Source organism: Candidatus Marithrix sp. Canyon 246 (assembly GCF_001723685.1).
Taxonomy (GTDB): Bacteria; Pseudomonadota; Gammaproteobacteria; order Beggiatoales; family Beggiatoaceae; genus Marithrix.
This window is the reverse complement of sequence record NZ_MCBX01000002.1, coordinates 115,344-173,014: the sequence shown is the minus strand read 5'-3', so window position 1 is coordinate 173,014 and position 57,671 is coordinate 115,344. Positions and strand designations below refer to the sequence as shown.

Sequence of the window (57,671 nt, the reverse complement as noted above, 5' to 3'; positions counted from 1 at the left end):
ACTGACGTTCTGAATCATCTATTAAATCAATTGCTAAACTACTTTTACCTACACCCGGATGACCTGTAATAATAAGAATATTTTTTGTAAGTGAAACCGCCATTAAAGCATATAAATTTTCTTTACTATAATTTTTTTTAATTTTTTCTTTAATACTTTCTTTTTCTATTAATGGATAAATGGTACTACCATTTTTTGTAGTTGCTTGGGTTTTAATTGGTAATGGTGGGGTTTTTTTAATATCTAAATTTTTAAGACCCTCAAAAGGACTTTTATTGATGTTAGCTGATGGAGTGCTTCTATAACTCACCGAACGCATCGTATTTTGTTTCTGTAACAATTCTGCATTATTTCGTGCAACTTCAAACCAATCATGTAAGTTTGCATGAAAATGTGCAAAACGTTCAGCATCTTCAGTATTTGTCCAATTAGGATGAGGGCTACGTGCTTGTTCAGCAGCTTTTTCAAACATATTTTCTACTGCTACACGATTGACTTCTTTCAGATAAACCCCACCTATTATACTTTTATAATATACTGTTAATGTATAAGGCTGTTGAAAACGTGTCCATCCATCAGGATAAGGTTCTATTTTCCACAATGTTTTAAATTCATTTATTTTTTGTGGGGATACACTACGGACACGATAAGCACCGAAAACATAATCTTTAGGTCTAGTATTTATATCGCTAATACCGCGTGGTTCTTGAAACCGTTTACCCCAAAACAGTAAAATTTGATTATTTAAAGCTTCTGGATATGGGTCTAAAAGCCAGCCGATGCCTAAATCATCAATTAAACAATAAGGATTTTCTTGTTCAAAAATATGAATATGGTAACAACGTGGATCACCTTGCTGACAATAATCAGTACGAAATTGTTGTTTGGCAGAACAACTCCATGTTTCAGCATTTTTACAAATGCTACCATCCCAATTACTACGATGAGAATTTATGGTACAACCTAAAGCGTTACCAATAGTGATAAAACTCATAATACTATGTTCCTAACATTTTATAAGGTAAAATAAACCAGTTTAAATAATAACAGTTTTGATAAACTATAAACTTTAAAATTTTACATTTACATAATCAGGAGTAATTTAATAATGGCTGAATTTTTTTCAGACGCTTGGATGAACAGTTTCATGGAAGAATGGAATAAAGAACCAGATTTAGCTGATGCTTTATCTAAGATCAATTTCACTTCTAATATTGGCTACGGTTTGCTTGATGAAGATCAAGCAAGAGGCTTTGTAGTAGTTGAAAATGGTAAAGTGAAATCTGCTGGCGCTTATAATGGTGAAGAATTAAATTGGGATTTACGTGCTTCTCAAGATAATTGGGATAAATGGATGACCAAGGGTCTAGGTATGGCTGGTTTAGGTATGGCTTATGTTGGCGGTAAGTTAAAATTCAAAACTGGTGACTATAAGGCAATGGTAAAAGACCCACGTATGGCAGGTCCATTTGTCAAAACCTTTACTGTTATGGGTCGTGTTAAAGCTTAATTAATAATTAATATAGGAGAATTCAAATGTTAAAACAATTCGTTAAAGTTACTGCCTTTGCAGGTTTATTATTTTCTATGAGTTTCAGCCAAGCTGCTGATCCTGATTACTTTTCACCAGAATGGATGAATGATTTTAAAGATGCTTGGAATAAAAATTCAGAAATAACTGAAACTCTTGGCAAGATTGACTTTAATTCAACCATTGCTTATGGGTTTAAAGATGATGATAAACCATTAGGTGTTATAGTGGTTAAAGATGGTATTGTAACCACTGCTGGTGCCTATAATGATGAAGAACTCAATTGGGATTTACGCGCTCCTAAAGAAACATGGAAAGAATGGTTAGAGGCTGAAAATGGACCTACTAAAACTCAGTTATTTAGACCAGCTTGGTTGGGTGGTAAGTTAAAATTTCAAAAAGGTAACTATTCTGCTATGTTAAAAAACCCAAGCATGATGGGTCCTTTTGTTAAAAGTTTTACTGTCATGGGACAAGTAAAATAAAAATCACATCATGACTATGTGATAATTTTTTAAAGGCTTGTTATATAACAAGCCTTTTTTAATAGGATAAAATAAATGTATAAAAATATTTTAATATCAGGATTAATATTTATTGGAATCAATGTTAATGTAGCAGCTGAAACTTATCAAGTACGCGCTCATAATATGACTTCCTCTGTAACTTTAAGTGGAACTGTAATAGCAAAAAAAGAAGTAACCTTTACAGCTCAATTACCCGGAAGAGTAGAAATGCTTGCTGGTAAGGAAGGTGATGAATTTGATGCTCAAACTGTTTTAGTTATTTTAGATGATAAAGAATTGTTAGCCAAACGACGTGCTGCTATTGCAGCTTGGAGAAGTGCAGACGCTACTTTACGTAATGCAGGTATGCAATATTCACGTGAATTATTGTCTCCAGATTCACCTAGCAAAGCCCCCGGCGGTATGGGTCTGCCAAATCTATTTGATCAAGTGTTTAGTAAACCACTAAGTGATTTTATGGGACAAAGTGATCAAGGAATTGATCGTCAAGCTCAACTTAATAATTATAGTGTGCAAATTGAACAAGCACGTAATGCCTTATTACAAGCTAAAGCTCAAATTGAACAAATTGATGATAAATTGCAGGATGCAAAAAGTATTAGCCCTTTTGATGGTGTTATAACCCAAAAATGGATAGAAGTTGGTGATACTGTACAACCGGGTAAGCCTTTATTAAAATTTGCTGATCTTTCTAGCTTACAAATTGAATTAAATATACCAGCTCGTTTAATTCGAGGTTTAAAAGTCGGACAACGACTTTCTGCATCATTAGATGTATTGGATAAGCGTATTGTTGCAACCGTAGCACAAATTTTTCCTACTGCTAATATAAAACGCCATACTATTAAAGTCAAGCTAGATATAGATACTGATAATCAGTATGTAGCCCCCGGTCAATATGCTAAAGTAGATATACCAGAACGAAGTTTTGGCAGACAAAAAGTATTATTAATACCTATGAAAGCAGTAAAGAAACGGGGTAGTTTGCCCGGAGTTTGTGTATTAAAAAGAAATAATAAAACCGCGAAGCGTTTAGTTAGACTTGGTCAAAAAGTAAATCCAATGATTATTAATGATCTTGATCAATCTTTGGGAGATTTTGTTACAGTCTTAAGTGGTTTAAATGCTGGTGATCAAATTATATTGAATTGTGGTAGTCGTTAATGAGTCAAGAATCACAAGATAAATCTTTAGGTTTAGCGGGTAAAACCGCTAAAGCTTTTATTCATTCACCTATTTCTCCCTTATTGTTTTTTGCAATGTTATTTATGGGAATTATGGGTTTAATTTTAACACCTCGTCAAGAAGATCCGCAAATATCTGTTCCAATGGTGGACATATTTGTTCAATATCCCGGAGCTTCTTCACAACAAGTATCAACAATGGCACTTGATCCGCTACAACGGATTATGAGTGAAATTCCCGGTGTTAAACATGTATATGCTGCTGCTGAACGAGGACAGGGCATGGTAACAGTGCAGTTTAAAGTAGGTCAACAGTTAGAAAATTCTGTGTTTAAAGTCTATGATAAATTGCAATCCAATATGGATAAAATACCCCCCGGAGTCAGACAACCATTAGTTAAACCCAAGGGTATTGATGATGTGCCAGTTGTAACATTAACTTTGTGGTCTGAAGATGTAGATGATGGTGCATTACGGACGCTAGCACTTGATGTGATGCAAAAGCTGAAAGGTATTCCTAATACAGGACAAAGTTTTGTGGTAGGTGGACGCTCAGAGCAAGTTCTAATTGAAGTTAAACCTGAACGTTTATCAGGTTACGGAATTAGCATTGGACAAGTAGCGCAAACCATACAAACAGCTAATAGTGAAAAATCTGCTGGACAAATAGAATCTAATAATCAACATTTATCTGTTTATACTGGTAAATTTTTAACTAATGCTGCGGAAGTAGCACAATTAGTGGTAGGTAGTTATCAAGGTTCTCCTATATATGTACGTGATGTTGCTGAAGTTACACAGGGTCCAGAAAAAGAAGCTAATAAAATAGTTAATTATTATTCTGGTCCAGCTTATGGTAAGGATATGGATGTCAATGCTGCTTCTGCGGTAACAATTGCTATTTCTAAAAAAGTTTTAACTAATGGAGTTGCTGTTGCTAATGCGATCTTAGATCGAGTAGAGGCACTTAAAGGTAATGTTATTTATGATAATGTTCATGTAGAGGTGACTCGTAATTATGGTGCAAGTGCTAATGAGAAGGTAAATAGTTTAATTAAAAAATTATTTATTGCTACTGGTGCTGTAACAATATTGGTCTTATTTAGCTTGGGTTGGAGACCAGCTCTAGTTGTAACTTTAGTTATCCCAGTAGTTATTTTAGTGACAGTATTTGCAGCATACCTATTAGGTATGTCAATTGATCGTGTTAGTTTATTTGCTTTAATTTTTTCTATCGGAATTTTAGTTGATGATGCTATTGTGGTGATGGAAAATATTTATCGGCGATGGCTACTTCACAGTGAAACCGATACAGCCACCGCTATAGATGCGGTGCGCGAAGTTGGTAATCCGACGATTTTAGCTACCTTTACAGTAGTTGCTGCTTTATTACCTATGGGTTTTGTATCTGGCATGATGGGACCTTATATGATGCCAATTCCAGTTTTAGGTTCAGTAGCAATGATATTTTCTTTATTTGCTGCTTTTGCTTTTACCCCTTGGTTAGCAATGCGTCTCAAGCCATCAATGGCAGTACTTCAAAAAGCTGAACATAAGGAACATAAATCTAGTGAAATGTGGGAAAAAATATTCCGTACCATTTTACCACCTTTATTTAGTAGTAAGGTTCTGGGTTTAGGGTTTTTATTTGGATTGATATTTTTATTTTTTGCTGCTTGTTCAATGTTTTATTTTAAAGCTGTTGAAGTAAAAATGTTACCATTGGATAAAAAACCGGAATTTAATGTCTTTATTGATATGCCAGAAGGTACTGCTTTACCAGTGACAGCCAATTTGACAGATCAATTAGCTCAAATATTACGTGATAAAGAAGAGTTTCCTGAAGTCATAGCTTTACAAACTTATGTTGGTACTTCACAACCCTTTGATTTCAATGGAATGGTACGTCATTATTATTTACGTAATAAACCGTGGCAAGCAGATATTCATGTACAATTAGTAAAAAATAAGAGACCAAGTCATGCAGTTGCTGTTGAAGCACGTTTAGCATTAAAAAAATTGCTTAAAGAACTTAATAGTCAAGCTCATCTAACGATTGTAGAAATGCCACCCGGACCACCGGTATTACAGCCTGTAGTAGCTGAAGTTTATGGTCCAGATGATGAAACTCGTAAAGCAGTGGCTAAACATTTAACTCAGGTTTTTGAAAAATCAGAAATTTTAGATGATGTTGATAATTTAATTGCTAAACCACATAAAGTATGGAGATTTAAGGTTGATACAGCAAAAGCTGTAGAACGCGGAATTTCTGTTGATACAATCAACAATAATTTATCTATGGCATTAGGTGGTTTTAAATTAGGTGATATTAAACAAGGTACTATGCTTGAGCCAACTTATATTGTGATTCAAGTACCTTTAGTAGATAGAGCGCAATTAAGCCGCCTATATGATTTACCTATACCTTCACAAAAAGGTAGTACTGTACCTCTAGCAGAACTTGGAAGTTTTGAACAGGAATTGCAAGATCCTATTATTTTCCAGAAAGATTTACGTCCAGTTGAATATGTGGTAGGTGAACCAGTCGGTATCTTTAACAGACAAACTCATAGTTATAGCGAAAGTTCCACTATTTATGGCATGTTTGATGTTGAGAGAATGTTAAAGGATTATAAAGCCCCTGATGGTGTCAATTTAGTAGATTCTGCAAACTGTACAGATCTTTATGTAATGTCTTTATGTGACCGCTATCTTGGACCGCCAGAAATTGGTAAATCAGGCTTTGAATGGACTGGTGAATGGACTGTTACTTATGAAACTTTCCGTGATATGGGTATTGCATTCTTGGTAGCAATGGTGTTAATTTATATATTAGTGGTTTGGTTGTTTGGTAATTTTATTGTTCCAGCTATCATTATGGCACCTATTCCTCTAACTTTATTAGGTATAATTCCCGGTCATTGGTTATTAGATGCTGAATTTACAGCTACTTCAATGATTGGCTGGATTGCTTTAGCAGGTATCATTGTACGTAACTCAATTTTATTAGTAGATTATTCTATTTCTCAAATTCACTTAGGTTCATCTATAGAAGATGCTGTTATCTTAGCTTGTAAAACACGTACTCGTCCAATTATGATTACTGCTTTTGCTTTAGTTGGAGGTTCTAGTGTTATTATTTTAGATCCGATTTTCCAAGGTATGGCTATCTCTTTATTATTTGGCGTATTAGTGTCAACCGTATTAACGTTAATAGTTATTCCTTTAGGTTGTATTAGTATTGGACCAGATAGACTAATTGGAGCCAGTTCAGGAGGCGGAGATGTACCTCCAATAGAACCAATGAATCCTAATGCCGGTTTACCACTATGGTTACGTATTTGGATGGCAATTATGTCTGTGTTTCTGTTTATTATTACAGTATTCCAAAAAATACTAGGGATATTCACGATGATTTTTTATGTGAGTCGTAAGAAAAAACCATCGCCTCCACCAACAGAGCCGTCAACTGAAACTGAAGAAGAAGATGTTGTAACAACAACTTCAAGACGTTCAAAACGAAATGCTACAGAAAGAAATAATGTAGATTTAGTTAGTCAATATCAGGATAAAAAAGATTAAATTAAGATCCCCCTTTAAGGGGGAATGAGGTTTTTTATGTATAAATATATAAATGTATTACTATTAATGTGTATAAGTAGTTATGCTTATTCACAAAATATATTAACTCAAAATATTGATGGAGCATTAAAAAATGCTTGTTTAGATCGCAACCAAACATCTGTCAGAGTGGTTGAAATGCCAAGCGGACATATAGTTTATGATTACAATAGCTTAAAACCATTATTAGCCGCTTCAGTAATGAAATTAATTACCACTGCTTCAGCTTTACATTATTTAAGCCCAGAATATCGTTTTAAAACAACTATTTTACATACTGGACAAAAACGTCAAGGCACCATAAATGGACATTTAGTCATACGTGGAGGAGGTGATCCCTTCTTATCAACTAAAGATTTATGGAAAATAGCAACACAACTGAAAGCCAGTGGTATTTATGAAGTCACAGGTGATTTACTAATTGATCTGCACTTTTTCGATAGTTATAATCGGGCACCTGCATGGGAAGTGAACCGAAGTGATTGGGCTTATGATGCAAAAATAGGTGCTTTATCCCTAAATTTTAATAGTATTGCAGTACATGTTAAACCGGGAGATTATTCAGGAGATAAAGTCAATGCTTGGATAGAACCTTCTGTTCCTTATATGTTATTATCTAATAATGCTAAAACTATAAAACGTGGGCGCAATACAGTATCCGTAAAAAGAAGCGAAAATGCTTCAGGTTATATAAAGATGCAACTTAGAGGTAAGTTACCTATTAAAAGTAGAGAAAAACTGATTCGTCTAAATGTTTTAGAACCAATGCGCTATGCAAGTGAAACATTTAATTATTTATTAAAAAAAGCTGGAATAAGAGTTAAAGGTAAAACTAAAGTAGTATATAGACCTGTTGCAGGCAAGGCAATTTATACACATTTATCACCACCCTTATCTTTGATTTTAAAAGAGTTAAATACATTTTCTAATAATTTAACCGCAGAACAAGTTCTCAAAACAATTGCCGCAGTGCGTTATGGTACACCGGGAACTCATGCAGAAGCTTTGAAATTAACTAGACAATTTTTAACTCTAAGTCGTGTAGATTTGCGAGGAGTAAGCTTAGCTGATGGTTCTGGTTTATCACGTAAAAATAGAATGACAACTCGTGCAATAACTGATTTATTAACTAGAATGTATTCTCGTTTTGATATTGGTCCAGATTTTATGTCAGTATTACGTGTAATGGGAGCTTATGGAGTATTATCCAGCCGCTTAAAGAAATCACCAGCAAAGGGAAAGATTAGAGCCAAAACTGGAACTTTAAGAGGAGTAAGCACCTTAGCAGGTTATGTAGCTACTCCAGTAGGCAAAGTATTTGGATATGCAATATTTTTAAATAACAACCGATGTGGTGGTTGGAAAGCTGATAAGATTGAAGATAAGATTGTCAATAGCATTCATCGCTATGGTCATAATTATTTAAATACTGCTCAAAGATAGATTTTTAAACAAACCTGACAGGTTTTAAAAACCTGTCAGGTTTATTTCTCATTCTTCAATCTTTGCACCTCTGTTACAGTTAAACTAGTTTTCAAAGCAATCGTTTCAACATCCAAAATATCTAATAAATTTTTTGTTCTATTCCCTTTTTTTCTGCTTCTTCTTTAGCATAATCAAGTACATTTTTATAATCCAACTTGGCTTTTAAGTCTAATTGATAAGCAAATTGTTCATCTTTATTCAAAGCCTCTTTTATTAACTGATCTTTTTCTAATATCTTAGGTATAGACTGGCATTTGGCTAAATTACTTAAATAATATAACCAATATTCAATCAAAAAGCGTTTATTTTCTTCAGTTCCAAATATTCGTTTAAATCCAAAATCTGTAAATGGATCTATATATTTATCTTTTATCATAATCTGGAGATTTTCCTAAAACTGCTAATGCTAATTCGCCACTTATATATATACCATCAGAAGTCAGAAAACTTAATGCTATATTACCCGCTTCGGCACCAAAAATTGAGGCAAATAATTTGAGTGTTTGTTGACATAAAGCATTTTTATTATTCAATGTCATGTCAATAACAACTTTTGCATCTTATTTATTCTAGTTGACTATTTGTCGCGCCAATTTCGCCTATTAAAATCATACGTACACTCCACTTTTTGCTGCGTATCCTGCGGCTCCCAATAATCCTACTTTATCATTCATAATTACTTTAACTGGTATATCGGCATTGAGTTGAGCAAATTTAGGATTTTGAGTGTCTTTGGCTGTAAAAAAACGCATAAAGTTAGCATCACGCATTTTTTCTAATATTTTCGGAGCAATACCACCTCCAATATAGATACCACCTACCGTCTTATCATGCAATGCTAAATCACCGGCAACTGATCCATAAATTGATACAAATAGGTCTAATGCTTTTTCACACAAAGCATCTTCTTTAGCTAATGCTGATTCACTAATAACTTGAGCTACATCATCAGCTTGCTTCATACGTTCTATCAAAACTTCAGATTCTTGAGCGTCTTTTTCATTTGTCAGGAATTGATAAATATTTATCAGTCCATTTCCTGACAAAATTTGTTCAATACTAACATTGCCTTGATTTCTATCTTGTAAATAACTTAATAATTTTAATTGTAAATTATCTTTGTCATAGCTAGGTGCAAAGTTGACATGTCCACCTTCAGAAGCCGAAGGATAATGTTCATTTTCTTTCCAAGGCAATTTTACTTTTCCTAGTCCAGTACCAGCGGCAATAATAGCGCGATTACCTTCTAAATATTTACCCTGATTAATAATTTCTAAATCTTGTTCACCAAGTTGAGAAATACCATAAGCTATAGCTTCCATATCATTAAGAAAAAATACAGGTTTTTCCTTAATTAGCTTGCTTAAGTTAGTTTCTGTCATCAGTGGCCATTGCTTAATATTAGTCATTTGACAAGAGCATTTTCCTTCTTGATCTTTTTCTATAGGTCCAGCTATGCCAAAACAAGCAGTGTCAATTATTTTGTTGTCTTCGCTGACATGAGCTAAAAAGTCATTTATCAAACTTTCAAAACTATCATACTGTTGGCTTTCATATTTATTTTCTATAAGAGATATTATTCTATCATTTTCTTGTTTGAAAATTCCTAAATGAGTTTTAGTACCACCAACATCACCAGCTAAAATCATTTGTTTATCCTTTTGTAAGTTATTTTTCGTATATATCTCCTGCATCAAGGAGACATTCAGTAATTTTAGGAAGCAATAAACGTGTTTGGTTTTTGCCAACAAGCACAATACTAACTGTTACTGGTGTAAATTCAAATACAGCATCTATGTTGGTATCTTCCGAGGTTATTTTATCAAATAAATCTTGTATATCGCTCATATCATTAATCTTGTCATGCTATCATAAAAAGAAGAGCGAACATCCCGCTTTACCAACCCAAGTTCTTTACTAGTAGGTACAGTGGCAACAACATCATTCGCTTCCCTTATGGAATTTAGAATTTTAACGTTACTTCGTTTAAAGGATGAAAGGATTACCATGATTTTAATTCTCTCAAGCCTGACAAGTTTATTTAATTACCGCTTCTTAGGAAAATATTCCAGCCAATAACTAGCTAAATGATAATTTAGCCGCTTAAAGAAATCACCAGCAAAGGGAAAGATTAGAGCCAAAACTGGAACTTGTTTAAAAACTAAATTGGATAAAATCCTTACTTTCATCTTTCAATTGAATTTCTATTTCAGCAAAACCTGTTTAACTGACCCAACATGACTAGGAATTTTATTCTGCCAAGAATGTTCTGATTCTAGTTGTTTTGCTAACATAAATAATACCTTATCATTTCCAACTGCCGCCATAAAATGTGCCCCATGAGGCAAACCATTTTGATCCCAGTATAGTGGAACTGACATGGCTGGTTGCCCTGTAATATTCGCTATTGGTGTGAAAGGCATGTGATACAATAATTTATCAATAAGAATCTCTAAAGTATTTTTATAAATAGCATTTTTACCTAATCCTGTAACAATCAGAAATTTAAGTAACAATTTTTCAAAAACATTAAACTCAAGAGCATTGCTTGTTAGGGGTAAAGTTGCAACCGTAGGGGTTAAGATAACATCATATTTTTGATGTAGTATTGACATTTTTTGAGATGTAGTTTTCCATATTTTCAATGCTTGATTCACTTTATCCTGACTAATTCCACTTCCTGCAATGGACATAAATTTTGTATTTAATTCAATATCCAATTCATTTTCTTTAACTCCGAATAAAGTTGCCATATCAATTATATTACCATGTGTATAATGAATAACTATTATTATAAATGCACGCATTAATTCTCTTCCATCAAAGTTCCATTGCGTTGCTTCTACATCATGACCTAAATCTTCACAATATTTTGCTGCTAATTCGGCACCTTTAATACATTCAGCATGAACTTTAGTTTTTATTGGTGATTCTGTAATCAATCCAATTTTTAATTTCTTTTCCTCACATGTAGCTGAAAATAGATAACTATTTTCTTTGGGATTTAATATTGAATAATCATTTCCTAGGTTTCCTGCAACCATATCAAGATAAGCGGCACTATCTCGAACTGAAATTGTAGAAACATGACTAACTACAGCACCAGCCCAAGCCTTAGTCATATCTTCATATTTATTTAGCCCTTGTGAAGGTTTGAATCCAAAGATTCCACAATATGATGCAGGAAGCCTGATAGAACCGCCACCATCACTAGAATAAGCCATTGGAACAACTCTTGAAGCTACAACTACTGAGCTACCACCACTTGATCCACCTGAATTTTTTGATATATCCCAAGGATTTAGGGTCGCACCAAAAGCCGTGGTTTTTGTTATAGGTGAATTACCTATTTCTGATGTTGTTGTTTTTCCGAATGTAATTAATCCAGCAGAATTAAGCTGATCTGCCATTCTGTTATTTTCATTTGGAACATATGACTTCATTGCATTGCTGCCATTTGACATTGGCATACCTTTAAATGCAAGCATTAAATCTTTTACTAAAAATGGAACACCGCAAAAAAGACTATTTTTATCTAAATTATTGATAAGTGTTTCTGCGAAAGAATTATCCTGATAGATAACGGCATTATACTTGTGATTAATTTTTGATAAGCGTTCATTTGCCTCAGCTAATAGTTCTTTAGGAGATACTTCTCCCTTTTTTACCAACTCTGCTAAGGCTAAAGCATCATATTGTTCATATTCTGGGAATGTTTTCATATATCTAAACATAGTCAACGCCTACAGATACTTATACAAAGATTGATACGGATGCTGTTCAACAACCAAACAATCACCTTTTGTGGTATTAGGGGATTGGGTAAATTCAGGCAACGTTGAACCTGTGGATCAATGACCCTCATCGCTATAGCCCATATGTTCGACTTCATAATCTCGCTGGAATGTCGTGAAGAGATCGTAAATTGACATCTGTTGATCTTCTGAGCTAATATCTGGTTTTTAAAAGTGGCTATTCCAACGAAATGGTTCTAAAAAAAAAGTGGACAGCACATAGCGATAATCATCATTATTCGCTTTAACTGAGCGATGCGCATGATTTATGGTTGCAATGGCTTGTTGCCCCTTTTCGCTGTCCAAACCAAAATAAATCAGTGTACGAATCAATTGACGGGTACGCATCAGAAGATAGTAGATAGTGTAAATTGTTTGATTCATCAATATTTCTGCTGGGTTTTTGACTTATACTGTTTGGTACGCATTAATTTACGTTGTTTAACCCACTTCTTACCTTCTAAATTTTTAGCATCATCCAAATTCATCTGTTGCTGCTTTTTCAATGACTTGGAATTATATTTAGCCGCTTCTTCGCCTAACTTATTAGCATTTTCTATTAAAACGCGCTGTGCTTCTTTTATTTTACCTTCATCGCGTAATTTTACTGCTAACTCATTTTTTTCTACCGCTAATTGTTCTGCCACCGCTGTCATTACACTAACATCTGTATTTTTTGCCACTAGCTCTAGTGAATCAGTAAAACTGGCTGTTGCCATACTACTCATACGTTCCATTTTATCATTATCCATACGGCGATAAACCACTGCTATTCCAGCAATCATACGCTCTTCAGCAACTTTATTGGCAGCCACTTCCAATTCTAATAGAATATATTTTTCTTGTTCACTATACAATTGGTTTAATTTTATTAACACTTGTTGGGCTACAATTTGAGCATCTCTGCCTAGCACCCGAAGAGGGCGTACACCTTCAGCACAAATAATAGTAACATTAACCTCTTGAGATACTACCGATAATATATCACTAAACTCATGTTCAAAAAAAGCTAACAAATCATTAGCATGTTCGACAAAAGCATGATTACCATCACTTTTTTTAGCTAATTGAGTCATTAAATCCTCATTATAGCCTAAACCCAAACCAATGGTAGTAACAGAAATATTTTCTTCACCTAATGCAGCACCTAATTTTCCTAACTCTTCAGGGGTACTTGGTCCAACATTTGCTAGCCCATCCGATACTAAAACAATACGATTAACTCGTTTCCTATCTAAAAACTTGCGAATTTCTCTTGCACCTTTTTCCATTCCATCATAAAGCGCAGTTGAACCACCAGCTTTTAAATTATTAATCTCTTGAATTATCATCTGCTTATCAGTCGCCTTAGTCGCTGGCAACAAAATTTCAGCCTGATGATCATAAGTGATTACTGAAATAATATCATATGGGCGCAAATGCTCAACAGCCATAATAGCGGCTTTTTTGGCATTAACAATTTTTTCACCCTGCATTGAACCTGATTTATCAATTACTAAAGCCACATTAATTGGCACACGCTTTTGTTTTTCTTTAAAAGGCAAACCAGTTAATGAGACTCGTAAATATACATTTTGTTTTTGCTCAGCTAACAATACCGGTGTAGCTAAAGCAGTATCTAATTTTATTTGGTAAGCTAAAACAGTGTTTGACATTTTAATTACAACAAAGATTATTAAAACAATGAAGAAAACAGTTATATATCGCATAATGATTTATTATGACATATATTTTTAATATATCAACCACCAATTCCAGTTGTCTGATCTTCTTCAACTTTTCGATGAACATTTTCTGGAGGGATAATTGTCGCATCTCGCCCTTGTTTAAAACTTTGTTCTTGGACAATTACTCGATAGGCTTTATTTAGTTGTAATGCACGCGCTGGCGATGGCCATAATAATAATGATATATCATTATGTAATTTATTCAGCATGTCTTGCTTTAGTGATCCGTCTTGATTAAAGAAAGCTTCAATGATCTCATTGTTAGCTCGAAATTCGTCACCTGCACCATTTTTTTCTAAATATAAGCTATATTCATTATTAACTGGTTCGGGTAAATTTTTAAGCCCCTTTTGATTCCAATGATACCAAGCTGTTTCGCCGGGCAGTTTACGGGCATAGGCGAACATACCATCAGTGGTTGCGCCAATAGTTGAATGACAGCCTACGCAAAATACATGTTCTTCGTAAGTTTGAGGGCGTAAATCGCCTTCAGCATTTTCGATAAATCCTTGCAAAATCCAACCATGTTTATTGCTTACGCCATGTTCCATGTCTCCAATAACTTGATCTAAGCGATCTGGAAAGTCATCTGCTTCTTTGATTTCATCAAGAGCAAAGTCTTCAAGTTGACCATAGTTACGCCATGATGCTTTACGCGCATAACGTAATTCTTTCATACGAGCAGCCATTTTTATATTGTTTTGTTTATCAATATCAATATAGCGAACGCTATGAAGAAATTCTGTTGCTAACGGAAATAATCCTGCCGCTAGTTTTTTTTGCTTAGCTTTGCCGACATAGCTCATATAGCGTTTTTGCAAAGGTGCCCAATCATAGACTATTTTATTAGCAGTTGCCACAAGTCCATTTTTATCTAAATCGACTCCATATTGCCGTTCATCTACCGGAAAAATAGCAACATCTTGTCGTTTGATTAGAGCTTCAACTATAGCTAAATTGAGTTTATAAATTTGTAGATTAAATTCGCCGCTGTCATTTTGCTGAAACTCTGGCGATAAACGAATTAATACATCATCAGTAGAACCATTGGCGGGCCAAAATGTACCCGGAAAAGGATAATAAGCAAAAACTCGCCAACCAGTATAATTACCAACAGTATCGCGATCAAAACCTTCAGCATCAAAATTAAAATAACAATCGGGAACAAAGCCATCCCATTGAGCATTATTACTTAATTTATCAATTAGAAGTTTATAATTATCAGTCCGAATATAAGCTAAAATATCAGCGTCACTAATAGCTGCAACTTCCTGTGAACGATCCTTAAATAAATTCGTCCAATGGTTAGTTAAGGCATATTCTGGAAAGGCATAAGATTGTTGCAAGTCTGCATCATTATTATAATTGGGAGCAATACTGTCTTGATGACAAGTAAAGCAGGGATTATAAACCCTGCTTTGAGAATCTATTGTTTTGGTATAACATTGTGGCGGAATATAAGCCGCTTCATTGCTTAATGCTTTGCTTTGCAAAGTCATTATAACTAGTAAATTTAATAGGTTCAATTTTATTTTAAAGCGGAAAAAGGTCCAATGTAGCCAGTGTAAGTTAAGGCTTGTCTGGCATTATTTAATTTATCCTGATCACTTTCAGCATAAGGATGTTGTATCACTGTCATTAAGTAGCCAAAACCATTGATGTCTTTATAGAAATATGGGGAGGTGGTTTCGCTACCATAAGGTGTGGTTTGAATCCGTGTGAGTTTTTTGGTTTTGAGATTATAAGACCACATCATGTCATTTTGGTGACCAGAACCGGTATCTTCAGCAATAAGGAGTGTATGATAGTCAGGAATAAAAGCAAGGTTATCAGGATTAGCTATTCCATCAATATCACATTTATTTTTAGTAAATGGTTGTTGGTACACAGGAATATGACTTTTTTTATCATAGGCTTGTGTCATGTTGCCCATTATTAATCCATACATATTTTTAGCCACAAAATTACTACCAATAGCTGCATCTGTTCCTAAATCTAGCGCATAAACACCACCACAACGATTATAAGGTAGTTTGATTTTATTAGGTCCACCAATATCATACTTGGTATTAGCTTTACCATTTTTCTGATTATCTTCCATACCACGCACAATTCCACTGATAGCTACATAAAGTGTATTTGTTACTTGGTTAAAAGTGATACCTTCTTCTTTTCCCAATTCTGTAGTGGCACCTTTCATGGCTGCATAACGGCGCGTTTCTAGGCGAGATGCGGCTTTTTCCATACCCGGTTTAACTTTTAAACATTGATGAAAACGACCATATTTATCTGCTTTGTATCCAGCATTAATTGAGGTATAAGTATCGGGACATACACCTGCTTCTACAGGTGCTACCTTATCAAAAATCTCAGCAAAAGTAATGCCTTGATCAAGATATTGCTTTATTTCACTATGAGTAGCATGTCCTAGATTAACCCATTCTAATTTAGCATTACCACCATTTTCAGCACTTATTTGATTCCAAACAGCAGCATAGAGTGTTCCACTGCTCAAGTCCATCTTACGATCAGCAACAAACATATAAAGACCTACATTAATTCCGTCATCTGAAAGATAAACAGTTTTTTGGTCTGGCAATACATAAGAAAGTTCAAACGCCAAACGTCCCATAGCATAATGCTTGATGACATCATAATCGCCTGCTTGGTTTAGTATTTTTATTTCAATAGTATAGCCATAATAATAAGGATTAAGTTTCAACAAATTGCCACCATAATAAGCAGCCATTGCCTCATAATGACGGTCAAGACTACCAGTTTTTGCATCATGTAATTCAGCATTTGGTTCATACTCTTCACTACCTAGATGAGTATTCCAAGGAGTCACGCTGCCAGCACAATGTAGCCAGCCACCCTTAACTTTTGATAAATCAGCAGGTTTAGTATTAACAGCGGTCAATAAACCGGTTTTCAAATTTTGATTGAGTTCAGTTATATATATTGCCCCGGGGCGGCTTTCAAAATGAGAAACCATAAACAATTTATTGCCAATTGGCAACAAAGAAGCAAAGTCATTATTGTTGCTGATTTTAACACTTCCGTCTTCAGCTAAAAGTGGATTGCCATTACTATCAATTAATTGACCAAAGATTCGATCGCCAACTTTATCACCACTACGTAAAATAGTATGAAATCCAATCTGATGAGCCTCATCACGACCATTGATTTTAACTGACTGAGAAACTAAAATAGAACTTTTTTCAGCATCAGTTTCAGGTACTTTAACTGGACTGAATTCAATGCTATTCGCTTGTACGACTCCTGATAATGAGATTATCAGGGTTGGAACAATAATTTTTTTTAATTTCATAAATTTACTACCTTCTAATAAAGCTGTTAATCGGATATGCCTATAGACCTTCAGAAAAATAAAAGCTCTCAGACCTGACAGGTTTTTAAAACCTGTCAGGTCTTTATTAGTTTGGTGTCAAAATAGTATTTTCTGCAACTTCATTAATATTAGGATAATCAAGTATATAATGCAAGCCTCTGCTTTCTTGTCTAAGTTGAGCAGAGCGAATTATTAATTCAGCTACAACTGCTAAATTACGTAATTCTAGTAAGTCATTGGTGATTTTGAAGTTGCTATAGTATTCTTCAATTTCGCTTTGTAATAAGTCAATTCTATTTTTAGCGCGTTGCAGACGTTTAGTAGTTCTCACTATACCAACATAATCCCACATAAATCTACGTAATTCATCCCAGTTATGCGATACAATTACTTCTTCATCTGAATCTGTAACGCGGCTTTCATCCCACTCAGCTAAATTAGCTGGCATTGGAATATCATTTATATGGGCTAAAATATCAAGGCTAGCAGCATGTGCAAACACTAAACATTCTAATAATGAATTGCTTGCCATACGATTGGCTCCATGCAAACCAGTAAAAGCCACTTCTCCTATCGCATATAATCCTTCTATATCTGTACGTGCATTACGATCTGTCATCACACCTCCACAAGTATAATGAGCCGCTGGCACTACTGGAATCGCTTCATTGCTCATATTAATGCCTAATGATAAGCAACGATGATAAATATTAGGAAAATGTTTGATAATAAAATCTTTAGATTTATGTGTAATATCAAGATATACACAATCACAACCTAAGCGTTTCATTTCATGATCAATAGCTCGTGCTACAATGTCGCGAGGTGCAAGTTCGGCTCGTGAATCAAACTTATCCATAAACCTACTACCATCTGGTAAGCATAATTTTCCACCTTCACCTCTGACAGCTTCACTTATGAGAAATGATTTAGCCTCGGGATGATATAAACAGCTTGGATGAAATTGAATAAATTCCATATTAGCAACGCGACAACCAGCACGCCAAGCCATAGCAATTCCATCACCAGTAGTAACATCTGGATTACTGGTATATAAATAGGCTTTACCAGCTCCACCAGTAGCTAATACTACAAATTTAGCGCGAATAATAGAAATTTTATTGGTATTTATGTTTAAAGTATAAGCACCAACACATCTGGAATCAGATAAAATTAAATCAATTACAATATGATTTTCTAATAAGTTGATTTTTGAATTAACATTGACTTTATGTGATAAAGTAGAAACTATAGCAGCACCAGTAGCATCAGCGGCATGTATTACACGCCGATGACTATGCCCACCTTCACGAGTTAAATGGTAATTAATATTACCATGCAAATCAGTTGCTTGTGTAAAAGGCATTCCTTGCTTAATTAGCCAATTTATACGATCAGCACCTTGTGAAACCGTAAAATTGACAATATCAGGATCACATAATCCAGCACCAGCATTAAGTGTATCTTCTACATGTGAATCCAGTGAATCATCTTCACTTAATACCGCTGAAATGCCTCCTTGAGCATATTTGGTGGAACTGTATTGAAGCGATGCCTTTGATAAAATAGTTACATTAACATGATCAGCTAATTCTAAGGCAAGGCTTAAACCAGCGGCGCCACTACCTATTATTAATACATCTATATTATTTGTTTGATTCATCAATGTTTGGTACGCATTAATTTACGTTGTTTAACCCACAACATTACATTCTAAATGTTGTGCTAGAATTTGAGCATCTCTGCCTAGCACCCGAAGAGGGCGTACACCTTCACTAATTGGCACACGCTTTTGTTGTTTAAAAGGCAAACCCGTTAATGAGGCTCGTAAATATACATTTTGTTTTTGCTCAGCTAACAATACCGGTGTAGCTAAAACAGTTAGATATCGCATAATATGATTATATCATAAAAAAATATATTTGTATGATATAATTACAAGAAACAAGTGAAATAAGCATTTAAATATGAAAACATTACCAATAGGTGCCTCTACTTATAGATACTTTAAAACAAGCCTTTTTGGCAGAAAAAAAGTATTTCAAAGGTTTGTTTTTAGAAACAAATTGGAATTTGGATATTAAATATCCAGTGATTCATATAAGTTTTGGTGGAGGAGTAATAGAAAGTCGTGAAGTTTTGGATAAAAGCATTCAGGCATTAATTAGAAAAAATGCCATAAATTATGGACTTTCAATCACTGAAGAAGTTTTACAACACTGAATTAGCTATAAAAATGAGAGAAGGTTTAAAAAACCTATATTCAGTAATAAAAGATTGTGACGAGTGGTTAAAATTTGTATTTGTTACTAAATTTTCTAAAGTTAGTTTGTTTAGTGGTTTGAATAATTTAGATGATATTAGTTTAATTTATGATTATGCTTCTATTTGTGGTTATGAAGAAACTGAAATCAAAGACATCTTTTTTGATAGATTAGAAGGTGTTGATTTTGATTTGTTGAGGCGTTGGTATAATGGTTATAATTTTTTAGGAACATCTGTTTATAATCCATTTGAGGTTTTGCTTTATTTAAAATATAAAAATCTTAGAAATTATTGGTTTGAAACCGCAACACCTTCCTTTTTAGTCAAATTAATTCAACAAAAACAATATTTCCTACCAAATTTAGAAAACATTAAAACTACTGAAAATTTATTAGGTAGTTTTGATATTATAGAATTTAAGTTGATAAATCAGCCGGAGAAGGTTTTAGAACAAATAAAACAGCGGCGTTATTTTGAAAAATATCAAGATGAACCAGCCGCTATTTATTTGGTAGGAGTCGAATTTAATCCTGAAGATAAAAATATTGATTCATTTGAATGGGAAATGATGTAGGAATTAAAAATCTTAAGACTTAATCACCCCCAATTTAATTTAGCACGTAAAGTAGCATAATGATCATAGCCTTGTGGGTGAATTAAACTTACATCTTGATGCTTTTCAATTATGATCTTATCTCCTTGTTCTAATTCATGATATAAAATACCATCACAATTTAATTGCGCTAATGGATCTATAATTATTTCTACCTCACTATTGCCATCAAATACAAGTGGGCGGTTACTTAGTGTATGTGGACATATTGTTACTAATAGTAAGGCATTTAAAGCTGGATGTATAAGAGGACCACCTGATGATAAAGCGTAAGCTGTTGAACCTGTTGGAGTTGATACTATTAAACCATCGGCACTTTGCTTATTTACAAAATGTTTATTAACTGAAGTCTCAAATGTTATTAAATGTGGCATATTACCACGATGAATTACAATATCATTTAAAGCATTACATTCACAAAGGTAATTATTTTCACGATAAACCTTAGCCCTAATTAAAAAGCGTTTTTCCTCAATAAATTTTCCATTTAAAATTTCATCAAGAGATTTTTCAATTTCTGTAGGTGAAATATCAGCTAAAAATCCTAAACGTCCTAAATTTATACCTAATAAATAAACCTTATATTGTGCTAATAAACGCGCCGCTTGCAATAAAGTGCCATCGCCACCAATCACAATTACTAAATCACAACTACTACCTAAGCTTTCAATCTCAGTCTTTGAATTTAAATTAAAAATATTTAAATTTTGTTCATTCAGAAAAGTTAATACTTTAGATAAATATTCATTGATATGAATGTGATCACGTTTAGCGATAATTCCTATATTTTTAAACATAATTTATATTACAGTTTCACAAAACTTGAACGATTGTAAAAATATCCCCATTCATCAGCTTTAATCTTATCATTATATTACGCTATGACTGAAGAAAATAAAACAACAGAAGAAGAAAAGCCACAAGAACATTCTGAAATTCATGAATCTACAGTAACAACTGAAGATTTAACCAAGAAATTACATGAAGCAGAACAAAAAGCAGAACAGCATTGGGATAGTTTACTTCGTAAACAAGCCGAATATGACAATTTAGAAAAACGTACTAAACGTGATTTAGAAAATGCACATAAATATGCGGTAGAAAAACTTGCAATCGAATTACTTAGTATTAAAGACACTATGGAATTAGGCTTGGAAGCCGCACAAAAACCAGAAACTCAACTTGATAGTGTTTGTGAGGGTATGGATTTAACCCTAAAAATGTTACTTGATGCAATGTCAAAATTTAACATAGTTGAATTAGATCCTACCGACGAAAAATTTGACCCTCAACAACATGAGGCAATGTCAATGCAAACACTACCAAATGTTGAAGACGGTACAATATTACACGTACATCAAAAAGGTTATAAACTCCACGATAGATTATTACGCCCTGCAAGAGTCATTGTTGCTAAAGCTATTGACAATCAAGGATAAGACCTTATATAACCGCGAGTTATTTAATAAAATTTAAACTAATCAATTAAAAGGAACATAAATATGGCTAAAATTATAGGTATAGATTTAGGAACCACTAATTCTTGCGTCGCAGTAATGGAAGGTAAAACTACTCGCGTTATTGAAAATAGTGAAGGTGGGCGTACTACCCCATCAATTGTTGCTTATACAAATGATAATGATGAAGTTTTAGTAGGACAAGCAGCTAAACGTCAAGCAGTCACTAATCCAACTAATACTTTATTTGCAGTTAAACGTTTAATTGGACGTAAATTTAATGATAAGGTTGTTCAACGTGATGTTGACATGGTGCCTTATAAAATCGTTAAAGCAGATAATGGTGATGCTTGGGTTGATGTTAATAGTAAAAAAATGGCACCACCTGAAATTTCAGCTCGTACTTTGATGAAAATGAAAAAAACTGCTGAAGATTATTTAGGTGAAGAAATCCATGAAGCAGTTATTACTGTACCCGCTTATTTTAATGATTCACAACGTCAAGCCACTAAAGACGCTGGTCGTATTGCTGGTTTAGATGTAAAACGTATTATCAATGAACCTACAGCGGCTGCTTTAGCTTATGGAATGGATAAACAACGTGGTGATTCTAAAATTGTTGTTTATGATTTAGGTGGTGGTACTTTTGATATCTCAATCATAGAAATTGCTGAAATTGATGGTGAACATCAATTTGAAGTATTATCAACCAATGGTGATACTTTCTTAGGCGGTGAAGATTTTGATTTACAAATTATTAATTATTTAGTAGATGAATTTAAAAAAGAATCTGCAATTGATTTAAAAAATGATCCTTTAGCTTTACAACGTTTGAAAGAAGCTGCTGAAAAAGCTAAAATTGAATTATCTTCTAGTCAACAAACAGATATTAATTTACCATATGTAACCGCTGATGCCAGTGGTCCAAAACATCTTAATATTAAATTAACTCGCGCCAAACTTGAATCTTTAGTAGAAGATTTAATTGATCGCAGTTTAGAACCATGCCGTATTGCATTAAAAGATGCCGGTTTAGATGCTAATGAAATTGATGACATCATTTTAGTTGGTGGTCAAAGTCGTATGCCTAAAGTGCAAGAAGCTGTGCAAGAGTTGTTTGGCAAAGAACCACGTAAAGATGTTAATCCTGATGAAGCAGTTGCTATTGGTGCCGCTATTCAAGGTGGCGTTTTAGCTGGTGATGTTACAGATGTGTTATTGTTGGATGTTACACCATTGTCTTTAGGTATTGAAACAATGGGTGGTGTAATGACAAAACTTATTGCGAAAAATACTACCATCCCAACTAAACATTCACAAGTATTTTCAACTGCTGAAGACAATCAAACTGCTGTTACTGTACATGTATTACAAGGTGAACGTGAACTAGCATCAGCTAATAAGTCATTAGAAAAATTTGATTTAACCGATATACCACCTTCACCACGCGGTATTCCTCAAGTTGAAGTAACTTTCGATATTGACGCTAATGGTATTTTGCATGTATCTGCAAAAGATAAAGCCACTGGTAAAGAACAATCTATTTCTATTAAAGCTTCTAGTGGTTTATCTGATGAAGAAGTAGAAAAAATGGTGCAAGACGCAGAAGCACATGCTAGTGAAGATAAAAAATTCCATGAGCTAGTTGAAGCTCGTAATGTTGCCGATAGTTTAATTCATGCAACTAGCAAATCTTTAAAAGATTTAGCTGATAAAGTTGAGACTAATGATAAAACAGCTATTGAAGCGGCTATCGAAGATTTAAAACAAGCTGTTAAAGGTGATGATAAAGAAGCAATTGAAGCTAAAACTCAAACTTTAACCGAACTCTCTGGTAAAATAGCACAACAAGCTTATGCTCAACAAGGTGGGGCAGACGCTGGTGGCGTTGATATGGGTGGTTTTACTGATGCAGCTAAAAAAGCAGAAAAAACACCTAAAGATGATGTTGTAGATGCTGAATTTGAAGAAGTTAAAGATAAAAAATAATAGCTAAGCACGGTGCAAGAGTTCAGATATAGTTCTGAACTCATAAAAAACTCTTAAAACAATATGTCAAAACGTGATTATTATCAAACTCTTGGTGTTGAAAAGAACGTTTCTCAAAGCGAACTAAAAAAAGCATACCGTCGCTTAGCGATGAAATATCATCCAGATCGAAATCCAGATAGTCAACAAGCAGAAGAAAAATTTAAAGAAGTTAAAGAAGCTTATGAAATTTTAACTGACTCGCAAAAGCGAGCTGCTTATGATCAATTTGGTCATGCCGGCGTAGATCCTTCTATGGGAGCAGGAGGACCAGCAGGTGGTGGTTTTGGTGGTTTTGGCGATATAGGTGATATTTTTGATACTGTCTTTGGTGGTGGAGCGCGAGGTGGTGCAGATCGTGTCTATCGCGGTTCTGATTTACGCTATGATCTCAAATTATCACTTGAAGAAGTTGTATTTGGTACCGAAGTTAAAATTCGCATACCAACACAAGCATCTTGTAAGACTTGTAATGGTAGTGGAGCGAAACCGGGTACCAATCCAGAAACTTGTTCAACTTGCCAAGGTCAAGGTCAAGTTCGTGTTTCACAAGGTTTTTTTTCAGTTCAACAAACTTGCCCTAACTGTAGGGGTACGGGTAAACTGATCCCTAATCCTTGTAAAACTTGTCATGGCACTGGTGTTGTTCAAGAACACAAAACCTTATCAGTTAAAGTACCAGCAGGTGTAGATACTGGTGATAGAATTCGCTTAAGTGGTGAAGGTGAAGCTGGAGTAAATGGTGGACCACCGGGTGATTTATATGTACAAATAAATGTTAAGCCTCATCCTATCTTTGTACGTGAAGATAATCATTTATTTTGTGAAGTTCCTATTAGTATGGTAACAGCCGCTTTAGGTGGTGAACTAGAAGCACCTACATTAAATGGTCGTGTCAATTTAAAAATACCAGCAGAAACACAAACTGGTAAACTATTTCGCATTCGTGGTAAAGGCGTGAAACCAGTACGAGGTGGTACGCAGGGCGATTTACATTGCCGCGTGATTGTTGAAACACCAATCAATTTAACATCAGATCAAAAAGAATTACTAAAAGAATTTGAAAATACCATGTCAGAAAAGAAACATCATAGCCCCAAACAAAGTTCATGGTTAAATGGTGTTAAAAAATTCTTTGAGGAAATGAAATCATGACAACTCAGATTGCAATAGCTGGTGCTGGTGGGCGAATGGGAAGGCGATTAATAGAAGCCTGCCATATTTCCAATGATGCTAGTTTAAGTGTAGCATTTGAACGCCCAGAAAGCTCACTTGTTGGTAGTGACGCTGGAGAATTAGCGGGAATTGGTAACAATAATATTTCTGTAATTAATGATTTAAATCAAGCAATAGATAACTTTGATTGTTTAATTGATTTTACTAGCCCTGAAGCCACACTCAAACATTTAACTAGCTGCCAAGCAGCTAAAAAACGTATTGTGATTGGCACTACAGGTTTTTCGGCTGAACAAATTGAAATAATTAAAGCAGCAGCGGCAGATATTGCAATTGTATTTGCCCCTAATATGAGTGTTGGTGTAAATCTAACGTTTAAATTATTAGAAATTGCTGCTAAAGTATTAGGCAATGAAGTTGATATTGAAGTCATTGAAGCCCATCACCGTCATAAGGTTGATTCACCTTCAGGTACAGCCTTACGGATGGGAGAGATAGTCGCAGACACATTAGGGCGTGACTTATCAAAATGTGCAGTTTATGGGCGACAAGGGCAAGTTGGTGAGCGTCAGCCTCAAACAATTGGCTTTGAAACTATTCGTGCTGGTGATATAGTTGGTGAACATACTGTTATGTTTGCAGATATAGGTGAACGAGTTGAAATTACTCATAAAGCATCTAGTCGTATGACATTTGCCAATGGTGCAGTCAGAGCGGCTCACTGGATAGCACAAAAAAATAACGGCTTATTTGATATGCAGGATGTATTAGGCTTACGCGCGTGATTTTGTAACACTAATATCCTTATTATTTCATAAAGCCAAAATATATTTAATGATAATATTAATAAGGATCTTGTGATGCGATCTAATCCACAAGCACGCCGTAGTAATCGTAGAATTCATTCATCGAATAATAATAGAAATAATAAACCTATTGAACATGGTTTACGAGAGATTGTATTAATCTTTTTTTGTTTTGTAGGTTTATACTTTTTTGTATCTTTAGTCACTTATAACGGTGGAGATCCCGGTTGGTCACATAATGGCCCTATAGAAGAAATTCATAACAAAGGTGGTATAGCAGGGGCAGTATTTGCTGATATATTTTTTTATTTATTTGGTTATTTTGCCTATTTATTCCCTCTTATGGTGGGATATACTGGTTGGATAATTTATCAAGGCAAACATCATGATATTTTAGCAGAACCTAAAAGTTTAATAGTGCCGGGTATTGGTTTTATCTTAACTTTGAGTGCAGGATGCGGTTTAGCTATTGTGCATTTTATGGTTGAAAGTGCCTTATTGCCTACTCATGCTGGTGGTATTCTGGGTTTATGGATTGGCAATGGTTTAGTATCCATTGTAAATCGTTTAGGCGCAACTTTAATTTTACTAGCCATATTTTTTACCGGAGTCACATTATTAACTGGATTATCATGGCTTAAATTAATGGATTTATTAGGCTATCATACTTTAATTTGGTTACCAAAAATTAGAAAATATATGGATAAAGAATTCTTACCTTGGCTGTTTACACATGCTAAGCAAGGATCAAAACTAGGTAATCAATGGTTAAAAGTATTTTTTAAAAATAGCAGCAAATGGTCAAAAACCGCTTATACACGTTGGCAGCAACGTCGTTCACAATGGCAACAGGAGCGTGAACGATACGATATAGATGATCATGCAGATCATGATGATCTTTATGAAAAAAAATCTAATGAAGTAACTAATGAAATCCCAGCAGCTACTGTGGATCTGACTCAGCCAGAATCTGCACTATTACCTGCCTTAAACCTATTAGAACCAGTGCCACATTTGATTCAATCACCTAATGCCAAAATGTTATCGCAACGGATGAAGAAAGCTTTTGCCGATTTAACAATTGAAACAGAAATTAATGCAGTACATATAGGTCCAGTATTGACTAATTTTGAAGTTAATACTATAACACATATTAACACCAATCATCTTGATGAATTAGCTGAAGCATTAGTTAAAGTCTTAAATATTAAAACTATTGATGTAGCAGCAACACAACAAGCAAATACCTTGAATGTTGAAATGCTGAATTCAAAACGTCAAATAGTTTATTTCAGTGAATTACTTCATAGTTCTGAATATCAAGATAACTCATCTCCATTAACAGTAGCTTTAGGTAAAGATGTTGCTGGGCAAGCAGTGGTGATTGATTTAAGCCGTATTCCACATATTTTGATTGCTGGTAATAATCCACAAGAAAATATAACCGTAATTCATACTTTAATTCTAAGTATCTTATATAAATCTACACCTGATCTAGTTCGTTTTTTATTAATAGATAATAAACATTTATCTATTTATACAGACTTACCACATTTATTAACACCTATAATTAATGACGTAGAACAAATACCTGAAGTATTCAGATGGTCTGTTCAAGAAATGGAACGTCGTTATCATTTGATGGCAAATATGGGAGTTAGAAATATTCATGACTATAATCAAGTTTTAGAAATTCAAGAAGAGAAATTGTATTATATTGTCATTATTATTAGTGAACTTGCTGATTTTATGAATGTTAATGTGGAAAAACAAGTTGAATTTGATATTACTCGCTTAACTCAAAAAGCACGAGCGGCAGGTATTCATATAATTTTAACTACCCAGCATCCAAACGTGAATGTTATAACAGGCTTAATAAAAGCTAATATTCCAACTCGTATTGGATTTAAAGTTGATAATGAATCTGAATCAAGAAATGTATTAGGTCAAATTGGTGCCGAAAATTTATTGGGTGACGGAGATATGCTATATATGACGGCTGGCACAGGCAGCCCTGTACGTGTACATGGTGGCATGATCTCTGAACAGGAAATTGATGATGTTATTAATGATTTATTAGCTCATGAAGCCCCAGAATTTGTAGAATTAGATGTTAAGCAAGATTAATAATTTAAGAGATCAAAACATTTTTTCTGATCTCGATATTCAATTCCTAAAATTTATCATTGATCTGTCTAATGAGACTAATGATGGTTTATTATTAGGTGCTGCGCTGACTAGCCATTTTACTAGTAATGGTTCCTCTTGTGTTGATTTAAGCCAATTAGCTGAACAATATTTTCCCTTGGAATCGGTAGAGACAGAAAGGATTTTATGTCCTAATCTGCTGACATGGGAACAACAATTAAAAAACTGTTCTATAGTTGGACAAGCTGGTGATTATAAACCTTTAATTTTGGATAAAATGCGTTTATATTTACATCGTTATTGGTCTTATGAACAACAATTAGCTGCGCAGATCAGCAGTCGTCGTACAATGCAACGTACAGATATAAACCATGCCTTATTAGAAAATGGTTTATTACGTCTATTTTCCAAAGCCAGTGAAGAACAAAAACAAGCGGCACAAGCAGCAGTATTGCATAATTTTTGCTTAATATCCGGTGGTCCGGGTACTGGTAAGACTTCAACTATTGTTAAAATTTTAACTCTATTGTTGGAACAAAATCCTCAATTAAACATAGCTTTAGCTGCACCAACTGGTAAAGCTACAGTGCGCTTACAAGAAACAATTAGAGAAATTTTACCAGAGTTAGCTTGTAGTAGCGAAATCAAAGATTTGATTCCTAAAGAATCTTATACAATACATCGTTTATTTGCTAAGCAATTAGCTTATGATGTAATAGTTATTGATGAAGCATCAATGATTGATTTAGCCTTAATGGCAAAAATTACAAAAAATATATCAAAATCAGCGCGTTTAATATTGCTTGGTGACAAAGATCAATTAGCCTCAGTCGCAACTGGTACCGTGTTAGCTGATTTATGTCATACTGAAAATAGCAAAGATACTGTATATTTAAATAAAAATTATCGGTTTAAGAAAAATAGCGGCATTTGGCAATTAGCGCAAACAATTAAACAGGGCGAAGCGAATAAAGCTTTAGAACTATTAGACTCTAAACCAGATTTAAAGTGGTATGATTTAGATTCAAATTTAATAGAACAAATAAGCAATATTTTTTCCCCTTGTTTTCTGGAATCTGTACCTGCAAAAATTTTAGAAAATTATAATAAAATTGGTATTTTATGCGCAAATCGTCGTGGATTATATGGAATGGAATTCATAAATCAGCAGCTAGAAGAAGAATTTAGAAGAAAAGGTTTAATAGCAACAACAAGTCATTGGTATAATGCCCGCCCAATAATGATAACTCATAATGACTACCGCTTAAAACTATTTAACGGTGATATGGGTACGATACTAAATAATAATGCGTTTTTTCCAGATGCAACAGGAGAAATTCGGGCTTTTTCACCCAATTGCTTGCCAAAACATGAAACAGCCTATGCTATGACAATTCATAAAAGCCAAGGTTCTGAATTTGAACAGGTATTCATTGTATTGCCAGATAAACTATCTCCATTGCTAACACGAGAACTACTTTATACGGGAATCAGTCGTGCGCGTAGTCATGTTAGTATTTGGGGTAATAAAGATATATTTTTAGAGGCGATTTCACAACAAAGTTGCCGCTTTTCAGGATTAGGAGATTTAATATGAGTGATTGTACAGGTAAAGACCCAATAGCATTGCAAGTACTAGGTGATAGTATGGAACCAGAATTCAAAGATGGAAATATTATAGTTATAGAACTAGACGGAGTAATAGAAAATGGCTCCTATGTATTTGCAATGCACGAAGAAGAATATATTTTTAGACAATTAGTGATTGAAGAAGATAAACATTTTCTAAAACCATTAAATGATAAATACCCGACACTGAATATCTCAGGTTTGGATGCAATTCATGGAGTGATAACACAACGAGCTGGCAAGCGTCGTAGAGAACATAAATCTTATGTTTAACTAATTAGTACAACGAATTACGTGGATAAACTAATTAAGTGTTAATTTAAGATTCGCTTATCCCCGTAATTCGTTGTACTAAATTATACTCATCAAATGATATTGTTGTCTCATGTCTTGTTTGTTGTAAAAGCTTCAAATCTTCCACATCATCTATATATGTAAATTCTAAATCCTTGGATAATATATCATACCATGTCAAATTCAAAAAAAATCATAGTAGGCATTTCCGGTGGCGTAGATTCTTCCGTCGTAGCCTTACTCCTAAAACAACAAGGCTACGATGTAGAAGCCTTATTTATGAAAAATTGGGAAGAGGATGATGATGATAACTATTGCAGTGCCGCTGAAGATTTAAAAGATGCACAAGCTGTATGTGATATTTTAGATATACCATTACATACAGTCAATTTTGCCACTGAATATTGGGAAAATGTATTCTCTCATTGCCTAACCGAATATCAAGCAGGGCGTACACCTAATCCTGATATTTGGTGCAATCGCGAAATTAAATTTAAAGTATTTTTAGAATACGCGCTAAATTTAGGTGCCACAGCTATTGCAACTGGACATTATGCGCGTATCACTAACAACAATGGCAATTACCAATTACTAAAAGGCTTAGACCCAAAAAAAGACCAAAGTTACTTCCTATATACATTAGGACAACAACAATTAGCGCGTAGCTTATTTCCAATTGGAGAATTAGAAAAAACCACAGTACGTAACTTAGCAGCACAAGCAAATTTAATTACTCAAGCCAAAAAAGATAGTACTGGAATTTGTTTCATTGGCGAACGTCCATTTAAAGAATTTCTATCACGTTTTTTGCCAGCACAACCCGGTAACATTGAAACACCAGACGGGCATATTTTAGGGCAACATGATGGACTAATGTATTATACACTTGGACAGCGTCAAGGCTTAAACATAGGTGGACAAGCCAATGGAAATGGACAAGCATGGTACGTAGTAGCTAAAGACATAACAAATAACCTACTAATTGTAGGTCAAGGGCATGATCACCCATTATTATTTAATAATAAATTAACTGCTAACCAAATACACTGGATATCTGGAATCGCGCCACTAGCTCCATTTCAATGTCGTGCTAAAACCCGCTATCGTCAAGCAGATCAAGATTGCATCATTACAAATTTAGATGCTGATACTTGCCAAGTAAGCTTCAAACAAGCCCAAAGAGCAGTAACCCCCGGGCAATCCATTGTCTTTTATCATGGAAATGAATGTTTAGGCGGAGGCATTATAAATAAGCTTGAGCAATCTTAACCATTTTTTTGCGTGAAAAAATCAACTGCAAACGATGACCACCCATTTGTCGCCATAATACTCCTGAACGAATACCAGCTAATAATAACGCCCTAACTTTATCAGCATTATTTGGATTATCTAAAAACCGTCGCTCCCCATTGACTTTAATACGAAAATTAAATTGGCTTAAAGTCTCTGTATATAAAGTAGCTAAATCTTTAATAATTTCAGGATCAGATAAAGCAAGAGTTTCAGTTTTTGCTTTAATAGCCTCAACACCAGATTGTATTTTATCTAGCATCTCATTATTTTTAATAAGCTTACGTTCCAAAATCATCATACCCAGCACATAATGGGTAATTTCTAAAGTTCGCTTAGTTCCAGTTCCTAATTGTTTACATAAAGTTTGCAAACCTAATTTCAAAGCAACTGATTCACCATAAACATCTTCAACTGAAGAAGCATCAATTTTTAAAATACTATTCAGGCTAGCCTCAAATGGTTCTTGATCTATCAAACCTTGCCGAGCAATATCTCGAACTAATTTCGCGCTTTGATACATTCCAGCTAAGGCAATTGTACTATTTTCGATACTCATAAAGATTATAATAAGCAGAATTAAAAATATGATTTATTATGGTGGAATGATAAGAATGCAAGGATTAGAACAGATTTACATCTGTTCTATATATTGAATGGTGGAGACGGCGGGAATCGAACCCGCGTCCGCAAGTCCTCCGCCCTTAGCTCATTTACATGTTTAGCCTAATCTTTAATTTAGCCGTTATTTATCCGACAGGCAGGATAAATCAACGGTGAGCCCAGTAAGTTTAATAGAAAAACCCTGAACATATTTTTCTACGATCTTGTAAAATTTGACCCCTGAATGCCTAAAAACAACTTAGACTCTGAGCGTACAAGCACAATCTCAGTCAGAGGCTAGCTACCTAAGCAGCTAGAGCGTAAATATCGTCGTTGGCGATTATACATTGTTTTGCGACTGGATTTACGAGGTGTGTCGCTCCTCGACATGCACTTCAGGTTTTGTAACCCGCGTCGAAACCTTGACGTCCCCTACAGATAGTTACAATCTGAACTACTTATTATACTACCATAATATAAATATTTCAAGTTATAAAACAAATTTTATTTTTTCGTGTTGATTAAGTTCCGCATATAAAGCGTCTAATTGACTACGACTTTCAGCAGTAAATGTCAATGTAACTGACATATATTTGCCTCCACTACTAGTACGTTTTTTAACGCAGCCTTCTGTTAAATCTTGGCAATGGCGACGCACAATTTCCACCACTAACAGATCAAAATCTGCTGATACCATCCCCATTACCTTGATTGGAAATTCACAAGGAAATAATTCATCATTCTTTTTATCCATTATTTGTATATAATCTCTGTTTTATTTTTTTTGGAGTTTTAAATGAAGTCTATTATTAGTATATCTTTATTTCTATTATTAAGCATTCAAAACAGTTATGCTACTACAGTCAACATCAAAACCAATTTAGGTTCGATTATTATCGAATTAAATGATGAAAAAGCACCTAAAACTGTTGCTAATTTTTTGCGTTATGTAAAAGAAGGTTTTTATAATGGCACCATATTTCATCGCGTTATTGGTAATTTTATGATTCAAGGTGGTGGTTTTACAGCAAATTTTACCAAAAAGGCTACACACAAACCAATTCGTAATGAAGCAAATAATGGCTTAACAAATAGCATAGGCACAATTGCAATGGCACGCACTAATAATCCACATTCAGCTACTGCACAATTTTTTATTAATGTCAAAGATAATAATTTTCTGAATTATAACGCTAGTCGTTGGAGATGGGGTTATGCGGTATTTGGTAAAGTGACTGCAAAAAGTATGAGTGTTATTAATAAAATTAAACAAGTAACAACTGGAAATCGTAATGGATACCAAAATGTACCATTAAAAAATATAATGATAGAAAAAATTACAATTATGTAATTGCCAAAGACCTGACAGGTTTTTAAAACCTGTCAGGTCTAACAACTTTGCAACTATAAAGCCGCTAGTTCCATATTTAAATTTGGTTTATATTTTAATACCAAGGAATTCATTTCTTTGATAAATTTTTTAAAGCCTATCATAATCGTAGTTTTTTGACATAACAGATTACCCGGAATAGTAAAACTATTTTCTTCCTTTGTTTTTGACTTTATATAAAATCTAACATTATTATGATTACAAGTTTTATTTGATCGAGCTGATAGAAATTCTTTCTCATTTTTTACAAAAATTTTTAATCCATCAGCATAACGAGAAATATATTTTAAATCTGATACAGAAAAATCTCTTGTCCAAGATTTTTCTATTCGTTTAAACGCGCTTTCTCCCCATCGTTTTTTTACATCATTAATATTATATGAAGCCACTACTATTTTTTTTGTATATGATATATGTGGTTTCTTTTCATTGGTTAAACTTATAATAGTATGAATTGGAAATTCTTTTGTTTCATCTAATTCAATCATTGTAATTTCACTTAGATTAACACTATTATTATTATTATTATTAATGTTTCTACTTTTAATATTTGATTCTGATGTTGTACATCCGGTTACTAATGTAAGTATAATTAGTGAATGAAATGTTTTCATTTTTTTATTTTCCGTTACTAATAGGAATATCACCACGATATTCAAAAGGGATTTGCAATGCCGAATTAACTATATTCATACTACCTAATAAACGATAATCCAACTTACGATTGAAAATAGAGCTTATATCGTGCCATTCTCCAATAATTTTCATTAAGTTACTTATGACATTAATTTCAATCACTTGTTCACCTAATGCTGCAATTGTAAGAGGCTGATTAGTCGAGCCTTGCGTAAATTCCTTATCATTTAACAGTAATTTATAATCCATACCGATTAATGGTAATGGAAAAGGATTGGGGTTGTTTAAAGTTAATTTAAGTTTATAACTTTGCTCGGTAAAACCTAATTTCATGATTCTAAAATCTGTTAAACGAACTTTTGGGGATTGTGGTTGTAAAGGCATATTGGCACAAGCAGTTAATACACTTAACAATATTAATGTTATGCCAACTTTATATAATTTATATTTCATAATAAATATGTAAATATTTAATTAAAATATTTCTGGATAAATATATTAAAATATCATCAAACGAATTTTTCTGATATTGGTCATATACATAAGTTTTTTTTAAAAGATTGGAATTATCATCATCTGCAATTCCATTACTACCAACTGAAAAAATTATAGCAGCAACACGAGAATCTCCAGATTTTACCGTTAAATAATTGCCTTGTTTATCTCTAATTCTTAATCCACTGCCACTACCTATTATGCCGAAAATTTTTTTAAAATCAAATGATTTTTCAGAATATTCGGTTTCTACTCGATAACGAAAATAATTACCCCATTGATCATAGCTATTTACTCCTAAATCTGCCCAAGCTAAATAAGCCTCTTTACCATTCAAGTTTTTATCTTGTATTCCAGTTTCTGGGTTTGAGGCAGGATAGGGCAAATAGCCATGAATCGCAGCAAAACCTAATACTGCGTCTTCAATTTCAATTAAAGTAGTTTTGGTATCTTGAATCTTTTGCCATTGTCTTTGTGCAGAAATCAATGTTAATACATTAGTCGTTAATAAACTTATAACAAACAATACTACTACTACTTCAATTAAACTAAAGCCTTTCTGCACAATTAACGACGCAGAAATGGAGTGATTGGTACTACTTTAGGTTCTTCATCACTAAAGTATGGGCGTTCTTTTGTCAGCCCTTTTTCTGCCCCTAATTCTTGTTCACGTGCTGTTATTAAGGCTAAACACATGCGTATATCTTTCACTGTTTCTTCAGTTAAAGGATATACCGTACCGGGTTCAGGTGTAATTTCTCGGATAATGCTACTTAATGTCTTACGCATCGATACCATAATTTGTTGTTCTTTTGATAATTCTTTGAAACTCATACAAACATACCTAGATTAAAAATCTTATAGCCTATCATATGATAAACTCTTGACTCACATTTTTATCAGCTAGAATTAAATATGTCATTAGAAAACTTTGGTGAGGAACAGATTTATAATTTTGAACGCATTGGTAGTTTTGGTAGGTTTTATAGCGGCGCATCTTTTCCTATTGAATATATTATGACCACTTTTTCCGCCGCTGAATTGTCTGAATTAAGTTTTGCTAGAGATATTCATCCAGAAAAAATTGATTTTGAATTATTGATGCAGCGCGATATTGATGAAGAAAGAATTCGTCTCGAAATGGAACCTTATTTAAATCCAGACATGAATAAATTAACAGCTACTGAAATTCGCGCACGCTCAGTTTTCTTTCCGCCATTACTTGCCGCTATTGTACCTAGTAAGGGCAAAACTATGGATGCTTATTATACCGATGAACAAATCATACCTGATGACGATAAGCATATTATTAGAGAATGGAAAGGTTTATTTCAACTGACTTATTTTATCAGCAATAATCCACATGCTTATAAACTTTCAGAAACTATAAGTGTTCAATCAGAACCAGTAAAATTAGAAATCAGAATTGCTAAAGGTAATGAATATGGTGGCAAATTAGTTGTTATTGATGGGCAACATCGACTTTTTACCTTAAAAAAAGTTTATGCAAATTATCCTGAATTGCTAGAAAATATGGGAGTTCCAGTTTGTATTTTATTTGCTCCTAATGCTACCGCTAAAAAAAATCAAGAATCTGCTCCTTATCGGATTCCAACTGTACCGGAAGTGTTTCGACATCTATTTGTGGATGTTAATAATACTGCTAAACAAGTTGGTGGGCATTTTAATATTTTATTATCTGATGACACTATTGCTAGTATTGCTTGTCGTAAATTTTGTGATTTTATTCTGAATAAACGCAGTATAGAAGGTTTAGCTGTTATTGAATGGAATAGTAAATCTAAAAAAGACTGTACTAAAATAGCTCGCTCTTATTCTCTAAGCAATATTGGCATTATAAATAAGGCATTAGATGATAGTTTTAGTAATCGTAAATTATTGACCAAATATCTGTTAAATCTTGATAGCGTCAAAGATGAACTTTATCCAAATGGAGAAGATGATGATGAAATCATGTTGGATTATCCTCTGGTTCAATGGAATAAGTTTTCTATTACTCAAAAAAACATTCTTGACAATCAAGTTGATAAATATTTAATTCCTTGTTTAGAGAAGATATTTTTTGAAAGTAATGAATTTAAAACCGCTCTTGATATTTTTAATAAAGCTTTAATGAAACTAAAAAAATTAGCCGCTAGTGAGCAAGCAGAGGCTATTGAAGCACGGCAAGTGCTGAATCAAATTTTAGATTATATGCCAATTAATGAAGGTAAATCATTTGAAAGTGCGCGTTTAGTATATAGAAACTTTGAAAGCGATATTAAGCTAAAAAAAGAAAAACAAGTTTCTACAATCTTACAATATGCCTTATTTCAAAGAGCAATTATAGAAGCATGGGCGCAATTATTAGATATAGCTCGTACTTATGTTGCCAATCCGCTGGATGTGACTCAAGGCTTTATAAAATTATTAGATATAGCACTAGCAGAAAAAGGCAAGTTTTTCAGTTTTGATCAACTGTATATGCAAAATACTGTTTTTATCGGTTCACAAATCATAGTTAGACAAGATACTCGCAAAATTCTAACCCAATTATTAATGACTCATTTAATGACTCCTTTTAACTGTCAACAAATAGCGGCTGAAATGGATGTAGCAGATGATAAGTTTGCCAAACTAGTACAAAAATTATTGAAGAAAGGGCAAACAATAGTTAAAGAATTTCCTAAATTTTATGAAATGGCTCGCAAACGAATTTTTAAGGCAAATTATCGAGTTTATATTTCAATTAGCGGAGAAGAACGCGCTGCATTAGCACAAGCAGAAGCTGAACAAAAATATAATTTACAAGAAGTTAAAGAAAAGAAACGCGCAAAAAAAGATGTATCCGACCATTTTGATATATTAATACATGAACATATCAAAACAGATATAGAACTGGCTAATCTAGCATTAAAAAATACTTTGGAAGCAAATGATACGATTAATCTGGCACCACAGATTAAGGAGTCTATGACTGTTTATCAGGTTAAATATAAATAAGTGTCTGAATCATAATTTACAGGATTTTAGGATTTGCAGAATGATATTTTTGGGTGTGACGGAAATATGATGTTAAAAAAACATTTTGACATGCCCAAATACTTCTAAAGTCACCTTAAGGTGACTAATCTTATCATTAATAATCCCGTAGGGACCTTGAATTTATTCCAAGGCGAAAGACCTGACAGGTTTTTAAAACCTGTCAGGTCTAAAACCCGACAAATGGCAAGATTTCCTAAGTGGCGAACAAAACTTCTCAATACCCCAATTTGAAATACCAACCGGCTGGAAAAAAGGTCAATATTTTGGCTGCGGCGTAATAATGACAGCAAAAGGCGATCCTTGGGAAAGTACCAATTTAATAAACAAGAAAATAACACAATAGATATTATCTATGGAATAGTAACAACTGGTACAACATGGAAATTGTTAAAGCTAGAAAATAATAAGGCTTATATTGATATTGATGAATATTATTTGAAAGGTGTTACCACTTCAATTGGTTTATAATAAGATAATTTAATTATTATAAATCAGACCATGTCAAGCAAAACTAAACATTCCCCCGCTATGCAGCATTATTTGGAACTCAAGGATGAATATCCCGATATGTTGTTGTTTTATCGGATGGGCGATTTTTATGAGTTCTTTTTTGATGATGCTATTCAAGCGGCGCGTCTTTTAGATATTACTGTTACTTCTCGTAGTAAAAAGAATGGTCAGCCTATTCCTATGTCTGGAATCCCTTTTCATGCCGTTGAGAATTATTTGGCTAAGTTGATTCGTTTGGGTGAGTCGGCTGTTATTTGTGAGCAGGTTGGTGATCCTGCTACTAGTAAAGGTTTGGTTGAGCGTAAGGTAACTCGTATTATTACGCCGGGCACTGTTACTGATGAGGCTTTGTTAGAGGAGCGTCAGGAAAGTTTGTTGGTGGCTATTCATGTTGTTGATAATGTTATTGGTATTGCTAGTTTGGATTTGGCTAGTGGGCGGTTTACTGTTATGGAGTTACAAGGGCTTACTTTGCTTCATAATGAATTGGAACGTTTGTCGCCCAAGGAATTATTAGTTAGTGAAAATAGCAACTTACATTTGCCTCAGTTAGCTATACGTCAACAATCAGACTGGTATTTTGATTTGGATACGGCGCGACGTTTATTAACCAAGCAGTTTGCTACACGAGATTTAGTGGGTTTTGGTTGTGAAGATTTGATCGTGGCTTTAAGAGCCGCTGGTTGTTTGTTGCAGTATGTGCGTGAAACCCAGAAGTCTGCTTTACCTCATCTTAAAGCTTTACATTGGGAGCGGCGCGAAGATAGTATTTTTTTAGATGTTGCTAGTCGGCGCAATTTGGAACTTGATAGTCGTATTATTGGTAAATCTGAGCATACTCTGGTTAATATTATGGATGAGTGTGCTACTCCAATGGGTGGGCGTTTATTGCGTCGCTGGTTACATCGCCCGTTACGAGATATTAAGATTTTAACAGCGCGTCATCAGAGTGTTGGTAGTTTGTTGGAACAGCAAAGTGTTGATAATGTATATCAAAAATTACGGGCTATTGGTGATATTGAGCGAATTTTAACACGAATTGCTTTAAAATCCGCGCGTCCAAGAGATTTAAGTAATTTAAGAACCGCTTTAGCAAATTTACCTGATTTACAAATAGTTTTAGTTAAAATTGATAATCCAAATATACAAAATCTAGCTAAGCAAATTGGAATTTTTCCGGGGCTTTATGATTTATTAAAGTCTGCAATAGTTGAAAATCCACCAATGTTGGTGCGTGATGGTGGAGTTATTGCGCCTAAATATGATAAAGAATTTGATGAATTATCTAGTTTAAGTGAAAATGCTGGTGAATATTTAATAGAATTAGAACAGCGCGAACGTGAACGTTCTGGAATCCCTAAATTAAAAGTTGGTTTTAATAGGGTGCATGGTTACTATATAGAAGTTGCTAGGAATAAACAAGTACCTGATAATTATATACGTCGTCAAACCTTAAAAGCGGTTGAACGTTATATAACTGATGAATTAAAAACTTTTGAGGATAAGGTATTAAGCGCGAAGGAGCGAGCATTAAGTAGAGAGAAGTATTTATATGAGTGTTTATTAGAAAAAATTGCTAAATCATTAGAAAAATTACAAGCCAGCAGTGCCGCTTTAGCCGAATTGGATGTGCTAAATAATTTTGCTGAACGGGCTAATAGTTTAAAGTTATATCCACCAGAATTTTCTAATAATGAAGGCATTGAAATTATAGAAGGGCGACATCCAGTTGTTGAAGCTGTACAAGAACAAGCTTTTATTCCCAATGATTTACGCTTAGATGAACAGCGGCGCATGTTGATTTTGACTTCTCCTAATATGGGTGGCAAAAGTACTTATATGCGTCAAACTGCTTTAATAGTCTTGTTGGCTCATATTGGCAGTTTTGTTCCGGCTCAACAGGCAATCTTGGGACCGATAGATGGTATTTTTACCCGTATTGGTGCAAATGATGATTTGGCAGGTGGGCGTTCTACTTTTATGGTGGAAATGACAGAAACCGCCAATATATTGCATAATGCAACTCGTAATAGCTTGATATTGATGGATGAAATTGGGCGTGGCACTAGTACTTTTGATGGCTTATCCTTGGCTTGGGCATGTGTAGAATATTTGGCAAATACCATTGGAGCATATACTCTGTTTGCGACACATTATTTTGAACTAACGCGCTTACCAGAAAAATTTAACAGAATACATAATGTATGTTTAGAAGCGATAGAACAAGATGATACTTTAAGATTTATGCACACTGTAAAAGAAGGAGCTGCAAACAAAAGCTATGGCTTACAAGTAGCCTTATTGGCTGGAGTGCCAGAACATATAGTAAAACAAGCCCAACTTCGGCTTCAGCAATTAGAAAGTAAACAAACAAATACTAATCCAGTAATAAGCAAGTTATATGATTTGTCACCTGATGATATGTCTCCAAGAGAGGCTTTGGATATGATTTATGAGTTGAAGGGAGATTTGGATATTATTTAATAACTTGATATCCTTTGTAATAATTCAGTTGTTTCTTTTTCAGTAATATTATTACAGGATGCGAATGAGATTGCTTGTGAACAAGCAATAACAAATTTATCACCTGAACTTAAATTTCTACCAATTGAGTCAAATCTTTGCATATATTTTTCAATATTTTTTTTCAAGTTAATTCTATTATATTTAATAATTGATGATTCATTTTGTTTTTTACAAATCAATATGATATCAAGGTTAATTGGTTCTTTTGCAGCACTCTTTGGAGTAGATACAGACATTTCTGCCTTGACAGGATGTGCTGCGACGATATTAAATCCCGCTTGAGTTACTGCATTATATATCGCTATCCATCCTTCAATAGTTGAATGATGATAGCTAAAGCACATTAAACCCTCACTTTTTAACACACGAAAACATTCGGCAAATATTTTACTTATCTTGTACGAAAACTGCTGATAATCTTTATCCTGAACCTCATTTTTATGAGATGAATCTGGGTGCGAAAGATAAGCATATTCATCACTAAGTGCCTTACTAAGCCATGCATAAAAAAAATCACTTAATTCACTGTAATGTATAAAGTCAAAATAAGGTGGATCAGTGACAATTGCATCAACTGAACTATCAGGAATATCAAGTATTGAACTGTCACCATTCAAAACTAAAGCACTATTGTCTTTGGCTTTAAAAGAATTCCAATCATCTGTGATCACAACATCAATTGGAGTGCTACAAACCAGCTTTTTTGAAGTGCGTTTAGTTTTGCTGTTATCAATCATTATTTCAAAAGGATTATCAAGATATGCCTTTGCTTTTAGTAAACGACTTTTAAACAAAGTGCTAAAACTACCACTACTCTTACCATCAATTCCCCATACTGTATTTTCTAAGGGAGTTCGTTCTGGCTTTAAAATATGATGTGAAAAAAGATGGCGAACTGCACCTGTACCTTCGCCTTTGAAGCTACAAAACAGATTATTAAATTCAAGGGTTCCGCTAAATAAACAAACAAATTGATCACGAATAGTTGTATTTTCTATTTTTAAGATACGCTTTAACAAGATTCCTAAACATAATAATTGCCGTTCATTAAAAAAGTCATGCCAATAATGATAATTATAGCCTTTGGCTTGCTTAGTGTTATATCCAAAACGAATTGCCATTGTTGGTAAAGGTAACTCTTTTTTTAATTCTTCAAACCGCTGTTTGGCGCGATTAAACAATTTATGATCAAATTCAGTGGGCTTGATATAAACCTTTTTACCTTGTTCATTAAGTGCCAAAATTGCATAGAGCTTATGATTTGGTGCATGATTGTTATCGTTGACCAAATCCTTGATTTTATATTCTTTTCCATATTTATCAAATACCTTAGCACCTTTAACAGTCCCAATTTGGGGATTAAAAATATGGGTACATTGTGGACACTGTTCATTAATACTATTGTATTTTCCTGTAAAAATATTTTCGCATAATGGACACAATATTTGTGATTCTGGCTTCTTTTTAGGATAAGCATTTTTACTAAATACATAACTTGAAAACAAAGATATCTCTTCACCATCTGGCGTAGTAACTATTTTTACCCAAAAATAATATAATGCTGGTGTGTGCTTTGATGCGCCCGGCACTTTGGTAGTATAAAACGATAGAATTTCATTTTTAACATCTTTTTCAATCGCCTGAAACTCTGTTTCGAGATCATTTAAGTTGACAGATGTTAATGCCTGTTTAACTATAAATGTGCTAACTGGGTTGACATCACAACCGATTACCTTTGCTCCTAGCTTAATCGATTCACCAAGAGTTGTACCAGATCCCATGAATGGATCAAGAACTACTTTGCCGGCATAGTTTTGCTGTTCGTGAAAATTAGACCAACAATTTTCAGACAAGGAACCTGAAACTATGGCACGAAAGACACTTCCTAAGCGTTTTGCCCACCATTTATGTATATAATAAATAGGACGATTAATTTCTTTGCGATAACTTTCGAGTTCCGCAATTTCATCTATCATTTCAAATGGAAAATCTAATTCGATGGCACGTTTCACTAATCATTACTCACTCAAGATAGGCATTGAAGGGGTTCGGGGCTTTGCAGTACGTTTTTTGCAGTCAGCGAAAATATCTTTGATAAGTTCTGGTTGCTGAGATTTATCCTGTTTTGCCTTATCAACAATTGAATACAAAAAGTTATTTTCATAAATATCGCAACGTTCTACTTCATGAGTTACATATTCAGTCAATTGAAGATTATCAATATCTATTTTCTTAGCGACAAAAACTTTCCTTGTATGGAAACACTTCAGCTTGTAATTAAGTGGATTGGGATAAGTGTACATTGCACGGTGACGCACGGAACCTTCACCATATGGACCATGACCATATTCTGTGTAGTTAGAAATTTTAGCCTTTTTGTGTAGATTAAAATCGTAGTTTATAAAATCACCATGTATCAAAATAAATGTGACAATACTGGTGCTATCAATACTTAATAAGCAAAAGAGATAATAACAAGGAATATCAACAGTAGCAGAACTCATCTTAATCAAAGTAGTGCCACAGGGTAAACTACTATTGTAATCTATTGTTAAACCACGAGAATCAGCACCACTCTTTTTCTGAATTAGTTTCTTAACCTCAATACCAACTATTACCCCAGTTTGCTTATCGCGCAAGATAATATCAGGAGTGGTTAGTTTGCCTGAACTAGTTATTTCAAGCTCAGAAAATGCTGTTGATAATTTTTGTGCAATCATAGAATCAAAAGGATCATCTTGAACTGTACCAATAATATTTGATGGGCGTAACTCAATGGGAATCACTCCATTTTCAATTTTACTGATGATTTGATGTGGGTTTTGAAACATTTGTGGTTCCTTGGTTTAAACTTTTAAGTAAATGTATATTCTGTTTTATTGTATTATACACTAGATCTACAATTTAGTTTATATAAACACATACACTTAATTGAATTTTAATATTTTATAATATACTTAAAAAAATATTAATTAAAACTAAACATTCCCCCGCTATGCAGCATTATTTGGAATTAAAAGATGAATATCCCGATATGTTGTTGTTTTATCGGATGGGTGATTTTTATGAGTTCTTTTTTGATGATGCTATTCAAGCGGCGCGTCTTTTAGGGATGTGCTAAATAATTTTGCTGAACGGGCTAATACTTTAAAATTATATCCACCAGAATTTTCTAATAATGAAGGCATTGAAATTATAGACGCTTAGATGAACAGCGGCGCATGATGATTTGGCAGGTGGGCGTTCTACTTTTATGGTGGAAATGACAGAAACAGCCAACATATTGCATAATGCAACTCGTAATAGCTTGATATTGATGGATGAAATTGGGCGTGGCACTAGTACATTTGATGGTTTATCCTTGGCTTGGGCGTGTGTTGAATATTTGGCAAATACCATTGGAGCATATACTCTGTTTGCGACACATTATTTTGAACTAACGCGCTTACCAGAAAAATTTAACAGAATACATAATGTATGTTTAGAAGCGATAGAACAAGATGATACTTTAAGATTTATGCACACTGTAAAAGAAGGAGCGGCAAATAAAAGTTATGGTTTACAAGTAGCCTTATTGGCTGGAGTGCCAGAACATATAGTAAAACAAGCCCAACTTCGGCTTCAGCAATTAGAAAGTAAACAAACAAATACTAATCCAGTAATAAGCAAGTTATATGATTTGTCACCAGATGATATGTCTCCAAGAGAGGCTTTGGATATGATTTATGAGTTGAAGGGAGATTTATCAAAAAAATTAGCTTGATACATTAACCTATCCCACTATTAATTAGTGGGATAGGTTCATAAAAACTTGTTAAATTAAGTACAGCGAATTACGTGGATAAACTAATAAAACTTCACAATTCGTTTATTTCTTAATTCGTTGTACTAAATTCAACTTTATATTTCCATCATGATTCGCGTTGGGCTTACTTTCGTAAGCCCAACTAGTTAATTATATATTGTTTTCAAATACTTATTTCAATAATTTAAAATATTTCAAAAAAAATTCAATTTTGCCCTGACCTTGTTCCTCATTGTTGCATTCTATATTATATAGCATGATGTTTTTTTTAAAAAAAACACTAATAAGTTTACGCAAAAATAAATCTTGACATAAAAAATAATACCGAGTATTATATATGGCACATGGATTTTAGGTTGTTAGGGAAAATAATTTCAATATTATTAAAATTGGAGTACGTGCATGAATAAAATATCAAAAAGCCTGTTAGGCTTGGGGGTTGCTGCAAGTTTGTCTTTATCCTGTGGGATAGCGGCTGCGGCTGGCAATATTATTGTGTTGGTTAATGATACTAATGTTCAATCTGGTGAAGAGATTGGTATCAAAGTTGTCTTAAATGGCGATGGTGTATATGACGCTTATATATGGATAGAAGGTGGCGTATTAGACGGTGCTACATTAACTGTTAATAAAGATGGTCAATGGGTACTTCGAAACGATCAGTCACCTCAAAAATTACGTGCTAATATCGATATAGAAACTTTAAATCTTCAGAAGAAAATTATAACACTTCTTCCAAGATTGAAGTTTGAAAATATAGCTGGTAGATACAAACTCACTGCTGCTTTAACTACACCCGGTCAATTGGATTTTAAGTTAATAGATGAAATTTTTGTGGTATTAAAATAAAAGGAATATGATTATGAAACGAAAAAATATATTATGGCTTTGGTTAAGCCTATTATTAATACCTAGCTTGACAATTGCCGGTTCGCCAAGCTTTAAAGGGTATAATACTGATGTCGAACCGGGAATACAAGTTGTAGATAACCCTAATGGTTCTGCTATAGTTCAGGGCAATTTCAAACTATACAACAACAATGCAGCTTCAAATGCTTTAGGATCTTCAGCATTTACTGTTAAAGTGGATGGAAATCCAGTACAAGCTACTGTTGTACCACCTAATCAGCAGAATACCAATAAGATGGCAGATATTGTGTTCTGCATGGATATTTCTGGTAGTATGAGTGGCGAAATTAATTCAGTCAAAAATAATACTCAGAGTTTTGTCAACCAATTATCCAGTAAAAACTTTGATGTACGGCTTGGTTTGATTACATTTGGTCAAGGTGGATCGCCTCAACTTCGTAAACGTAATAATGGTAATTTTTATTCCAATTCACAAGGTTTTATAAATGAATTTAAAAGCTTACGTGCTAGCGGAGGTTTTGAAGAATGGTTTGATTGTCTTGTATATGCTTCTCAATATCCATATCGTTCTGGTGCTGAACGAATTACCATTCTAATTACTGATGAAAATGGTGATCGTAGTAAATATAATATAAACACAGCTTTACCAATAGTAAAAAATAATGCCTCTAAAGTATATGGTATTTCTTATACTCATTTAGGTAATGTTGTGAAAGCAGTTAATGAAACTGGTGGTAAGTTATTCAACGCTCGTGATAACTTTAATAGCATTCTAAATAGTATTGCCAATTCTATTATCAATACTTATAGTGTTTCACTATTGACTAATGTTGGTCCCGGTCAACATTTCTTACATGTTACACCTAGTACTAATGATCCAGTTGGTGAAGATAAAGAACCATTTAAAATTGGAGCTAATCCAGTTGTTTCTCCTCCTCAATCACTCACTGATTTAATCAATAATGGTGTCACTCCCGGTGCTGTTACAATCAATATTGAAGCTCAAGTTACTGATCCAGATGGTAGTATTAGTCAGGTAAATATTTTATGGGATGACCCAAGTAATAATGGTACTAATGCCATGACTGCTCTGGGTAATAATATTTATGGTCACACTTATTCAGGTACTCTTAATCAAAATCAATGTTTTGCTTTCGCAGTTCAAGCATTAGATAATGAGGGACGCAATACTACTGTTCCTGCTAACTCAGGTAATACACCGGGTGGTAAATGGAGAATTTGTGCTTCTGATACTCCACCAGTTATAGGTACTATAAGTTCTAATAATTATGATTATCAACAAGATGTAAATATTAGTGTAGATATTAGTGATGATAATGGTAGTGCTAGTTTAGTTGTTACCTTAAAATATCGTGAAGTAGGTGATGCTACTTGGCAACATATAGCTATGTCTGAAAGTGGTGGTACATTTACAGCTACTATACCGGCTGCTGTTGCAGGATTTAAAGGACTTGAATTAGATGTTGTAGCACAAGATGCAAACAGTAATGTTAGCAATCAACTTAAAACTTTGACTGTTAATGCTATTCCTGTAACTATTGTAGATGTTACTAAACATACAGATACTACAGATGTTGGACCTTTCTCAGTACATGCAATTGTAGTTGGTTTGGATGTTTCTAATGGTGGACAAGTTGAATTAGTTTCCAATGGTGCAACAATCGCCATGACACAATCAATTACTGGTACGAATGCGCAAATGTTGAGTAATTCTAATATTTACGTAGCTAAAATTGCAGCAGCAAATCCGGGTGATAAGGTTTGCTATTCTGTAAAAGCTAGTAATCCAACAACTAATGTACAATCTACAGAAACTTGCTTTGAAGTTCTGCAACCTATTTCGCCTTTAGCAGTAACGCCAGCATCTTCTATTATGGCAGTTGGTGATAGCCCAGTGGAATTTGTAGTAACTGGTGGTTATGGTACTTATGAATGGTCTGCATTAGATGGTACTTTATCAACCACTTTGGGTGATAAAACCAGTTATACACCAACTTTAACAGGTTTAGAGAAACTTAGTGTTAAAGATAAAAAAGGTTTTACCGCTACTGTAATTCTTAAAGTGTTACCTGCATTAACAATTGATCCACCAGTAAATGGTCAGAAATTTACACCATCTACTAATATTTCTTTAAACGGGATTGGTGGTGAAGAACCTTATGAATGGCAAGTTGATGGTGCTACATTCCAAGCTTCTGGTAATAACAATGAAAATGTTGAAATAACTTTAGGTGCTGATCCTGCAACAATTAAAGCAACACTGACAGATGCTGCTGGACGTACTCAAACTGTTTCTTTTACCAATAACGGGCAATTAAAAATTAGTCCTAACGGTCCAAATGTAACAATTCAACCTGATTCTGAAACAGAGTTTACAATATCTGGTGGTGATGGTTCTTATCAATGGACTACAATTGGTGGAGATGTTGATAATCCAACAGCAAATACAGTTAAATATAAAGCTGCTAGCGTACCGGGAACTTATCATATCTTAGTAAAAGATGGCAGCGGAGCTTCAGCTTCACTTATTCTAAATTCTGGTACTCCTTTAATAGTAACACCACATTGCGCTCGTATTCAACGTAATGAAATTGCTGATTTTGAAATTGTTAGTGGTACAGCTCCTTATAAATGGGAAGCTAACTTTGGTAGCTTATCTTCTACTAGTGGCAGCAAAATTAGCTTTACACCTGAGTCAAATATCGGACTTTATGAAGTTACTGTACATGATGCCAGTGGTGCAATTGCAAAACTATGTGTACAAGTTGCAGAAGGTATTATAGTAACACCATCTACTATAAGTGTAGATGTTAATAGTACTACAACATTAACAGCAACTGGTGGTAATGGTAGTTATACTTGGAGTGCTACAAAAGGTACTTTATCTCCTAGCACTGGTGGAAATGTTACTTATACTGCACCAAATTCTATAGGCGCAGATACTATTACAATTAGAGATACTGCTGGTAACGAAGCAACAGTAAGTGTTCAAGTAATTGGTACTACAGGTGTACTCGGTGTACGGGTAACTCCATCTGTTGCTGCGGTGCAAGTTGGACAAACTAAAACCTTTACTGCACAAGGTGGTAGTGGAAATTATACTTGGACTGTTAAAAATGGTACTGTTTCACCTAATAAAGGTGCTAGTATAACTTATACAGCACCAAACTTAGCTGGTACTGATGAAGTTACAGTAGCGGATGATAAAGGCAATACTGCAACAGTTAATGTTAATGTGTTATCAACAGTAGGTGTTTTATCCATTACACCAAAACAAGTAACTATAAATCCCAGCGATACACAAACTTTTACAATTGCTAATAATATAGGTGGTATAAGCTGGAGTGCATCTGGTGGTTTTATTGATAGTAATGGTACTTTCACTGCACCTCCAAGCGGCGGTAGCTATACTATTACAGCAATAGACTATAAGAGTGGTCGTAGCGTAGAAGCTACTGTTATAGTAGGTTCTAAATTAATTGTAACTCCTACTGAAGCTCAAGTTAGTGCTGGTGGTAGTAGCAGCTTTAGTGTTACTGGTGGCGAATCACCTTATAGTTGGAATGTAATAGGTGAAGGATTCTTAGATAGTAATACTGGCGACAGTGTGCGCTTTACTGCTGGTAGTAGTGCTGGTGAAGTTAGTTTAATTGTTTCAGATAATCAAGGTGTTACTGGTCAAGTTAAGATCAAAGTCAGTGGCACTATGGTGATTACACCTGAAAAAGCAATATTGTCACCTAATGGTACTAAACAATTTACGGTATTTGGTGGTAGTGGTACAATTGAATGGATTGTTACACAAGGTAAAATTGATGATAAAGGTAATTATACCGCACCATCAGGTTTAGGTACTTATGTAGTTACTGCTAAAGATGCTAATGGCAATCAAGCCTCAGTTACTGTTGAAGTTAAGAATATACCTGTGATTAGTCCTGCATTTGCTTGGTTAGATAAAGGTGGTACAGTAGCATTTGATGTAGTTGGTGGTACAGCACCTTATCAATGGAATACAACAGCAGGTAAGGTAACTACAAGTGGTAATCGTGTTACTTATGAAGCACCTCAAGTCTCTGAAACAGTTACTGTAACAGTTACTGATAATGAAGGTAAAAAATATCAGGCTATTATATATGTAGATATACCACTACGTGCTACTAAACAGGAGATTTACTTGAAACCGGGAGCAACTAAACGTGTTGCTGTAACTGGTGGTGTACCTGCCTTTGAATGGCAAGCTGGTAAAGGTGAAATGAAAGATGTACGTACTGAGGATGCTGGTTATAATTATTATACTGCACCTAATATAATGGGTGAAGATGTAATTAATATCCGTGATCGTAAGGATAATAAGATTGAAGTTAAAGTATATGTAACACAACCTCTTCAAGTAACACCTAATGTGCGTTATATGAAACGTAATGAAACTACCACTTTTCGTGTAGTTAGTGGTGTAGGACCTTATACTGCTGTGAGTGAAAAAGGTACAATAAACCCTACTAGCGAAACTGGAGACTTTACATTTAGTTCAGCTCAAATGAATGCTGATGAAAATGTTACAATTACATTTAGTGATAATTCAGGTCAATCAGTAACAGTCAGCGTTTTTGTTGAAGTAGGATTGAAAGCCAGTAAAAAAACTATCTATTTAGATAGAAATGCTAAAACTACTTTTAGTGTTATAGGTGGTACTGGTGGCTACTTTGCAGAGGCAGCAAGCGGTGAAGTAAAAATTGATAAGGATACCGGTAAAGGAACTTATACTTCTCCAAAACGTGTTGGTACTTATGATATAACAGTAACTGATAGTTCAGATCAAAAAGTTGTGATTCAGGCTGTTGTAGAACCCTCTACGCCTACTATTTCACCATCAATAATCACAATGTCACCGGGTGAAACTCGTACCTTAATGGTTAATCGAGGTGCAGCACCTTATGTATGGACTTTTAATGGTAATCCTATCAGAGAAGGTGAAGATGATAATTATATCACAACTGAGATTGTTAATATAACAGCACCTGAAACTGCTGGTACTTATGAAGTAGTGGTGGAAGATGTAAATGGTCTGGAAGGCAAAGCTACTGTGACTGTGTTCCAACCTTTAATGATTTCACCTATATCACATCCAGTGTATAAGGGCGAATCTGTGGCTGTACGTTTCACTCAATTAGGTGGTGCTGGTAAATGCGATTGGGCACTTGCCGATCTACAAGAACTTCAGAAAGGTGATGACTATATTGTAGTACGCCCACGTACTGATGTAGAACTAGGTACTCAATATAAAGTTATTTGCCGTGATCAAAATGGTGATAGTACACAAGCCATTATTGTTGTAGGTAGTTTGCCCGGTGATTTAAATGGTGATGGCATCATTTCTGATGAAGAAGCAGAGTTAGCAATAGAACACTACTTTAATGGTCAAGCATTAAATGGTGTCACTATTGATAAACGCCAATTATATATGCACGTTGAAGCTAACATTATTGTGAATCAAGTTGGTATTCAACAATAACAATACTTTTGGTCTAAAGACCTGTCAGGTTTTGAAAACCTGACAGGTCTGATAGTTGAAAGTATTTAGTATTACTATTATCCTCTCCTAATGGAGAGGATAACTTAAATAGCAGAGTTGAGGTTTAGGGAAGATGTTCCTCTGAATACTTGATTCTGCTTTTTTTTTACCTATCATTCCTTTATAAAAAAAAACTATGAATAACATAATTTCATTATTAATATTAATCTTATTTTGTTCCACAACTTCTGCTCAAGCATTAACAGTCACGCCCAAAGAAATTTGGAGTAAACCTCATCAAACTCACTACTTTACAGTAACAGGTGGTTTAACACCTATTTTTTGGCAAAGTAAAACTGGTGATGTAAGAAGAAGTAAAGATGAAAATGTCTTTATTTATCGTGCCCCGCGACGCTATATGCAAGATTATGTACGCTTTTTTGATCGCGCTGGTCAAACTATACAAGTAAATATTAATGTGCTACGTCCATTAGAAGCATCTCCTAGTATTCGTAATATCCCTATAAATGATAAAACTAATTTTATGATTATTGGTGGCAGCGGTAAATGGCAACTAGAACCTAACGACTATTTGAATTTACACAAAGATAGTAGTATATTAAAGGTTGAAGCTGGAAATGTAGCTGGATTACATAAAATCCAAGTGTATGATGAAGTAACTCAAGATCTAATTGAACTAGAAGTTAGAGTTTATGCTCCATTAGATCTGTTAAATTAACGGAGAAATAAGGATGAAACTAGACTTTAAATGCTATCTAAGTGCAATTTTTGCACTGTTGGTAACAACAAATACTTCAGCAGAAATATTAAGTAGCAGCGAGCAGCATAATTGTGCTGTAAAAGATGATCAGACTATAAGTTGCTGGGGTAAAAATGATTTTGGTCAAAGTGCCTCACCTAGTGACAATAATTTTGCCAAAGTTAGTGTAGGTAAATATCATAGTTGTGCCCTTAAAAATGATGGAATAATGACTTGTTGGGGTAGAGATGATTTTGGACAAGCAACTGCGCAAACAGGTAAATTTTTAGAAATAAGTAGCGGCAATGTTCATAGTTGTACGATCAAATTTGATAATACTGTTATTTGTTGGGGTAATGATATACTAACAACAGGAAAAATGAATCCTCCTAACGGTAAGTTTTCACAAGTAAGTGCTGGTTATAACCATAGTTGTGGTGTAACTACTACTAATACTATTCAGTGTTGGGGAGAAAATACTAATCGTGAAACAATTCCTCCAAGCGGCACATTTTCTCTAGTAAGAGCAGGTTATCAATTTACTTGTGGTATAAAAACTGATGGAACATTAGATTGTTGGGGTAAAAATGATGAAGATCAAACTTCAGCACCAAGTGGTGAATTTTCCAAATTAAGTGTTGGTCAAAATCATGCGTGCGCAATTAGAACAACTGATAACAGTATAGTTTGTTGGGGTAAAACTGGTAAAAAAACACCACCAATTGGAACGTTTAAGGAAATCAGTGTTGGTTCAGATCATAGTTGTGCCAAAAAAACCGATAATAGTGTTGAATGTTGGGGAGATAATTTATTCAAACGCGCTACTCCACCAAAAGGGCTTAAACTAATTGATCCACCACCAATTATTATTATTCCACCACCTATTTGCACATTAACAACTAATGTCATAGGTGAAGGTAGAATAGTAAGATCACCCGCTGAACCTTATGAATGTGATACTGAAGTTACATTAGAAGCAAGAGCTGATGAAGGTTATAACTTTGTACGTTGGGAAATAGATGAAATTGATAGCGGTGATGAAAACCCAATCACTATTACTATGGATAAAGATAAAACAGTAACTGCTGTTTTTGAAAAAATTGAGTGTTGTAAAATCACTATTGATCCGTCTTTAAATGGAGGTATTATTTCACCAAGTAAAAGAGTATTTGAAAAAGATGAAGAAGTTACTTTAACAGCCCAACCAGAACATTGTTATAGCTTTACAGGCTGGAGCGGTGGTGATTGTAGCGGCAATGATTCTAATTGCACACTTATAATGGATAATAATAAAACCATTTCAGCCAATTTTGTTAAGGGTGATTTTAGTTTAAAACTAATTCCAGCTGGAAAAGGTAAAATAATTTCTGATCCAGCTAAATCAAGTTATGCTTGTGATGAAGAAGTTAAATTAACTGCTACACCCGATGAAGGTTATGAATTTGCGCGATGGGATGGCGATATTAGTGGCAGTAGTAATCCTTTTTCTGTCACAATGAATAGTAATAAAGAGATTAAGGCTATTTTTGAACCAACAGAGGTAACATTGTTAGTTACTCCTAATGGCAATGGTTCTGTATCAGTTTCACCTGAATCTGACAAGTATTTTTATGATCAAGAAGTTATATTGACTGCTGAACCTAAAAATTGTAATAAATTCAAACAATGGCACGGTGCATGTAGCGGTAATATGCCAACTTGCGAAATTACATTAAAAGAAAATACCTCAGTTATGGCAGAGTTTGAACCTGAAACTTTCAGCTTAACAGTAGATGTCAGAAATTGTCAAGTTATCCTTAATCCTCATAATCAACTTTATAATTGTGGCAGCACAGTTGAATTAAGCGCGGTAGCAAATCAAGACTTTAATTTTGTTGAATGGAGAGGTGATGCTAGTGGTTCTAATCCAAATATCAGCATTACTATGACAGAAGATAAAAATATCATTGCTGAATGTATAACAGATGAACTCAATATTATTCCAACAGAAGAAATTATTCCAATTTATACAGACGGAAAACCTAGATTACGTGCTAAGGGTGGAGTACAGCCATATAGTTGGTCAAATACAGGTGGACAACTAACTGCAACTACTGGTGAGATGGTAGATTTTTCTGCTAATGTTCTCGGAAACTATCAAGTAACTTTAACAGATCAGAGTGGTCAAACTGATCAAGTTACTATTGAAGTTTATTCACAGCTCAGTTTATCTCCACAATATGTTCCTAATTTAAAAATTAAGAAAATACAAGCATTTGCTATTACAGGCGGTAAACCACCATATTTAGTAACAACCAGCCTTGGTTTTTCTCAATCAATCAGCCCTGATGCTAATGGGATAGCAAACTATAATTTTACTGCACCTGAGAATCCCGGTACCGTTACATTAACAGTGAAAGATGCAATTGCAGGCGAACTATCAGCTCAAATTAATATAGTTCCTGATACCAAACCAACAGTTACACCATCAGGTACAGTGGAAAATCCATTAATATTATCTTTAGGAGAAGACATTCGTCTAACAGTGAAAGGTGGAGTACCTAATTATAATTGGACAGTAACTGCTGGCACTTTAAGTTCAACTCAAGGTAAAACAGTAACTTATATTGCTCCAAAAGCATCTGGAGAACAAACAATCACAGTTACTGATAATAAAGGCAATGAAACTGAAGTACCAGTTAAAGTGATTAATGAACTAGCTTGTAGCCCTCATTTAACTACAATGATTTTAGGTGATAAAAGTCCAATCACATTTCGTGCAATGGGTGGTGCTGAACCTTTCCGTTGGGAAGTAGAAGCTGGAACCATTAATCCACCTGAAGGTGCCGAAGTCAATTATCAACCACCAGCTCAAGAAGGTGAATTTACTGTAACTTGTAAAGATGCCCAAGATAAATCAGTAACTCCATTAATACGAGTTATAAAAGGTTTGAGTGCTTCACCAACAGAAAAACTCTTAGCTATTGGAGAAAGTGCTCAATTACAAATTGCAGGTGGTCAAGCACCTTTTACTTGGGTTGCAGAATGTGGTGATTTAACTAAAACTTCTGGTACTTTAGTTGGATATACTGCACCTCAACGTAATGGTGTTTGCGAAGTCACAGTAACAGATGCGCTATCACAAGCCGCTAAAATTAGAATACAAGTTATAGGTAATTTAATTATTACACCTATTAAAACTGTGGTAGCAATTGGTGAAACTGTAAAAATATCTGCTGCTAGAGGAACTGAGCCTTATACTTGGTCAGATGGTAAAATTGGACGTATTTGGACTGGTAAATTTACCAAGGTTGGTCGCCATGAAGTGATAGTTACAGATGCTGCTGGTGATACAGGTTTAGCAATAGTAGATATAATTCATAATAACTTAGGTTTAACACCAGAACGCGCATTTTTATCTCGCAATGAGATTCTAAATATAACTGTTGCTGGCGGCACCTCACCCTATGCTTGGAATGCAGAAGCAGGAACTTTATCCAGCACCAAAGGAACACGAGTTGCTTATATAGCACCTGATCAACCCGGAAGTTATAATATTACGGTAAGAGATGGGCGCGATGTACAAGGGCAAGTCAAGGTAATTGTTAAAGCTGATGTAATTGATTTACCATCTGGCAAACCAAGAAATGACATGGGTTCAATTAATAGCAATATTATTGTTGATGGTATTGAGCGTCATGAAAAAGAAATTTTAGTAGATGCTGCTTCTAATATAGAAGCTAGTTTCAGCTTAGAAATGCCTAATGATGGTCAACAGTATAAAGTTTATGCTGCTATATTATGGGTTGGCTTAGAAGAACAACCTGTAATATTGTTTAAAACCTCAACTCAGCAAAAGTTGGTGCGTTCTGATCTAAGTCAGGAATTTCCGGTTTATAAAACCGCCGCAGCTGGTGAAAAAGTTGAAGTTGTTGTAAAGGATGTATATAATGGTCCATTATCAGAATATAGTGGTCATCAAATGGTGTTTTATGTTGGATATGCGGCTGTTGGAACTGATGTGTTAAAGGGTTTATTGTTTAATGCTACACAGCCTTATAGTGTTTTAGTTAAATAAGGAAAAAAGACCTGACAGGTTTTTAAAACCTGTCAGGTCTAAAATATCTATCTATGAAAAAATATCTCCTCTCTTTCTTATTGGTGTTTTCCACCATTTATTCCTTATCTGCTAATAGTCTCAGTATTACCCCTAATCAAGTTTCGGTTAAACCCGGAAAAAACATAAGTTTTTCAGTTGCTGGCAATAGTGGCAATCGTGAATTACCTATTGGCGCACAACAAGCTCTTTCATTGCAAGTTTGGTTAGCTGATTTATCTAAGCAAGATAAAACTCAAGCCGCTAAATGGAAAAGTAGTGATGATTTACAATCTCAAGTGGCTGTATTTGTTAATTCAGCTTTAGCTTTAGAAACTTCACCAGAAAGTTTGAGTTTAAGAGCTGGAAGTTCTAATAACTTTAATATTAGTGGCGGTGTAGCTCCTTATACAGTAACCGCTGAAAAAGGGCGCGTTAATGGTAATTCTGGGCGTTGGAATTATATAGCAGCACGTAAGGCTAATAATGATACTATCACTGTAACTGATCAAGATCAAACTAAAGTGACGCTAAATGTCAAAATTAGTCAAGGATTGATTTAGATGTTCAGACTACTCAAGTATTTACAATTGCTAGTGGTTTAGCACCTTATACATGGCAAGTAACAGCAGGTAAACTGGATAAAACACAAGGCACAGAGGTAACTTACACTGCTTCAGAAGCTAAAGGTGTTTATGAAATCAGTGTAGTTGATCAACAAGGAGATGTAAAAAGAGCAGTCATTAATGTTGGTGGTGATTTAATTGCTTCACCTACTGAATTAATTTTAAATCCTGATGAAGAGCAACAGTTTTACATTACTGGTGGAGGCAAACCTTATACTATTTCAGCTAGTTCTGGCACACACATTGAAGATGATGGTAATTTTTACTATACAGCACCATCAATAGCAGGTGATTATAATTTAACTATTAAAGATAAAGAAAACCAGAATACTAATATTAGTGTTACTGTTCAATCAATACTAGCAATAACGCCACTAGAGTTATTTTTAAAACGCAATCAAGAAGCCGAATTAAATATTAGTGGCGGCTATGGTAAATATACAGTAACAGCTAAAAGTGGAGATGTTAAAGAAAATAAAGGCAAATTAACTTATACAGCGGCTAATGTATCTGGGCACTCCTCCTTATAGTTGGACAGTTAAAGGAGAAGGTGATCGCGTAACTTTTACTGCCTTAGAAAAGCAAAGTGAAGATATAATTAAACTAGAAGATGCTACTGGCAAAGTAAAAACATTACGTATAGTGATTAAAAAAGGAAAATTAAATATGGTTGATTTAATAGCAGGAGCAGATGGAAAAGTAGATGAAGCTGAAATGGGCAATGCACTTGGAGATTTTTTTGATCCAGAGAAACAAGGCTGGATTGATAGAACTGATTTGTTTTTAGTGGTAGAAGGGTTTTTAGAATCTGAATAGGTAGTTTAAACTTGACATATATATTAAATTTTTAACATGGAAATAAACTATGAGTACAATATCTTATAACCAGCAGGCAAGCATTAACCTAAAAATGAATCCAGACTTTAAAGAAGTTATTGTTCGAGCCGCGCAATTAAATATGATGTCAGTTAATGCTTACCTTATTAATCTTGCTTATGATAATGCCAAACAAGTAATTTTAGAACATGAAAACTTGAAACTATCCAATGAGGAGCGTGATCGTTTTATAGCACTGCTCGACAACCCACCCGAACCAACTGAAAAGGCGAAAATGGCTATGCGTAAATTGTGAGTGGGTACTAGAAACAGGCTTGCAGTTGATAAAACTGTGCAGGGAAAAGGATTAGGGGAATGGCTTGTTATGGATGCTTTTAAACGTTGTGTCAATATTTCTAAAGAAATTGGTATATTTGGTTTGGTAGTTGATGCTAAACATGAGAGAGTAAAAAAATTTTACTTTCAATACGGTTTTCATGAATTAACAGCCCAATCTCTCACGCTTTTTATTCCGACAAAAACAATAACTGATATGATTACTTAATGATATTGTGATTGAACGGTTTTTAGAATCTAAATAATTCAAATCTCAGTGATGAACAAAGTCTTAGTATTACAGTTAATCCATTACCACCCACACCAACACAAACACCAACACCTGACAAAAAATAATATACTATTGGTAATAGTGTAACTATTACAGCTATACCAAATTCAGAATGTTATGAGTTTAGTCATTGGGAAGGTGCCTGTGATGGTAGTGACACTGAGTGTCAATTAGTTATGGATGAAACAAAAGAACTCTAGGAAAATTTGAAATTGATGGTCAAAAAATTAAAGGGCGTTTAGATTATAAAGTAACAGAAATCCCAGATAGCAATGATGTTATGATTACTTATCCTGATGGAACAGAACAAAGATTGTTTGCTTTGCCTAAATAATTAGTTGAACAAACCTGTCAGGTTTACTTCACTAACTACAATTCTTGAATTATCTCAGCCACTCCAATTCCATGTTGCAAACAAAAATCACC

Annotated in this window: 51 protein-coding genes, 1 other RNA gene and 1 pseudogene (2 of these 53 cut by a window edge); 30 read left to right on the top strand and 23 right to left on the bottom strand. The window is 34.3% G+C overall.

What is annotated here, in order from left to right:
* Positions 1-994, bottom strand: partial view of an McrB family protein gene (locus BHU68_RS02155; protein WP_069469802.1) — the 5' portion only. The gene continues 788 nt to the left of window position 1, outside the view; the window shows 994 of its 1,782 coding nt (coding positions 1-994); it begins with the start codon at positions 992-994; its stop codon lies off the left edge, out of view.
* Positions 995-1,108: 114 nt separating this feature from the next.
* On the opposite strand from BHU68_RS02155, the gene BHU68_RS02150 reads away from it, so the two are divergent.
* The 5 genes from BHU68_RS02150 (at position 1,109) to dacB (ending at position 8,306) form a co-directional block, all read left to right on the top strand.
* The gene (locus tag BHU68_RS02150; protein WP_069469801.1) at positions 1,109-1,510 is read left to right on the top strand and encodes an SCP-2 sterol transfer family protein; all 402 of its coding nucleotides are present in this window, start codon (positions 1,109-1,111) and stop codon (positions 1,508-1,510) included.
* Positions 1,511-1,536: 26 nt separating this feature from the next.
* Positions 1,537-2,016 (top strand): SCP-2 sterol transfer family protein, encoded by a 480-nt coding sequence (locus tag BHU68_RS02145; protein WP_253180929.1) that lies wholly within the window; start codon positions 1,537-1,539, stop codon positions 2,014-2,016.
* 75 nt (positions 2,017-2,091) lie between these two features.
* Positions 2,092-3,222, top strand: a complete 1,131-nt coding sequence (locus BHU68_RS02140; RefSeq protein WP_216092614.1) for an efflux RND transporter periplasmic adaptor subunit — start codon at positions 2,092-2,094, stop codon at positions 3,220-3,222.
* Positions 3,222-6,824: an efflux RND transporter permease subunit gene (locus tag BHU68_RS02135; RefSeq protein ID WP_069469800.1), complete on the top strand. Its 3,603-nt coding sequence runs from the start codon at positions 3,222-3,224 to the stop codon at positions 6,822-6,824. The genes BHU68_RS02140 and BHU68_RS02135 overlap by 1 nt, the downstream gene beginning before the upstream one ends.
* 36 nt (positions 6,825-6,860) lie before the next feature.
* Positions 6,861-8,306 carry a D-alanyl-D-alanine carboxypeptidase/D-alanyl-D-alanine endopeptidase gene (dacB, locus tag BHU68_RS02130; RefSeq protein WP_069469799.1) on the top strand — a complete coding sequence of 482 codons (1,446 nt, stop codon included), beginning with the start codon at positions 6,861-6,863 and terminating at the stop codon, positions 8,304-8,306.
* A 121-nt stretch (positions 8,307-8,427) separates the two neighbouring features.
* On the opposite strand, the gene BHU68_RS02125 is transcribed toward dacB, so the two are convergent.
* The 11 genes from BHU68_RS02125 to BHU68_RS02080 all read right to left on the bottom strand — a co-directional run bounded on the left by BHU68_RS02125 (position 8,428) and on the right by BHU68_RS02080 (position 19,115).
* The gene (locus BHU68_RS02125) at positions 8,428-8,724 is read right to left on the bottom strand and encodes a hypothetical protein (RefSeq protein WP_069469798.1); all 297 of its coding nucleotides are present in this window, start codon (positions 8,722-8,724) and stop codon (positions 8,428-8,430) included.
* The gene (locus BHU68_RS16225; protein WP_256359158.1) at positions 8,711-8,893 is read right to left on the bottom strand and encodes a glucokinase; all 183 of its coding nucleotides are present in this window, start codon (positions 8,891-8,893) and stop codon (positions 8,711-8,713) included. The genes BHU68_RS02125 and BHU68_RS16225 overlap by 14 nt, the downstream gene beginning before the upstream one ends.
* Before the next feature lie 63 nt (positions 8,894-8,956).
* On the bottom strand, positions 8,957-9,997 hold the full coding sequence (gene glk / locus BHU68_RS02120) for a glucokinase (protein WP_069469797.1): 1,041 nt from the start codon (positions 9,995-9,997) through the stop codon (positions 8,957-8,959).
* Positions 9,998-10,016: 19 nt separating this feature from the next.
* The gene (locus tag BHU68_RS02115; RefSeq protein WP_069469796.1) at positions 10,017-10,196 is read right to left on the bottom strand and encodes a hypothetical protein; all 180 of its coding nucleotides are present in this window, start codon (positions 10,194-10,196) and stop codon (positions 10,017-10,019) included.
* 356 nt (positions 10,197-10,552) lie between these two features.
* Positions 10,553-12,070, bottom strand: coding sequence for an amidase (locus tag BHU68_RS02110; protein WP_171899598.1), 1,518 nt, complete (start codon positions 12,068-12,070; stop codon positions 10,553-10,555).
* Positions 12,071-12,310: 240 nt separating this feature from the next.
* Positions 12,311-12,529, bottom strand: coding sequence for a hypothetical protein (locus BHU68_RS02105; RefSeq protein WP_141699459.1), 219 nt, complete (start codon positions 12,527-12,529; stop codon positions 12,311-12,313).
* Entirely contained in the window at positions 12,526-13,797 is a 1,272-nt protein-coding gene (locus tag BHU68_RS02100; RefSeq protein ID WP_253181140.1) for a vWA domain-containing protein, read from the bottom strand. The genes BHU68_RS02105 and BHU68_RS02100 overlap by 4 nt, the downstream gene beginning before the upstream one ends.
* 86 nt (positions 13,798-13,883) lie before the next feature.
* Positions 13,884-15,368, bottom strand: coding sequence for a hypothetical protein (locus BHU68_RS02095; protein WP_069469792.1), 1,485 nt, complete (start codon positions 15,366-15,368; stop codon positions 13,884-13,886).
* Between the two features lie 29 nt (positions 15,369-15,397).
* Positions 15,398-17,200, bottom strand: coding sequence for a PhoX family protein (locus BHU68_RS02090; RefSeq protein ID WP_069469791.1), 1,803 nt, complete (start codon positions 17,198-17,200; stop codon positions 15,398-15,400).
* A 106-nt stretch (positions 17,201-17,306) separates the two neighbouring features.
* Complete coding sequence (gene nadB, locus BHU68_RS02085) at positions 17,307-18,884, bottom strand: L-aspartate oxidase (RefSeq protein ID WP_069469790.1); 1,578 nt, start codon at positions 18,882-18,884, stop codon at positions 17,307-17,309.
* A gap of 30 nt (positions 18,885-18,914) precedes the next feature.
* Positions 18,915-19,115 (bottom strand): hypothetical protein, encoded by a 201-nt coding sequence (locus BHU68_RS02080; protein WP_069469789.1) that lies wholly within the window; start codon positions 19,113-19,115, stop codon positions 18,915-18,917.
* Positions 19,116-19,207: 92 nt separating this feature from the next.
* Here BHU68_RS02080 and BHU68_RS02075 point away from each other — a divergent pair, with 92 nt between their 5' ends.
* Both BHU68_RS02075 and BHU68_RS02070 read left to right on the top strand, forming a co-directional pair.
* Positions 19,208-19,444, top strand: a complete 237-nt coding sequence (locus tag BHU68_RS02075; protein WP_069469788.1) for an AAA family ATPase — start codon at positions 19,208-19,210, stop codon at positions 19,442-19,444.
* Positions 19,407-20,060, top strand: coding sequence for an AAA family ATPase (locus BHU68_RS02070; RefSeq protein WP_083234224.1), 654 nt, complete (start codon positions 19,407-19,409; stop codon positions 20,058-20,060). Before BHU68_RS02075 ends, BHU68_RS02070 begins: the two co-directional genes overlap by 38 nt.
* Before the next feature lie 23 nt (positions 20,061-20,083).
* Here the strand turns inward: BHU68_RS02070 and BHU68_RS02065 are convergent, their stop codons facing one another.
* Positions 20,084-20,896, bottom strand: coding sequence for an NAD(+) kinase (locus BHU68_RS02065; protein WP_069469786.1), 813 nt, complete (start codon positions 20,894-20,896; stop codon positions 20,084-20,086).
* Between the two features lie 84 nt (positions 20,897-20,980).
* Here BHU68_RS02065 and grpE point away from each other — a divergent pair, with 84 nt between their 5' ends.
* The 8 genes from grpE to mnmA all read left to right on the top strand — a co-directional run bounded on the left by grpE (position 20,981) and on the right by mnmA (position 30,906).
* Positions 20,981-21,538 (top strand): nucleotide exchange factor GrpE, encoded by a 558-nt coding sequence (gene grpE, locus BHU68_RS02060; protein ID WP_069469785.1) that lies wholly within the window; start codon positions 20,981-20,983, stop codon positions 21,536-21,538.
* Positions 21,539-21,601: 63 nt separating this feature from the next.
* On the top strand, positions 21,602-23,545 hold the full coding sequence (gene dnaK / locus BHU68_RS02055) for a molecular chaperone DnaK (protein ID WP_069469784.1): 1,944 nt from the start codon (positions 21,602-21,604) through the stop codon (positions 23,543-23,545).
* A 63-nt stretch (positions 23,546-23,608) separates the two neighbouring features.
* Positions 23,609-24,739: a molecular chaperone DnaJ gene (dnaJ, locus tag BHU68_RS02050; protein WP_069469783.1), complete on the top strand. Its 1,131-nt coding sequence runs from the start codon at positions 23,609-23,611 to the stop codon at positions 24,737-24,739.
* Positions 24,736-25,545 (top strand): 4-hydroxy-tetrahydrodipicolinate reductase, encoded by an 810-nt coding sequence (dapB, locus tag BHU68_RS02045; RefSeq protein WP_069469782.1) that lies wholly within the window; start codon positions 24,736-24,738, stop codon positions 25,543-25,545. The genes dnaJ and dapB overlap by 4 nt, the downstream gene beginning before the upstream one ends.
* A gap of 75 nt (positions 25,546-25,620) precedes the next feature.
* Positions 25,621-27,693: a DNA translocase FtsK gene (locus tag BHU68_RS02040; protein ID WP_069469781.1), complete on the top strand. Its 2,073-nt coding sequence runs from the start codon at positions 25,621-25,623 to the stop codon at positions 27,691-27,693.
* On the top strand, positions 27,677-29,311 hold the full coding sequence (gene recD / locus BHU68_RS02035) for an exodeoxyribonuclease V subunit alpha (protein ID WP_069469780.1): 1,635 nt from the start codon (positions 27,677-27,679) through the stop codon (positions 29,309-29,311). Before BHU68_RS02040 ends, recD begins: the two co-directional genes overlap by 17 nt.
* Positions 29,308-29,616, top strand: a complete 309-nt coding sequence (locus tag BHU68_RS02030) for a S24 family peptidase (protein WP_069469779.1) — start codon at positions 29,308-29,310, stop codon at positions 29,614-29,616. Before recD ends, BHU68_RS02030 begins: the two co-directional genes overlap by 4 nt.
* A 195-nt stretch (positions 29,617-29,811) precedes the next feature.
* On the top strand, positions 29,812-30,906 hold the full coding sequence (mnmA, locus tag BHU68_RS02025; protein ID WP_069469778.1) for a tRNA 2-thiouridine(34) synthase MnmA: 1,095 nt from the start codon (positions 29,812-29,814) through the stop codon (positions 30,904-30,906).
* Here mnmA and hflD read toward each other — a convergent pair.
* From hflD to BHU68_RS02010, 3 genes are all read right to left on the bottom strand, one after another.
* Positions 30,881-31,486 (bottom strand): high frequency lysogenization protein HflD, encoded by a 606-nt coding sequence (gene hflD, locus BHU68_RS02020; RefSeq protein ID WP_069469777.1) that lies wholly within the window; start codon positions 31,484-31,486, stop codon positions 30,881-30,883. The two genes, mnmA and hflD, sit on opposite strands and share 26 nt — an antisense overlap.
* 98 nt (positions 31,487-31,584) lie before the next feature.
* Positions 31,585-31,963, bottom strand: a transfer-messenger RNA (tmRNA) gene (gene ssrA / locus BHU68_RS02015).
* A 57-nt stretch (positions 31,964-32,020) separates the two neighbouring features.
* Complete coding sequence (locus BHU68_RS02010) at positions 32,021-32,284, bottom strand: HP0495 family protein (protein WP_069469776.1); 264 nt, start codon at positions 32,282-32,284, stop codon at positions 32,021-32,023.
* A 42-nt stretch (positions 32,285-32,326) separates the two neighbouring features.
* Here BHU68_RS02010 and BHU68_RS02005 point away from each other — a divergent pair, with 42 nt between their 5' ends.
* Positions 32,327-32,881, top strand: a complete 555-nt coding sequence (locus BHU68_RS02005) for a peptidylprolyl isomerase (protein WP_069469775.1) — start codon at positions 32,327-32,329, stop codon at positions 32,879-32,881.
* A 53-nt stretch (positions 32,882-32,934) separates the two neighbouring features.
* On the opposite strand, the gene BHU68_RS02000 is transcribed toward BHU68_RS02005, so the two are convergent.
* From BHU68_RS02000 to BHU68_RS01985, 4 genes are read right to left on the bottom strand one after another with little or no spacing between them, the layout of a single operon-like run.
* Positions 32,935-33,534, bottom strand: coding sequence for a hypothetical protein (locus BHU68_RS02000; RefSeq protein WP_069469774.1), 600 nt, complete (start codon positions 33,532-33,534; stop codon positions 32,935-32,937).
* Between the two features lie 4 nt (positions 33,535-33,538).
* On the bottom strand, positions 33,539-34,009 hold the full coding sequence (locus BHU68_RS01995) for an LEA type 2 family protein (protein WP_069469773.1): 471 nt from the start codon (positions 34,007-34,009) through the stop codon (positions 33,539-33,541).
* Positions 33,999-34,616, bottom strand: a complete 618-nt coding sequence (locus BHU68_RS01990; RefSeq protein WP_069469772.1) for a type II secretion system protein — start codon at positions 34,614-34,616, stop codon at positions 33,999-34,001. Before BHU68_RS01990 ends, BHU68_RS01995 begins: the two co-directional genes overlap by 11 nt.
* A gap of 2 nt (positions 34,617-34,618) precedes the next feature.
* Positions 34,619-34,885 carry a segregation and condensation protein A gene (locus BHU68_RS01985; protein ID WP_069469771.1) on the bottom strand — a complete coding sequence of 89 codons (267 nt, stop codon included), beginning with the start codon at positions 34,883-34,885 and terminating at the stop codon, positions 34,619-34,621.
* 81 nt (positions 34,886-34,966) lie between these two features.
* On the opposite strand from BHU68_RS01985, the gene BHU68_RS01980 reads away from it, so the two are divergent.
* The 3 genes from BHU68_RS01980 to mutS all read left to right on the top strand — a co-directional run bounded on the left by BHU68_RS01980 (position 34,967) and on the right by mutS (position 40,090).
* Positions 34,967-37,054 carry a DNA sulfur modification protein DndB gene (locus tag BHU68_RS01980; protein WP_069469770.1) on the top strand — a complete coding sequence of 696 codons (2,088 nt, stop codon included), beginning with the start codon at positions 34,967-34,969 and terminating at the stop codon, positions 37,052-37,054.
* A 342-nt stretch (positions 37,055-37,396) separates the two neighbouring features.
* Positions 37,397-37,564 carry a hypothetical protein gene (locus tag BHU68_RS17050; protein WP_171899599.1) on the top strand — a complete coding sequence of 56 codons (168 nt, stop codon included), beginning with the start codon at positions 37,397-37,399 and terminating at the stop codon, positions 37,562-37,564.
* Between the two features lie 30 nt (positions 37,565-37,594).
* Entirely contained in the window at positions 37,595-40,090 is a 2,496-nt protein-coding gene (mutS, locus tag BHU68_RS01975) for a DNA mismatch repair protein MutS (RefSeq protein WP_069469769.1), read from the top strand.
* On the opposite strand, the gene BHU68_RS01970 is transcribed toward mutS, so the two are convergent.
* Complete coding sequence (locus BHU68_RS01970) at positions 40,087-42,144, bottom strand: DNA methyltransferase (RefSeq protein ID WP_069469768.1); 2,058 nt, start codon at positions 42,142-42,144, stop codon at positions 40,087-40,089. The two genes, mutS and BHU68_RS01970, sit on opposite strands and share 4 nt — an antisense overlap.
* A 6-nt stretch (positions 42,145-42,150) precedes the next feature.
* Positions 42,151-42,963: a hypothetical protein gene (locus tag BHU68_RS01965; RefSeq protein WP_069469767.1), complete on the bottom strand. Its 813-nt coding sequence runs from the start codon at positions 42,961-42,963 to the stop codon at positions 42,151-42,153.
* Positions 42,964-43,127: 164 nt separating this feature from the next.
* Between BHU68_RS01965 and BHU68_RS16220 the strand changes: the two genes are divergently transcribed.
* The 11 genes and pseudogenes from BHU68_RS16220 to BHU68_RS18195 all read left to right on the top strand — a co-directional run bounded on the left by BHU68_RS16220 (position 43,128) and on the right by BHU68_RS18195 (position 57,445).
* Positions 43,128-43,253, top strand: coding sequence for a hypothetical protein (locus BHU68_RS16220; RefSeq protein ID WP_083234920.1), 126 nt, complete (start codon positions 43,128-43,130; stop codon positions 43,251-43,253).
* A gap of 96 nt (positions 43,254-43,349) precedes the next feature.
* A pseudogene (locus tag BHU68_RS01960) lies at positions 43,350-43,895 on the top strand (MutS-related protein); the annotation flags it as partial.
* 444 nt (positions 43,896-44,339) lie between these two features.
* The gene (locus BHU68_RS01955) at positions 44,340-44,786 is read left to right on the top strand and encodes a hypothetical protein (protein ID WP_069469765.1); all 447 of its coding nucleotides are present in this window, start codon (positions 44,340-44,342) and stop codon (positions 44,784-44,786) included.
* Between the two features lie 13 nt (positions 44,787-44,799).
* A complete protein-coding gene (locus BHU68_RS01950; RefSeq protein ID WP_069469764.1) occupies positions 44,800-50,340 on the top strand; it encodes a vWA domain-containing protein in 5,541 nt (1,846 codons plus the stop codon).
* A gap of 196 nt (positions 50,341-50,536) precedes the next feature.
* Entirely contained in the window at positions 50,537-51,079 is a 543-nt protein-coding gene (locus BHU68_RS01945) for a hypothetical protein (protein WP_069469763.1), read from the top strand.
* Positions 51,080-51,092: 13 nt separating this feature from the next.
* Complete coding sequence (locus BHU68_RS01940) at positions 51,093-55,157, top strand: InlB B-repeat-containing protein (protein WP_069469762.1); 4,065 nt, start codon at positions 51,093-51,095, stop codon at positions 55,155-55,157.
* A 53-nt stretch (positions 55,158-55,210) separates the two neighbouring features.
* Complete coding sequence (locus BHU68_RS01935; RefSeq protein WP_141698887.1) at positions 55,211-55,738, top strand: hypothetical protein; 528 nt, start codon at positions 55,211-55,213, stop codon at positions 55,736-55,738.
* Between the two features lie 567 nt (positions 55,739-56,305).
* A complete protein-coding gene (locus BHU68_RS01930) occupies positions 56,306-56,617 on the top strand; it encodes a hypothetical protein (RefSeq protein WP_069469760.1) in 312 nt (103 codons plus the stop codon).
* 49 nt (positions 56,618-56,666) lie between these two features.
* Positions 56,667-56,933: a type II toxin-antitoxin system TacA family antitoxin gene (locus BHU68_RS01925; protein ID WP_069469759.1), complete on the top strand. Its 267-nt coding sequence runs from the start codon at positions 56,667-56,669 to the stop codon at positions 56,931-56,933.
* Positions 56,934-57,182, top strand: a complete 249-nt coding sequence (locus BHU68_RS01920) for a GNAT family N-acetyltransferase (RefSeq protein WP_069469758.1) — start codon at positions 56,934-56,936, stop codon at positions 57,180-57,182. It begins immediately after the preceding gene.
* Positions 57,183-57,316: 134 nt separating this feature from the next.
* Complete coding sequence (locus BHU68_RS18195; RefSeq protein WP_445082161.1) at positions 57,317-57,445, top strand: InlB B-repeat-containing protein; 129 nt, start codon at positions 57,317-57,319, stop codon at positions 57,443-57,445.
* Between the two features lie 169 nt (positions 57,446-57,614).
* Here BHU68_RS18195 and BHU68_RS01915 read toward each other — a convergent pair whose 3' ends face one another.
* On the bottom strand, positions 57,615-57,671 hold the 3' end of the coding sequence (locus BHU68_RS01915; protein WP_069469757.1) for a hypothetical protein. The gene runs 1,677 nt beyond the window's last position; only the last 57 of its 1,734 coding nucleotides appear in the window; its start codon lies beyond the right edge, outside the window — the gene reads right to left on this strand; its stop codon occupies positions 57,615-57,617.

Excerpts from the sequence above, each read along its gene's own strand:
- BHU68_RS02010 (WP_069469776.1), bottom strand. The coding sequence starts at position 32,284 with ATGGATAAAAAGAATGATGAATTATTTCCTTGTGAATTTCCAATCAAG.
- mnmA (WP_069469778.1), top strand. The coding sequence starts at position 29,812 with ATGTCAAATTCAAAAAAAATCATAGTAGGCATTTCCGGTGGCGTAGAT.
- BHU68_RS01950 (WP_069469764.1), top strand. The coding sequence starts at position 44,800 with ATGAAACGAAAAAATATATTATGGCTTTGGTTAAGCCTATTATTAATA.
- BHU68_RS02125 (WP_069469798.1), bottom strand. The coding sequence starts at position 8,724 with ATGATAAAAGATAAATATATAGATCCATTTACAGATTTTGGATTTAAA.
- BHU68_RS02040 (WP_069469781.1), top strand. The coding sequence starts at position 25,621 with ATGCGATCTAATCCACAAGCACGCCGTAGTAATCGTAGAATTCATTCA.
- BHU68_RS01980 (WP_069469770.1), top strand. The coding sequence starts at position 34,967 with ATGTCATTAGAAAACTTTGGTGAGGAACAGATTTATAATTTTGAACGC.
- BHU68_RS01940 (WP_069469762.1), top strand. The coding sequence starts at position 51,093 with ATGAAACTAGACTTTAAATGCTATCTAAGTGCAATTTTTGCACTGTTG.
- BHU68_RS02135 (WP_069469800.1), top strand. The coding sequence starts at position 3,222 with ATGAGTCAAGAATCACAAGATAAATCTTTAGGTTTAGCGGGTAAAACC.
- BHU68_RS02140 (WP_216092614.1), top strand. The coding sequence starts at position 2,092 with ATGTATAAAAATATTTTAATATCAGGATTAATATTTATTGGAATCAAT.
- BHU68_RS02150 (WP_069469801.1), top strand. The coding sequence starts at position 1,109 with ATGGCTGAATTTTTTTCAGACGCTTGGATGAACAGTTTCATGGAAGAA.
- BHU68_RS01945 (WP_069469763.1), top strand. The coding sequence starts at position 50,537 with ATGAATAACATAATTTCATTATTAATATTAATCTTATTTTGTTCCACA.
- BHU68_RS01930 (WP_069469760.1), top strand. The coding sequence starts at position 56,306 with ATGTATCTGGGCACTCCTCCTTATAGTTGGACAGTTAAAGGAGAAGGT.
- recD (WP_069469780.1), top strand. The coding sequence starts at position 27,677 with ATGTTAAGCAAGATTAATAATTTAAGAGATCAAAACATTTTTTCTGAT.
- BHU68_RS16220 (WP_083234920.1), top strand. The coding sequence starts at position 43,128 with ATGCAGCATTATTTGGAATTAAAAGATGAATATCCCGATATGTTGTTG.
- BHU68_RS01925 (WP_069469759.1), top strand. The coding sequence starts at position 56,667 with ATGAGTACAATATCTTATAACCAGCAGGCAAGCATTAACCTAAAAATG.
- dnaK (WP_069469784.1), top strand. The coding sequence starts at position 21,602 with ATGGCTAAAATTATAGGTATAGATTTAGGAACCACTAATTCTTGCGTC.
- grpE (WP_069469785.1), top strand. The coding sequence starts at position 20,981 with ATGACTGAAGAAAATAAAACAACAGAAGAAGAAAAGCCACAAGAACAT.
- dnaJ (WP_069469783.1), top strand. The coding sequence starts at position 23,609 with ATGTCAAAACGTGATTATTATCAAACTCTTGGTGTTGAAAAGAACGTT.
- BHU68_RS02005 (WP_069469775.1), top strand. The coding sequence starts at position 32,327 with ATGAAGTCTATTATTAGTATATCTTTATTTCTATTATTAAGCATTCAA.
- BHU68_RS02090 (WP_069469791.1), bottom strand. The coding sequence starts at position 17,200 with ATGAAATTAAAAAAAATTATTGTTCCAACCCTGATAATCTCATTATCA.
- BHU68_RS01935 (WP_141698887.1), top strand. The coding sequence starts at position 55,211 with ATGAAAAAATATCTCCTCTCTTTCTTATTGGTGTTTTCCACCATTTAT.
- BHU68_RS01955 (WP_069469765.1), top strand. The coding sequence starts at position 44,340 with ATGAATAAAATATCAAAAAGCCTGTTAGGCTTGGGGGTTGCTGCAAGT.
- BHU68_RS02110 (WP_171899598.1), bottom strand. The coding sequence starts at position 12,070 with ATGAAAACATTCCCAGAATATGAACAATATGATGCTTTAGCCTTAGCA.
- BHU68_RS01995 (WP_069469773.1), bottom strand. The coding sequence starts at position 34,009 with ATGAAATATAAATTATATAAAGTTGGCATAACATTAATATTGTTAAGT.
- mutS (WP_069469769.1), top strand. The coding sequence starts at position 37,595 with ATGTCAAGCAAAACTAAACATTCCCCCGCTATGCAGCATTATTTGGAA.
- BHU68_RS02065 (WP_069469786.1), bottom strand. The coding sequence starts at position 20,896 with ATGTTTAAAAATATAGGAATTATCGCTAAACGTGATCACATTCATATC.
- BHU68_RS02095 (WP_069469792.1), bottom strand. The coding sequence starts at position 15,368 with ATGACTTTGCAAAGCAAAGCATTAAGCAATGAAGCGGCTTATATTCCG.
- BHU68_RS02100 (WP_253181140.1), bottom strand. The coding sequence starts at position 13,797 with ATGTCAAACACTGTTTTAGCTTACCAAATAAAATTAGATACTGCTTTA.
- BHU68_RS01985 (WP_069469771.1), bottom strand. The coding sequence starts at position 34,885 with ATGAGTTTCAAAGAATTATCAAAAGAACAACAAATTATGGTATCGATG.
- BHU68_RS02030 (WP_069469779.1), top strand. The coding sequence starts at position 29,308 with ATGAGTGATTGTACAGGTAAAGACCCAATAGCATTGCAAGTACTAGGT.
- BHU68_RS02145 (WP_253180929.1), top strand. The coding sequence starts at position 1,537 with ATGTTAAAACAATTCGTTAAAGTTACTGCCTTTGCAGGTTTATTATTT.
- BHU68_RS02080 (WP_069469789.1), bottom strand. The coding sequence starts at position 19,115 with ATGCGATATCTAACTGTTTTAGCTACACCGGTATTGTTAGCTGAGCAA.
- BHU68_RS01965 (WP_069469767.1), bottom strand. The coding sequence starts at position 42,963 with ATGTTTCAAAACCCACATCAAATCATCAGTAAAATTGAAAATGGAGTG.
- BHU68_RS02070 (WP_083234224.1), top strand. The coding sequence starts at position 19,407 with ATGGACTTTCAATCACTGAAGAAGTTTTACAACACTGAATTAGCTATA.
- dacB (WP_069469799.1), top strand. The coding sequence starts at position 6,861 with ATGTATAAATATATAAATGTATTACTATTAATGTGTATAAGTAGTTAT.
- dapB (WP_069469782.1), top strand. The coding sequence starts at position 24,736 with ATGACAACTCAGATTGCAATAGCTGGTGCTGGTGGGCGAATGGGAAGG.
- glk (WP_069469797.1), bottom strand. The coding sequence starts at position 9,997 with ATGATTTTAGCTGGTGATGTTGGTGGTACTAAAACTCATTTAGGAATT.
- nadB (WP_069469790.1), bottom strand. The coding sequence starts at position 18,884 with ATGAATCAAACAAATAATATAGATGTATTAATAATAGGTAGTGGCGCC.
- BHU68_RS02000 (WP_069469774.1), bottom strand. The coding sequence starts at position 33,534 with ATGAAAACATTTCATTCACTAATTATACTTACATTAGTAACCGGATGT.
- BHU68_RS02115 (WP_069469796.1), bottom strand. The coding sequence starts at position 10,196 with ATGAGCGATATACAAGATTTATTTGATAAAATAACCTCGGAAGATACC.
- hflD (WP_069469777.1), bottom strand. The coding sequence starts at position 31,486 with ATGAGTATCGAAAATAGTACAATTGCCTTAGCTGGAATGTATCAAAGC.